The 57671-nt window shown below is 35.3% G+C and carries 54 protein-coding genes (1 of these 54 running past the window's edge); 17 read left to right on the forward strand and 37 right to left on the reverse strand.

Going from position 1 to position 57671, the window contains the following annotated elements; translation table 11 throughout:
* Positions 1 to 26: 26 nt before the first annotated feature.
* The 3 genes from ABS911_RS03345 to ABS911_RS03355 form a co-directional block, all read right to left on the reverse strand.
* A complete protein-coding gene (locus ABS911_RS03345; protein ID WP_350466299.1) occupies positions 27 to 476 on the reverse strand; it encodes a chemotaxis protein CheW in 450 nt (149 codons plus the stop codon).
* A gap of 91 nt (positions 477 to 567) precedes the next feature.
* A complete protein-coding gene (locus ABS911_RS03350; RefSeq protein ID WP_350466300.1) occupies positions 568 to 2640 on the reverse strand; it encodes a methyl-accepting chemotaxis protein in 2073 nt (690 codons plus the stop codon).
* A gap of 267 nt (positions 2641 to 2907) precedes the next feature.
* Entirely contained in the window at positions 2908 to 3819 is a 912-nt protein-coding gene (locus tag ABS911_RS03355) for an aldo/keto reductase (protein ID WP_350466301.1), read from the reverse strand.
* A gap of 409 nt (positions 3820 to 4228) precedes the next feature.
* On the opposite strand from ABS911_RS03355, the gene ABS911_RS03360 reads away from it, so the two are divergent.
* Positions 4229 to 5140 carry a nuclease-related domain-containing protein gene (locus ABS911_RS03360; protein WP_350466302.1) on the forward strand — a complete coding sequence of 304 codons (912 nt, stop codon included), beginning with the start codon at positions 4229 to 4231 and terminating at the stop codon, positions 5138 to 5140.
* Between the two features lie 90 nt (positions 5141 to 5230).
* Here ABS911_RS03360 and ABS911_RS03365 read toward each other — a convergent pair whose 3' ends face one another.
* The 3 genes from ABS911_RS03365 to ABS911_RS03375 form a co-directional block, all read right to left on the reverse strand.
* Positions 5231 to 6637, reverse strand: a complete 1407-nt coding sequence (locus tag ABS911_RS03365; RefSeq protein ID WP_350466303.1) for a uracil-xanthine permease family protein — start codon at positions 6635 to 6637, stop codon at positions 5231 to 5233.
* 211 nt (positions 6638 to 6848) lie between these two features.
* On the reverse strand, positions 6849 to 7970 hold the full coding sequence (locus ABS911_RS03370; protein WP_350466304.1) for an NADH-dependent flavin oxidoreductase: 1122 nt from the start codon (positions 7968 to 7970) through the stop codon (positions 6849 to 6851).
* Between the two features lie 185 nt (positions 7971 to 8155).
* On the reverse strand, positions 8156 to 8575 hold the full coding sequence (locus tag ABS911_RS03375; RefSeq protein ID WP_350466305.1) for an Hsp20/alpha crystallin family protein: 420 nt from the start codon (positions 8573 to 8575) through the stop codon (positions 8156 to 8158).
* A gap of 221 nt (positions 8576 to 8796) precedes the next feature.
* On the opposite strand from ABS911_RS03375, the gene ABS911_RS03380 reads away from it, so the two are divergent.
* The 5 genes from ABS911_RS03380 (at position 8797) to ABS911_RS03400 (ending at position 11581) form a co-directional block, all read left to right on the forward strand.
* Entirely contained in the window at positions 8797 to 8973 is a 177-nt protein-coding gene (locus ABS911_RS03380) for a hypothetical protein (protein WP_350466306.1), read from the forward strand.
* 446 nt (positions 8974 to 9419) lie between these two features.
* Positions 9420 to 9668, forward strand: coding sequence for a hypothetical protein (locus ABS911_RS03385; protein WP_350466307.1), 249 nt, complete (start codon positions 9420 to 9422; stop codon positions 9666 to 9668).
* A gap of 136 nt (positions 9669 to 9804) precedes the next feature.
* Positions 9805 to 10134 carry a PadR family transcriptional regulator gene (locus ABS911_RS03390; protein ID WP_350466308.1) on the forward strand — a complete coding sequence of 110 codons (330 nt, stop codon included), beginning with the start codon at positions 9805 to 9807 and terminating at the stop codon, positions 10132 to 10134.
* A gap of 2 nt (positions 10135 to 10136) precedes the next feature.
* Positions 10137 to 11120 (forward strand): permease prefix domain 1-containing protein, encoded by a 984-nt coding sequence (locus ABS911_RS03395; protein ID WP_350466309.1) that lies wholly within the window; start codon positions 10137 to 10139, stop codon positions 11118 to 11120.
* A 182-nt stretch (positions 11121 to 11302) separates the two neighbouring features.
* Entirely contained in the window at positions 11303 to 11581 is a 279-nt protein-coding gene (locus ABS911_RS03400) for a hypothetical protein (RefSeq protein ID WP_350466310.1), read from the forward strand.
* A 507-nt stretch (positions 11582 to 12088) separates the two neighbouring features.
* Here ABS911_RS03400 and pepF read toward each other — a convergent pair.
* The 4 genes from pepF to ABS911_RS03420 all read right to left on the reverse strand — a co-directional run bounded on the left by pepF (position 12089) and on the right by ABS911_RS03420 (position 18184).
* Positions 12089 to 13900, reverse strand: coding sequence for an oligoendopeptidase F (gene pepF, locus ABS911_RS03405; RefSeq protein ID WP_350466311.1), 1812 nt, complete (start codon positions 13898 to 13900; stop codon positions 12089 to 12091).
* 148 nt (positions 13901 to 14048) lie between these two features.
* Positions 14049 to 15278: a peptidase T gene (pepT, locus tag ABS911_RS03410; protein ID WP_350466312.1), complete on the reverse strand. Its 1230-nt coding sequence runs from the start codon at positions 15276 to 15278 to the stop codon at positions 14049 to 14051.
* Between the two features lie 11 nt (positions 15279 to 15289).
* A complete protein-coding gene (locus ABS911_RS03415; RefSeq protein ID WP_350466313.1) occupies positions 15290 to 16960 on the reverse strand; it encodes a peptide ABC transporter substrate-binding protein in 1671 nt (556 codons plus the stop codon).
* A gap of 354 nt (positions 16961 to 17314) precedes the next feature.
* Positions 17315 to 18184 (reverse strand): manganese catalase, encoded by an 870-nt coding sequence (locus tag ABS911_RS03420; RefSeq protein ID WP_350466314.1) that lies wholly within the window; start codon positions 18182 to 18184, stop codon positions 17315 to 17317.
* Positions 18185 to 18779: 595 nt separating this feature from the next.
* Here ABS911_RS03420 and helD point away from each other — a divergent pair.
* Complete coding sequence (helD, locus tag ABS911_RS03425; RefSeq protein ID WP_350466315.1) at positions 18780 to 21026, forward strand: RNA polymerase recycling motor HelD; 2247 nt, start codon at positions 18780 to 18782, stop codon at positions 21024 to 21026.
* Between the two features lie 55 nt (positions 21027 to 21081).
* Here helD and ABS911_RS03430 read toward each other — a convergent pair whose 3' ends face one another.
* The gene (locus tag ABS911_RS03430) at positions 21082 to 21501 is read right to left on the reverse strand and encodes a pyridoxamine 5'-phosphate oxidase family protein (protein WP_350466316.1); all 420 of its coding nucleotides are present in this window, start codon (positions 21499 to 21501) and stop codon (positions 21082 to 21084) included.
* Between the two features lie 172 nt (positions 21502 to 21673).
* On the opposite strand from ABS911_RS03430, the gene ABS911_RS03435 reads away from it, so the two are divergent.
* Positions 21674 to 22537: a PPK2 family polyphosphate kinase gene (locus tag ABS911_RS03435; protein WP_350466317.1), complete on the forward strand. Its 864-nt coding sequence runs from the start codon at positions 21674 to 21676 to the stop codon at positions 22535 to 22537.
* A gap of 64 nt (positions 22538 to 22601) precedes the next feature.
* Here the strand turns inward: ABS911_RS03435 and ABS911_RS03440 are convergent, their stop codons facing one another.
* On the reverse strand, positions 22602 to 23249 hold the full coding sequence (locus ABS911_RS03440) for an NAD(P)-dependent oxidoreductase (protein ID WP_350466318.1): 648 nt from the start codon (positions 23247 to 23249) through the stop codon (positions 22602 to 22604).
* A 270-nt stretch (positions 23250 to 23519) separates the two neighbouring features.
* Here ABS911_RS03440 and spxA point away from each other — a divergent pair, with 270 nt between their 5' ends.
* Positions 23520 to 23924, forward strand: a complete 405-nt coding sequence (spxA, locus tag ABS911_RS03445; protein ID WP_013711643.1) for a transcriptional regulator SpxA — start codon at positions 23520 to 23522, stop codon at positions 23922 to 23924.
* A 214-nt stretch (positions 23925 to 24138) separates the two neighbouring features.
* On the opposite strand, the gene ABS911_RS03450 is transcribed toward spxA, so the two are convergent.
* The 12 genes from ABS911_RS03450 to ABS911_RS03505 form a co-directional block, all read right to left on the reverse strand.
* Complete coding sequence (locus ABS911_RS03450; RefSeq protein ID WP_350466319.1) at positions 24139 to 24804, reverse strand: DUF6320 domain-containing protein; 666 nt, start codon at positions 24802 to 24804, stop codon at positions 24139 to 24141.
* A gap of 5 nt (positions 24805 to 24809) precedes the next feature.
* The gene (locus tag ABS911_RS03455) at positions 24810 to 26219 is read right to left on the reverse strand and encodes an alcohol acetyltransferase (RefSeq protein ID WP_350466320.1); all 1410 of its coding nucleotides are present in this window, start codon (positions 26217 to 26219) and stop codon (positions 24810 to 24812) included.
* Between the two features lie 38 nt (positions 26220 to 26257).
* A complete protein-coding gene (locus ABS911_RS03460) occupies positions 26258 to 27175 on the reverse strand; it encodes an alpha/beta hydrolase (protein WP_350466321.1) in 918 nt (305 codons plus the stop codon).
* A 238-nt stretch (positions 27176 to 27413) separates the two neighbouring features.
* Positions 27414 to 27779, reverse strand: coding sequence for a DUF2512 family protein (locus ABS911_RS03465; protein ID WP_350466322.1), 366 nt, complete (start codon positions 27777 to 27779; stop codon positions 27414 to 27416).
* 176 nt (positions 27780 to 27955) lie between these two features.
* Positions 27956 to 28624, reverse strand: a complete 669-nt coding sequence (locus ABS911_RS03470) for a DUF421 domain-containing protein (protein ID WP_350466350.1) — start codon at positions 28622 to 28624, stop codon at positions 27956 to 27958.
* A 48-nt stretch (positions 28625 to 28672) separates the two neighbouring features.
* Complete coding sequence (locus ABS911_RS03475; RefSeq protein WP_350466323.1) at positions 28673 to 29488, reverse strand: hypothetical protein; 816 nt, start codon at positions 29486 to 29488, stop codon at positions 28673 to 28675.
* 11 nt (positions 29489 to 29499) lie between these two features.
* Positions 29500 to 30147 (reverse strand): YesL family protein, encoded by a 648-nt coding sequence (locus tag ABS911_RS03480; RefSeq protein WP_350466324.1) that lies wholly within the window; start codon positions 30145 to 30147, stop codon positions 29500 to 29502.
* A 55-nt stretch (positions 30148 to 30202) separates the two neighbouring features.
* The gene (locus ABS911_RS03485) at positions 30203 to 30949 is read right to left on the reverse strand and encodes a carbohydrate ABC transporter permease (protein ID WP_425304617.1); all 747 of its coding nucleotides are present in this window, start codon (positions 30947 to 30949) and stop codon (positions 30203 to 30205) included.
* Positions 30950 to 31095: 146 nt separating this feature from the next.
* A complete protein-coding gene (locus tag ABS911_RS03490; RefSeq protein WP_350466325.1) occupies positions 31096 to 32028 on the reverse strand; it encodes a carbohydrate ABC transporter permease in 933 nt (310 codons plus the stop codon).
* A gap of 89 nt (positions 32029 to 32117) precedes the next feature.
* On the reverse strand, positions 32118 to 33446 hold the full coding sequence (locus ABS911_RS03495; protein WP_350466326.1) for an ABC transporter substrate-binding protein: 1329 nt from the start codon (positions 33444 to 33446) through the stop codon (positions 32118 to 32120).
* A gap of 202 nt (positions 33447 to 33648) precedes the next feature.
* Entirely contained in the window at positions 33649 to 34155 is a 507-nt protein-coding gene (locus ABS911_RS03500; protein ID WP_350466327.1) for a cysteine hydrolase family protein, read from the reverse strand.
* Positions 34156 to 34240: 85 nt separating this feature from the next.
* The gene (locus ABS911_RS03505; protein ID WP_350466328.1) at positions 34241 to 34753 is read right to left on the reverse strand and encodes a general stress protein; all 513 of its coding nucleotides are present in this window, start codon (positions 34751 to 34753) and stop codon (positions 34241 to 34243) included.
* Positions 34754 to 34997: 244 nt separating this feature from the next.
* Between ABS911_RS03505 and ABS911_RS03510 the strand changes: the two genes are divergently transcribed.
* Positions 34998 to 36641, forward strand: a complete 1644-nt coding sequence (locus ABS911_RS03510) for a peptide ABC transporter substrate-binding protein (RefSeq protein WP_350466329.1) — start codon at positions 34998 to 35000, stop codon at positions 36639 to 36641.
* Positions 36642 to 36785: 144 nt separating this feature from the next.
* Positions 36786 to 37631: a DegV family protein gene (locus ABS911_RS03515; protein WP_350466330.1), complete on the forward strand. Its 846-nt coding sequence runs from the start codon at positions 36786 to 36788 to the stop codon at positions 37629 to 37631.
* A 349-nt stretch (positions 37632 to 37980) separates the two neighbouring features.
* Here ABS911_RS03515 and ABS911_RS03520 read toward each other — a convergent pair whose 3' ends face one another.
* From ABS911_RS03520 to ABS911_RS03575, 12 genes are all read right to left on the reverse strand, one after another.
* A complete protein-coding gene (locus ABS911_RS03520; RefSeq protein WP_350466331.1) occupies positions 37981 to 38739 on the reverse strand; it encodes an ABC transporter permease in 759 nt (252 codons plus the stop codon).
* Positions 38736 to 39389, reverse strand: a complete 654-nt coding sequence (locus tag ABS911_RS03525) for an ABC transporter ATP-binding protein (RefSeq protein ID WP_350466332.1) — start codon at positions 39387 to 39389, stop codon at positions 38736 to 38738. Before ABS911_RS03525 ends, ABS911_RS03520 begins: the two co-directional genes overlap by 4 nt.
* A gap of 118 nt (positions 39390 to 39507) precedes the next feature.
* Positions 39508 to 40134 (reverse strand): PepSY domain-containing protein, encoded by a 627-nt coding sequence (locus ABS911_RS03530; RefSeq protein WP_350466333.1) that lies wholly within the window; start codon positions 40132 to 40134, stop codon positions 39508 to 39510.
* Between the two features lie 138 nt (positions 40135 to 40272).
* Positions 40273 to 41193, reverse strand: coding sequence for an ATP-grasp domain-containing protein (locus ABS911_RS03535; RefSeq protein ID WP_350466351.1), 921 nt, complete (start codon positions 41191 to 41193; stop codon positions 40273 to 40275).
* Positions 41194 to 41223: 30 nt separating this feature from the next.
* Positions 41224 to 42486, reverse strand: a complete 1263-nt coding sequence (locus ABS911_RS03540; protein ID WP_350466334.1) for a dicarboxylate/amino acid:cation symporter — start codon at positions 42484 to 42486, stop codon at positions 41224 to 41226.
* Between the two features lie 416 nt (positions 42487 to 42902).
* Complete coding sequence (locus tag ABS911_RS03545; protein ID WP_350466335.1) at positions 42903 to 43826, reverse strand: 1-phosphofructokinase family hexose kinase; 924 nt, start codon at positions 43824 to 43826, stop codon at positions 42903 to 42905.
* 113 nt (positions 43827 to 43939) lie between these two features.
* Positions 43940 to 44407, reverse strand: coding sequence for a hypothetical protein (locus ABS911_RS03550; RefSeq protein WP_350466336.1), 468 nt, complete (start codon positions 44405 to 44407; stop codon positions 43940 to 43942).
* The gene (locus ABS911_RS03555) at positions 44408 to 45187 is read right to left on the reverse strand and encodes a MurR/RpiR family transcriptional regulator (protein WP_350466337.1); all 780 of its coding nucleotides are present in this window, start codon (positions 45185 to 45187) and stop codon (positions 44408 to 44410) included.
* A gap of 89 nt (positions 45188 to 45276) precedes the next feature.
* Entirely contained in the window at positions 45277 to 46620 is a 1344-nt protein-coding gene (locus ABS911_RS03560; RefSeq protein WP_350466338.1) for a 6-phospho-alpha-glucosidase, read from the reverse strand.
* A 28-nt stretch (positions 46621 to 46648) separates the two neighbouring features.
* Positions 46649 to 48274, reverse strand: a complete 1626-nt coding sequence (locus ABS911_RS03565; RefSeq protein WP_350466339.1) for an alpha-glucoside-specific PTS transporter subunit IIBC — start codon at positions 48272 to 48274, stop codon at positions 46649 to 46651.
* Between the two features lie 276 nt (positions 48275 to 48550).
* Complete coding sequence (locus tag ABS911_RS03570; RefSeq protein ID WP_350466340.1) at positions 48551 to 49168, reverse strand: YdhK family protein; 618 nt, start codon at positions 49166 to 49168, stop codon at positions 48551 to 48553.
* A 158-nt stretch (positions 49169 to 49326) separates the two neighbouring features.
* Complete coding sequence (locus ABS911_RS03575; RefSeq protein WP_350466341.1) at positions 49327 to 51396, reverse strand: copper-translocating P-type ATPase; 2070 nt, start codon at positions 51394 to 51396, stop codon at positions 49327 to 49329.
* A 359-nt stretch (positions 51397 to 51755) separates the two neighbouring features.
* Here ABS911_RS03575 and ABS911_RS03580 point away from each other — a divergent pair, with 359 nt between their 5' ends.
* The 6 genes from ABS911_RS03580 (at position 51756) to ABS911_RS03605 (ending at position 57443) form a co-directional block, all read left to right on the forward strand.
* On the forward strand, positions 51756 to 52814 hold the full coding sequence (locus tag ABS911_RS03580) for a phosphate/phosphite/phosphonate ABC transporter substrate-binding protein (protein WP_350466342.1): 1059 nt from the start codon (positions 51756 to 51758) through the stop codon (positions 52812 to 52814).
* Positions 52815 to 52918: 104 nt separating this feature from the next.
* Entirely contained in the window at positions 52919 to 53704 is a 786-nt protein-coding gene (phnC, locus tag ABS911_RS03585) for a phosphonate ABC transporter ATP-binding protein (protein WP_350466343.1), read from the forward strand.
* Between the two features lie 12 nt (positions 53705 to 53716).
* On the forward strand, positions 53717 to 54538 hold the full coding sequence (phnE, locus tag ABS911_RS03590; RefSeq protein ID WP_350466344.1) for a phosphonate ABC transporter, permease protein PhnE: 822 nt from the start codon (positions 53717 to 53719) through the stop codon (positions 54536 to 54538).
* A 12-nt stretch (positions 54539 to 54550) separates the two neighbouring features.
* Complete coding sequence (gene phnE / locus ABS911_RS03595) at positions 54551 to 55360, forward strand: phosphonate ABC transporter, permease protein PhnE (RefSeq protein ID WP_350466345.1); 810 nt, start codon at positions 54551 to 54553, stop codon at positions 55358 to 55360.
* A 26-nt stretch (positions 55361 to 55386) separates the two neighbouring features.
* A complete protein-coding gene (locus ABS911_RS03600) occupies positions 55387 to 56964 on the forward strand; it encodes a bifunctional metallophosphatase/5'-nucleotidase (protein ID WP_350466346.1) in 1578 nt (525 codons plus the stop codon).
* Positions 56965 to 56999: 35 nt separating this feature from the next.
* Positions 57000 to 57443 (forward strand): hypothetical protein, encoded by a 444-nt coding sequence (locus tag ABS911_RS03605; RefSeq protein WP_350466347.1) that lies wholly within the window; start codon positions 57000 to 57002, stop codon positions 57441 to 57443.
* A 14-nt stretch (positions 57444 to 57457) separates the two neighbouring features.
* On the opposite strand, the gene ABS911_RS03610 is transcribed toward ABS911_RS03605, so the two are convergent.
* On the reverse strand, positions 57458 to 57671 hold the end of the coding sequence (locus ABS911_RS03610; protein WP_350466348.1) for a Dps family protein. Its footprint extends 332 nt past the window's final position; 214 of the gene's 546 nt are visible here — the last part of the coding sequence; the start codon falls outside the window, past its right edge; it ends in the stop codon at positions 57458 to 57460.

The following is a 57671-nucleotide window of genomic DNA, read 5'->3' on the forward strand; positions in this document are numbered from 1 at the left end:
CACCATTCCTCTAATTCTAACCATTTTTATCTATTCATTAAGGATACCAGTTCTTTTTCCCCTTGTTCATTAAAAATACTGTCCACGTCTAGCTGTAAGATAATGCCATCATCTGTTCGAATAAAAGCCATGACATAACTTGCAGCTTCTTGAGCTGCATTTTCTGAAATTTCACGATCTGCACTTTCAAAAGAACGAATAGTGGTTACTTTATCTACCACCAATCCAATTTTTTTCTCTTGCCAATTCACAACAATCACTTTAGTATCAGCTGTTAATTCTGTTTTATTTTGAAAGAAACGTTCTCTTAAATCAATGATTGGCAAAACAGTTTCATCATAATCTATTGCACCTAACACATACTTAGATGTATCTGGAATTCTAATTAATCCTTCAACATGTATGATTTTTTCGGTTACTTCAATTGGAATGGCAAAGCTTTGACCACCACTACTAAAAATAACAAACTTTTCCATTATTCTCTACTCCTCTAGATTTCCTCTTAATTGGTTGACGCACACTCTTCACAAGAATGCACGCCACCTAAACTATTTGTTACGTCCTGCTTTATTGTAATTTAAATTGATTCGTTTCTTCTTTTAGTTCATTTGCAATTGTTTCTAACTTAGCGATACTTGATGAGAATTCTTCCATCGTTGCTAAAATTTCTTCTGCATTTGCGGATACTTCTTGCGTCCCCGCAGAATTCTCTTCAGCTGATGCCGCAATATTTTCAATTGCCACCAATGTTTCATCTTTTTTAGCTGAAATAACGAAACCTAAATTGGCAACATTTAAAATACTTTCAACCAACTTATCCATTTGATCGGTTACTTTATTTGATGAGTCAATAGCTTCATCGATTGTTTTTGTTTGTACTTCACTTTCTGCATGTGATTGTTCGACTTTATTAACCATTTCATTTGATTTTTCTTGAATGTCTTTGATAATAGTTGCGATATTTTTTGTCGATGCATCACTTTTTTCAGCAAGCTTTCTGATTTCATTGGCAACTACCGCAAATCCTCTACCGCTTTCACCGGCACGAGCGGCTTCAATTGAAGCATTTAACGCCAATAAGTTGGTTTGCTCTGCTATTCCATCAATAACTTTAACGATTTTTTCAATGTTTTGAATATCTTCGTTTACTGCATGAATGCTCTTGCCTAACTTAGCCATAGTATCGATCGTTGTTTCCCAATTATCATGAACTTCAGACATCATTTGATTGTTTTTTCCATTGGCAATCGTTGTATCATCTGTATGTTGACCCATTTTTTGAATATTTTGATCAATTTCACCCACAGTTTTGGATAATTCTTCCATTTTCCCTACTGTATCTTCCGTGTCTTTAGTTTGGATGCTTGTAGCTTGAGCAATTCCCGTGATGGTTTCGGACACTTCTTCTGTTGCTGAAGTCGTTTGTTTAGAAATATCATTCAGTGTTTGGGTCATATCCATCAAATGATTGCTCTTTTGTTGGATGCCTCCAACCATTTGTCTAAACTGAACCATCATTTCATTGAATGCAAATGCAATTCGTCCAATTTCATCGCTCGTTTCATTTATCTCTTTCGTTTTTCTAAATGCTTTAAAGTATTTTTTATCTGGTAACATGTGTAAATCATTTCCAGTAATTTCAGTAGTTAAATCACCGGCTTCTACTCTGCTGAAGGCTTTAGTTAACGTTGCTGCAATCGTCATAACGTATCTAGATGCAAGTAAGGCACTTAAAATTGCGATAATGATTCCGATCACTAAACCAATAAGAGCGGCTCTATTTGTAGCAGCTACTTCATTAGCCATCTCATCTTCACCAACCACTCCATAAACAGTCATTCCCAGACGACTGACTTTAGCGTAATAACTTCCAATCTCTTGATTGTTGCTATCAGCATATACGTAACCGGTTTGTTCAGTTGCTTCTTTAAACAACTCACTGTCACCAATATTTGTCCCAATCTTCTTTGGATCATTAGACATCAAATAATCCCCTGTTTCAGAAAGCACAAAAAAGTGTCCGGTATTTCCATTTTTTACTGATGTTAAATAAGTATTCATTCGTGTCAAATCTAAGTCAATAGCCAAAACACCATAAAAAACTTCATCTACTATGATAGCTCTAGAAATCGTCATTGCCATACTTCCTGTAACTGCATCCCGGTAAGGTTCACTCCAAATCAGAGCTCCATTACGTTCAACCGCTCTTTGGTACCAAGTTGTTGCGCTAGCATCAAAGTCTGAAGCTAAATTTTCAACTGTTCCAAGTACTCCTTGATTTTCAGGAGCATAATAAGCATTTCCTATGTACATACTGTTATTTAAAACAAATTGTAATTCTTCTTGAACAAAAGCTTGAGCTTCTTCATCCTCAGCAACCTCTTGAAATTCGGGTTTCTCTGCTAAAGAATTAATGGTATTTTCTAATTCTTGACCAATCCAATCTAATTGTGTGGTAAATTGCGTTGATAGATTTTTTTCACTTTGCTCAACACGTTGAGATAATAAATTTTGCGTGCTGTAATAATTGATTACTAATAAAATGATAATGGGTATCGTGATCATAGCGATCAATGTAGGGATAATCATTACTCTTATACTTTTTTTCCTTGGACTCTTCTTTTTGCGCAAATTCTTCACCAATTGCTCCTCCTTATGTAAAACTTCCTTAGAACACTTTTTCCATTTTACGCGTGTTTTATATGAAGTTCTCAACACTACTTTTATTTAAACGTTTACTAAATAGCATATCGGTATTTTTTCTTCTTTCTTAAGCATTTAAATTTCTTTTTTTATTTATTCTCACGATTGTCACATCTTATTCAATTAATAAAAAAAGAACCTCTTTTGATCTTTGATCAAAAGAGGTTCTTTACGATTCAATTTGTAAAAAATCACGTTATCTTTTTAAGGCATTTCGTTTCCAGCTACTCGATAGATCTCATACCATTCATCATGAGTCATTCGCACTTCGGAAGCTTTGCTGTAGTCCGTTAATCTATCCGGAGTCATAGTCCCTACAACGGCCTGCATGTTAGCTGGGTGACGCAAGATCCAAGCAATAGCTGTAGCTGAATTAGATAAACCGTACCGTTCTCCGATTTCTTTCAACTTAGCATTTACTTCCGGATAATTCTTGTTGTCCACAAAAATATCACCACCACTTTTAATCGGTGACCAAGCTTGTATAGTCATAGCTTCCAAACGACTATAATCCAACACTCCGCCATCTCGATTGATGCCACTATCAAATTTCGTATTTACATTTATTCCAGCGTCTATCATTCCGGTGTGCATCACACTAAATTGCAATTGATTTGCAACAAGAGGTTGCTGAACATAATTTTTTAATAATTCAATTTGATAAGGATTATGGTTACTGACTCCAAAGTTACGGACTTTACCGCTTTTTTCTAATTCATCAAAAACTTCAGCGACGATTTCAGGTTCTACTAGTGCATCTGGACGGTGCAACAGCAATACATCTAAGTAATCCGTTTGCAAACGTTTAAGGATACCATCAACACTTGTGATTAAATGCTCTTTCGAAAAATCATAACTGCCTTTTCGAATCCCTACTTTAGATTGAATCAGCATTTTTTCTCGTATAGTGGAATCCATTTCGATTACTTTTCCAAATATTTCCTCAGCTTTTCCTCCACCATAGATATCCGCTAAATCAAAAAAATCAATTTCCAAATCTAACGCATTATTAATGACTTTACTAGCTTCGTCAGGTGATAGTTTACCCATCGACATGCATCCTAAGGCAATATTCGGTACCATTAACTCACTTTTCCCTAAAAACATTCTTTTCATATTCATCAACCCTCTTTCTTCTCTATAAGAAATCGTTTTCAGTATACCACTTCTACACGTTTTTTACTAAAATAAAAACGTTCAGCATTCAGATTATAATGCTGGTTTCAGAATACTCTTTTCTCTCACTAAATATCATTTAATGGCTAAGTGAAGTTATTTTTTTTGTTCACTCTTCCATGAAAAGGTTGCTAATGGATAAGTGGAGTCATTTTTTTTGCTTCAGTTGTCCATTAAATGGAGTTTCATGGATAAGTGAAGCTTCTTTTCCTCGTCATTCTTCCATGAGTACTCACTTTACAAGAAAGAAGCATTATAATGAACAAAATATCTTACAAAAAAAGCGATTTTCGCCATTTTTTTCTTATATTAAGAAAGAACTATCAAATTTAAGGAGCGTACGAAAATAATGATACTAAAAGAACGAACAAAGTCGATTACTCATCGTGTATTGGAATCTTTAAATTTTCGTATGGACTTACCAGTTGAAGAAAAGCTAAAGTATGAGAATCAAGTGAAAGGTTGGGACGGCGAAAAAAAATTCGATTTCTATATGAATCAATTTCACCAATCAGGGCTTGCACTAAATGATCTCGTTCTAAATTATAGAGACACCGTTTTTCAAATTGATTCCCTCTATATTACAAATGATTCTATTTATTTATATGAAGTAAAAAATTATGCTGGTTCCTACTTTTATAAGGAAGATTCTTTTTTCACAGAATCAGGCTATCAAATTCTTAATCCATTAAGGCAAATTGACAGAAGTGTGACCTATTTACAAAATGTGCTGCTTCGTCTAGGATATCGATTGCCCATACACCCAATTATTGTCTTTATTAATCCGGAATTCACTCTCTACTCTCTCCAGCCTAATAAACATTTTTTATTTTCTTATCAACTGCCTAAACATCTTAGTGCTCTATCCAATCAAAACTTCTCGATAAAACAGGAACATTCGAATCTAGCGAATAAACTTAAAAAGTTACATAATGAAGATTATCGTCCCGATAATCTACCTACCTATCAATTAGGGCAACTGAAGAAAGGTATTTTGTGCTCTATTTGCTTTTCGCTTAGTCATACAGATACTAGACAAAATTACCTTTGTACTGCATGCGGACACAAAGAAACCATTACAACCGCAATTGAGCGAAGTATAAAAGAATATAAACTGCTCTTTCCTGATAATTTAATGACAACAAGTCAGATTTACGAATGGTGTGGAAAAAACTATTCCAGAAAACGAATTCGAATGGTTTTAAAATTAAATTATCAGAGTCATTTATCTCGTAAAATGACTTATTATAGTGATAACTAACTTTCATTCCAGTAAAGAGTGGCATCCCCCTACAACAAAAAAAACGTTCATCACCTATAACCTAGAGTGATGAACGTTTTGCTTTTTCTATTAAGCTTCTTGCGGTTCCATTGCTGGAGTTTCTTTTAAAATAATATTTAATACTAACGTGACAATTGTTCCAGCTGAGATACCTGATGAAAACAATCCGCCAAGAATTCCAGGCAATCCAGCCACCACTTCAGGACGAAAAGCTACACCAAGTCCAACTCCTAAACCTGCAGCGACAATAATCAAATTGCGGTTGTCAAAATTCACACGTGACAACGACTTAACACCAGATGCTGCTACATTTCCGAACATTAAGACTCCTGCTCCACCTAATACAGCCATTGGCATAATAGAAACCAATGTTGCAAATTTTGGCAGGAAACTCATTGCCATTAAGAGAACACCAGCAGTAATCGCAACAGAACGAGAAGCATTACGGGTCAAGGGAATCAATCCAGCATTTTGACTAAAAGTAGCTACTGGGCCAGATCCCATCGCAGGTCCAATAAATGAACCGACACCATCAGCACGGACACCATTTGCAATATCATCATCAGTTAATTTCGTTTCTGTTACTTCTCCAATTGTTTGCATCACACCCACTGTTTCGATAACCGTTACTAAGTAACCAGAAATAAATGGAATCGCAAATTTTAAATCAAAATTAACACCATATTTAAATAATTGTGGCATAGCGAACCAATTGGCTTGAGCTACTTGGTTAAAGTCTACCATTCCAAGCGGGATACACATGATATAGCCAGCTACAATACCAATCAGTACAGCAGCAGGTCCAATTTTGACGCTGCCATAGTGATTCAATACAACGATCAATAAAAATACAATCGTAGCAATTGCTAAATTAAGGGGCGATCCGTAATTGGCTGCACCAACTCCACCAGCCACCCAGTCGAATGCTACAGGCATCAACGTTAATCCCATCAGTGAAATAACGGTACCTGTAACAACAGGAGGGAAAAATTTCATTAGCGGTTTAATAAAATAACTCAAGATAATTTCTAAAACGGCGCCCATCATAGTTCCACCGAAATAACCGGCAATGCCTCCGCCCATTGTGTTGATGACCGCATTTGCAGGACCAACAAATCCAAAATCGGTTCCCATAATCGTTGGAAGACCGGCTCCTACACGAAACCATTTTGGTCCAAATCCTTTAGATTGAATGATTGAAACAACACCAGAACCCAATAAAGCTGCACTGATCATATAAGAAGTATCGGCAATTCCAAATCCTGCCATACCGGAAATAACCAAAGGAACAGCAACAATTCCACCAAAAGCAGTTAGTATATTTTGAAAACCTAAAAGTGTCATCAAGAGGAATCCTGGTTTATCGTCTACTTGATAAATCAGATTTGATTCGAGTTTTGGTGTGACCTTTGCCTTCTTCCCTTCTCTTTTCGGTAATACAATTGTTCCTGCTGGTTGTTTCATTCTTTCTTCCAAAATAACCCTCCTATTAAATACGAACATTTATTTTTTAAATTTAATTATACTTCGTTTATTGATGATTCATTTGTAGTATAACCTCAAATTAATATGATGTAAAGACTTAAAAGCGAATTATTTCATATTTATCTAATTACTAATGTTCGTGTTTTAATAAAAAAGACCTTTCACTTAAGTGAAAAGTCTTTTTGGTGATTTATTGAAATTATTAATCCACGATTGGGAACCAACCAGGTCTGCTTTCGATATACTCCCACATGGCATCTGGCAGAGTGAGATCTTCACGGTATTCAGGTTTGATTTTTTTACGGATAGCAGTTTCATTTCCTAACTTCACTTTTTGAATCCAATCCGGTTCAACAACTAACTCTCGGCCAATCGCCACAAGTGGTACACCTAATGCCATTGTTTCCACAGCATCATCTGGCGTTATAATTGAGCCGACTCCAATAATAGGAAAATCACTACCTACATGTTCTTGGATACGTTGGACTACGGGTGTCGTTTCATACAGATCACGAACCGAACCTTGCGTCCATTTGTTTGTCGATACATGAATGTAATCCAATCCTTGTCCTTTTAACTTAGCTACTAACTGCAAAGTATCTTCTATCGTGATTCCAGGTTCTTTTATTTCTTCAGGAGAAATACGATAGCCAAAAATAAAGGGCTTCTTAGCATAGGTTTGAATCGCTTCTTTTGCCGCTTGGACAACAGCTAAAGGGAAGTTCATTCGTTTTTCAAGCGATCCACCCCAGTGATCTTCTCTTTGATTAGAATGTGGAGAGAAAAATTGTTGAATCAAATAATTATTTGCTCCATGCAATTCGATTCCATCAAACCCAGCTTGAATGGCTCTTCTAGTCGCTTGTCCAAAAGCATCGACTAATTCGCGTACTTCTTTATCTGTTAATGCTCTAGGAACTTCGGCTCCTTCAACATCAAGTGGGATAGCACTTGCACTGACCGGCTGCTCACCTCTTAACGTTCGTTTTGATCCAAGTCTTCCTACATGAAAAATTTGTAAGATAGCTTTGGGACCTTCATCTTGAATCGTTTTCGCTAATCCCGCAAGACTGTCGATCCGGTTATCAGATGCTGCACTTAATGACCCAGCAAAGCGTCCGTTTTCCATGACTTGAGCACACGAAGTCACAACAGCGCCAAGGCCAGCTACACGTCTTTTATAATAATCTTTTTCATCAGTCGTGACCATGCCATTCTCAAATGAAGAATTCGTCGTCATTGGTGCCATAAAAAGGCGGTTGTCAACTTTAACTCCTGATGCAAATGTAAAAGGTTCAAACAGTGGATCGTATTTTGGTTTCATAAACTTTCTCCTACTTCTTCATTAAATTATTTTTAAGCAACTAACATCATTCTTCTAATGGTAAAAGAACAGCCATCTTTTTTCAATTATTTTTACTTACAATTTGTAAAAAAGTCCACATGTATATGTAAAAAAGAGTAACCGAGAAACCTCCTCTCAACTACTCTTAATATTTTAGTACTTATTTATTGAATTTCAATTTGTTTAGGAGTTGTTTCGTCTGAATTTTTTTTAGGTAAAGTAACCGTTAAAACTCCATTTTCAAACGATGCAGCAATATCTTCTTCTTTGACGTTTTTTAAAAGAAATTGACGGCTGAAGGATTTAGTTGAACGCTCTCTGCGAATGTAATTGCCTTTATCATCTTTTTCATCTTTGCTTTCTTCTTGAGTTGCGCCAATGGACAATACATTGTCTTCATACTTTAATTGAATAGAATCTTTAGACATACCTGGTAACTCAGCCTCTACAATATAAGCCTGTTCTTCCTCACGAATGTCTACATTAAAGTTCGATGTACTTTCTAACAAGTGATCAAAAGAGTCTTCGAAAAAGTTTCTGCCAAAATTCATGAAATCACGTCCTACTGGAAATAAATTACTCACAAATCTCTCCTTCTTTCTTTTTTTAGACTTTTGAACAAGTTCTAACCTTGCTCACGTTTAGTATAGTCAAATCCACTACCATCGTCAAAGAAGTACCATTATTTTGGTCTTTTTTATTTTCCTTAACTCATTTTTTTATTGCCATCGCATTCGTATTATTATTTCCCCTCACCTTTTTTTGTTATACTAATTAGACAAATACGGTAATGGAGGTATGCGCTATGTTTAATCTTTTAGGAAAAATTTTATTAATTGTTGGTATCATTATCATCATTTTTGGTTATTTTGGACCTGTTAAGTCTGGCGACCCAATTATTGGAACACTATTTATTGTAGTTGGCATAGTCGTTGCAGCTTTAGCTTTTGTCTTTGGCCGAAACTTACCACCTAGAGTTTAGTCGATCTAACCAACAAAAGAATGGCGCCAAAATTAATGTTTCTATTATATTTGAACAAGCAAGATGGATTAATCTATTAAAGATTGATCTATCTTTTTTCGTGCAGTCAATTACATATGTATACTTTATTAATCGGCTCAGCTTAAAAAAATTAAGGGTCTTCTTACATTTATTCTCTATATCCTAAATAAATGAATTGTTTAGCATTAGTTGTGTATAAATTTAATCTTATATTTTAAACTTTCATTAATTTGTCAACTTCTATCTAGGCATAACAAAGGTTATGGTGTACGCTTACATCATGTTAGAGAATACAAATAAAAATTTTAGCGGAAGAAAGGATTTTGACAATGCATCCTATTTATAATTTATATTGGTCCTCATTTCAAAATATTTTTATATTTTTAAGCATTACCTTAACATTGTTATTGGTGACCTCCTTCTTGATGAATAAAGGAAAGGAAACTTCAATAAAAAATTTACTGTTGTTATGGATTTCTTCATTGACCACCTTTATAACCGTTATTTTCGCTTCTTTTTTCTCTGGTATTTTGTATGATGAGTTAAATATTCCCACAGATAACTTAATCCTTTTTTTAATGGGGTATTCGACAATCATCTTTTTCTTTCATACAGGAACCGTTATCTTAAACATCTTTCGTTCTAAAAAAACAGTAAACATATCTAGCAATTAATTTTTAAAGAGATTGGCTTTCTATCAGCCATCTCTTTTTTTATTTGCCCATTCCGATCAAATTACTTTACCTGTCGTAGTAAAAAAGGTATACTTTAATTACTGCGATAGATGAAGTAAAAAAACGGGGTGATGATGTGATATCAAGTGATGTCATGCGAGGATTTAATAGTTTAATTCTATTGTCTATTTTGATGAAAGAAGACTCTTATGGCTATCAAATTTCAAATACAATCAAAGAAATAACAGCTGGAAAATACATTATGAAAGAAACCACTCTTTATTCTGCATTTAACCGGTTAGAAAAAAGTGCTCTTATTCAATCTTATTCTAGTACCGAAACTAATGGAAAACCGCGAACCTACTACCGAATTACAGAATTAGGTAAGAAAACGTATAGCGATAAAGTAAGCGAATGGCTGGATACAAAAAATGTGATGGATAGATTTATTGAGGAGGAATCGTAAAAATGGATACAATTAAAAGTTATGTCGAATCAGTTTTTGTTCAATTGCCACGCACTCCCGAAATGCAGCAACTTAAAGAAGATATGCTTACCAATATGGAAGATAAATACCTTCAGTTAAAATCAGAAGGTAACAGTGAAAACGAAGCGATTGGAACAGTTCTCGCTGAATTTGGCAATATCGATGAAATCATCGAAGAGTACAACTTAGAGAATGAATCGGAAGAAATTGACAAGGACTCTGTCTATTTATCAGAGGCAGAAGTTGAGGACTTTATGCAGCATCGAACAAAATTTGGAATGGGAATTGCGACAGGAGTTGCTCTTTGTATTCTCGCTCCAGCTGTGATGCTCTTATTCAATGAACTAGCAAACTTCTTTTCCTTTAGTTCTCCCGCAAATATGGAAGGCATAGACCTCTTATCGATTATTCCACTTTTTATTTTCATCGCTATTGCTGTTGGAATTTTTATTATCTTCGGTTTAAAAGAAGAACAATATAATCTTGATAAAATGGTAGTTATTCTTGATCCATCTACACGTATCCACTTAGATCGAGAAATGCAGGAGTTCAAACCTAGTTTTGCAAAAGCAATTGCAGCAGGAGTTATCTTATGTATCTTAGCCCCTATCTCTTTATTGCTCGCAATTGTTCTTCTGGGAGATGATAACGCATGGTCAGTTATCTTTCTTCTAGGTTTTGTATCCGTTGGTGTTTTCTTGTTTGTCTTCTATGGTGTTTTGTACTCCACCTATGAAAAACTTCTTTCGCTAGGAGACTATAGACCTGAAAAAGTTATTGCAAGTAAATTGACGGATACCATTGCAGGTGTCGTATTTCCAATAGCCACAGCCGTTTATCTACTTTTAGGTTTTATCTACGATGCTTGGGGAACAGCTTGGATCATTTTTCCAATAACCGGTATTCTATTTGCCGCATTTTCTTCCTTATACCAAGGTCTCATTAAGACAAAACGAAAAAAATAATGTTCTAAGACCTCTACTCTAATCCGAGTGGAGGTCTTTTTTTCTATCTATAATGATTCCAACTACTTCATGACTATTCTTACAAAAATAAGTCTTCTTCTAAGAAACTATTGTGAAGCGGATTCTCAAATTGTATACTTAAGTTTATCGATAGTTCATAAAAAAGACTGGAGTTCAAACTTATGTATAACACTAAAAAAAACACCACCAAATGGCCAACGTTTTTAATTTTGATTTCTTTCATCTTAACGATCGTCTCTATTTTTATTCAAAATCAATTTTCATTATTTAGCTTCCCAATTTTTCTTGGCGTGCTGATTGTCGCAGTTTTATTAAACACGCTATCATTAGTATTGGCATCAAAATCTAGAAGCCAAGCTTATACAATTCTTTTATTTATCCTTAATGTGCTGATCATTGCTTTTATAGCTTTTACAATCTATACACTTTTAATTGCTTAGATCAATTGAAGCAATATTCCTAAAATCTTCACATTTTCTTTCATTCGTCATCATAAAATAAGACAAAAAGAGCATTATTTTTTCACATCCAATAGTTATACTATAGACATACCAAACCTTTAAACCTTTTCTTTTCTCTTCTATTTATTTACCCCCATAAATAAATAGGTATACCCCCTTTTCAAGCCTTTGCGTTAATAGCAAAGGCTTTTTTTATTTAGTTTATCTTTTCATGGACAAGTACACTCTTTTTCTAGCTTCACTCTTTCATGAAACCTCCTTTGATGGATCAGTGACGATCTTTTTTTGTGTCACTCCTCCATGAAGAGCAGTTTCATGGACAAGTGACACCTTTTTTCTACTCCACTCTTCCGTTAACGGTCATTCCTAGGAAGAGTGGCGCGAAACTACAAGAAAAACAGATAAAAAAACACATTCTAAATCCTGATGAATGAGATCATCAAAATTAAGAATGTGTTTTCTTCTAAACAGTTCCCTTAGCTATCTTTAAATGGTTATCTCTTTACTCAAATTAATAATCGTATCCACGGATTCATCTAAATACTGAATCGTATCTGATAATGGTTTATCAGTAGTGATATCCACACCTGCCATTTTAGCAGCTGGTGCTGGGCGATACTGATCTCCAAGTGCTAAAAACTCCAACCATTCGTTTACTGCTGGTTGTCCTTCTTCTTTAATTCGTAAGAAGGCTTGAGTTGCAATCGTTAGCCCTGCAGAATACGTGTAAGAATATAATCCCATGTAGTAATGACTTTGGCGCATCCAGGTTAATTCTGCCCCAGGATTGATTTCAACAGCATCTCCCCAGAATCGGTTCAAGACAGAACGTTTGATTTCACTTAATTTAGCAGCATCAAAACTTTTGCCTTCATCAATCAATTGGTAAACTTCACGTTGATAAGCTGCTTCCAATAAATGAGTGATAAAGTTATGGAAGTAAGTATTTGAGATCATATTTGATAATGCATAACGTTTTTCACGCGGGTCTTCGCTTTTGCGTTGTAACGATTCAGTCAACAATAATTCATTAAATGTCGATGGTGCTTCTATCAAATAAAGAGACGGTTCTGACCCCAAAATGCTGTTGTTTTCAGCAGAAAGGATTCCTTGTCCAGCATGTCCTATTTCATGGATGAATGTGTAAACATCTGATAGTTGATTGTTCCATGACATTAAGATATACGGATGCTTACCATATGGAGAAGTACAGAATCCACCGGTTGATTTCCCTTTATTTTGAACAAAGTCTACCCAACGTTCTGGATAAGCTTTCATAACAAGGTCAACATAATCTTGTCCTAAAACACTCAAGGCATCTGCCACAACTTCTTTTGACTGTTCTACTGTGATCGTTGACGAATAATCAGCATCTAAATCAATTTTCAAGTCGGCGTAAGTCATCTTATCCAACCCATTAATTTCTTTAACGTGGGTAATGTATTTTTGCATAACTGGAGCTAAGTCATTCATAATGCGATCGATTTGACGATTGTATAATTCACGGTCGACTTCTTGATCGTACAAAAGATAGTCAATAACAGAATCGAAACCACGCATCGTAGCAAGTGTTTTTTCTTTTTGCACTTGCGTGTAATAAGCAGCTGCCACAACATTTTGATAATCACTCAGGACTGCTGAAAATTGGTCAAATGCAGCACGTCGTATAGCTGTATCCGCATGGTACATATAGTGATCTTCGTACAAAACAAAACTAAGTGGGTATTCTTTTCCTGCTACACTAAACGTCCCAAAATCCATGTCTGCCAAACGAGCTTGTTCATAAATGGCTTCAGGCGCTCCAATAACAGGCGAAAGTTGTGCTAGTGCTTTTTCGACTTTAGGGTCCAACTGAATCGACTTATCTTCTTTAATGTGACGGATAAAAGAAGCAAATTGTGGCTCTTCTGTTTCGACTTGGTCTAAGACAGCTGTATCTACTGCTTTTAATTCTGAATCAAAAAAAGATAACTGTGCGCCTACTTCTGCTAACACATTGTCCATTGAACGAGACAATTCAGTATTTGCAGGATTTGTTAAATCAGTCGTGGCTGGTAAAAAGGCATAATGATTCGTCCAGTCAGCGATTTGCATAATAGCCTCATATTCTTTTAAAGCCGCACGAATGTTTTGGGCATTCGTTAATTTGCCTTCATAAGTTGTGCTGAACTGTGCAACAGTCGTTTTTAACTCTGCTACTGCTGTTTCGAATGCTTCTTTCGTTGGGTATAAACCTGTAAGATCCCAGGTCAATGCTTCAGAGACTTCTGCTCTATTTTTCAATTCTTCTTGTGCCATTTTATCGCGCTCCTTCATCCACTACTTTATTTACTTCGTTTAATAGAATTACCCATCTAGTATAACACTACTAATTTATCGGTTGCCAAATTTATTTATCCTAGACAAAAAAAGACCCAGTAACGCTGAGTCTGATTTTGTGTAACCTTTACTTTTCTGTATTCATCCGAGCGATCTCAATGACAACTTGAGCAGCTTGCTCCATACCTTCTAACGAAACAAACTCATACTTACCGTGTAAATTTTCAGCTCCGGTAAAGATATTTGGAGTGGGCAGTCCTTTGTAAGTAATGATACTGCCATCTGTCCCGCCTCTAAAAGCTTTCACATCGGGTTCAATGCCCAACGATTTATAGGCATTTAACGCTAACTCTACTATAGATAAATCATTTTCAATGATGTCACGCATATTGTAATATTGATCGTACAACTTCAATTCAATACGTGGTTGATCAAAGCCTTCATTAAATTGATCAACCAATGCTTTGAAGTGCTGTTTCCGATTTTCAAAAGTTTCCTTATCATGATCCCGAATAATGTAAGTTGCTTTGACTTCATCAATCGTTCCCACTTGACTCGAAAGCATGTAGAACCCTTGGTAGCCTTCTGTTTTTTCAGGAACTTCTTCTTGCGGCAATGCTGTGGTAAATTGAGCAGCAACTAATAACGCATTGACCATACTATCTTTAGCTGTTCCAGGATGCACACTTGTTCCTTTAATTGTCAGTTCTGCTTGAGCTGCATTAAACGTTTCGTATTCGAATTTACCAACTACTCCGCTATCTAATGTGTAAGCAAAATCCGCTTGAAAATGGTCGACATCAAATAGCAATGCACCTCGGCCAATCTCTTCATCTGGTCCAAAAGCAACTCGTATTTTTCCATGCGGAAGTTCTGGATGCTGGATAAATTCTTCCATCGCCGTAACGATAGAGGCCATTCCCGCTTTATCATCTGCTCCCAATAAAGTTGTTCCATCTGTTGTGATTACTGTTTTCCCCACATAATTCGCTAGTTGAGGGAATTCAGTTGTTGACATGACAATACCTAATTTTTCATTAAGTAAAATATCTTTGCCATCATAATTCGTGTGGACTTGTGGTTGAATATTTTCTGCATTAAAATCAGCTGTATCGATATGAGCAATAAATCCAATAGTCGGAACTTCATGCGTTAGATTGCTCGGCAATGTGGCCGTTACAAATCCATTTTTGTCATTGAATTCTACTTCTTCCAACCCTATTTCTTTTAATTCTTCAGCTAATTTTAAAGCAAATTCAACTTGTGAATAAGTGGTTGGAACGGTCTGACTATTCATATCAGACCGTGTATTAACTTTAGCGTATTTGACGAATCGTTCGAGTAAGCGTTCATTCATATTTTATTCTCCTATTCTTCAACATAAGCATTGCGGTAATCATAACGAGAACTTACGGAATGAACTTCAACGCCCTTTAATTTTGGATTGCGCAAATGCACTTCTGCTGTATGGTACAAAGGAATGAACCCTTTTTCATCTAACATAATACCTTGAGCATCCAGCATATTTTGCCAACGGGTTTCTGGATCATTCGCATTCACCGTTTCTGCGTCATTTAACAATTGATCAACTTCTTCATTTTTATATGGCCCATTGTTGAATGTCGTTTCGCTGTTCATGATATCCAACAAGTTGATAGCATCTGGCAAAATGGCACCCCAACCGCCTAAAATCATATCAAAATCACCAGATTGACCTTTTTCAATTCGGTTATTCTTCGGTACATTTGTCAAATTAATGGTTAACCCATCAAAGTTATTTTGTAATTCTCCTTGAACGTATTGTCCTACAAGCTTGCTTGTTTCATCATCATCTGCAACCAACGCTATTTCAATCGTATCTGTTCCTAACTCTTCTTTTGCTTCTCCATAAAGTTGTATGGCTTTTTCTTTATCATAGGTCAAAAAATCTCCTGCATCATCTGCAAAGTCATTTCCAGTATCAAGGTTTGTGACAAAATCATGTGGAACAAGTGCCTTTGCTGGCAGCGAACCGTTTCCTAAGATTGTATTCGCTAATTCTTCACGGTTTAGTACCAAAGAGAAAGCTTCTCTCAATTTTGCATTAGAAAGCATTGGTACATCAGTGTAATTAAATTGCAAAAAATTTGTACGAGCTTCTGGTTCAACTACATAAGCTTCATGATCTACGTATTGTTTGGCAATTTCACCTGAAAGAATGGCGTCATCTATCCCACCAGACTCAAATAGATTAAGCGCTGTTGAAACCTCTTTGATCACTTGAACATTGATGCTCTCTAAAGTGACTTTTTCTGCATCCCAATAGTCTTCATTTTTTTCATAACTCCAGGATTGGTTTGTTCCATCCCAGCCAGTTAAAATAAACGGGCCATTTGAAAGTGTTGTATCGCTGCTTGTCCCATAATCTGAACCCATTTCTTCTACAAATGTTTGATTTTGAGGGAAGAAGGGCATAAAAGCCATTTCACCTAAGAAATAAGAGACGGGTACATTTAATTGAACCTTAAATTCATAGTCTCCGACCGCTTCTACGCCTAGTTCATCAGGTGTCATTTCGCCATTAATGATTTCTTCGGCATTTACCACAGAAGTAAACATATAAGAATATGGAGCAGCCTTTTCAGGATTGACAGCTTGTCTCCAAGCGTACACAAAGTCATGAGCCGTAACAGGATCTCCATTTGACCACGTGGCATCTTCTTTAAGCTTAAAGGTATAGGTCAACCCATCCTCCGATACCGTCGTTTCTTCAGCAAGAGCTGGAATTGGTTGATTATTTTCATCCAATCGATAGAGACCTTCTAAGTATTGATTCATTGCCGTATTCGTTCCAATATCCGATACTAGCAAGGTATCCCCTGTAGATAATTCATTTAATACTCCAACAGAGATACTTTGATCTGCTGCAAGATTTTCCCCATTGTTTGATTCGCCTGAACTCGCTGACTTTGTATCGCCATTAGCTCCTCCACACGCTGCAGTTAGTGCAGCAGTTAGTGTAAGTGCTACAGACAACACACCTATTTTGTTTCTTCTCATAAATATACCCCCAAAAATTTAAAGTATGCTTATCTTAACACATTACACATTAGTTTTTAACCTTTTTATCATTTTTTATTCATAATTAATTATAAAAGATAGATAGAGGAGCTTAAAAAAATATCCAAAAAAGTATAAAATTCATGAGCTATATAACAAAATGGTATAAAAAAAGAATTCTACGGCTTTTAAGCGATAGAATCCTTTTGCTTGGAAAATTATTTAGTTGTATAATTCTGATCAATTGTAATTAATGTAAATGAATAATATAAAAAATGCCCCAAAAAAATTTAGATTTTACTCTAACTTTTGGGGCAACATCTTTTTCCTAATCTCTTGAAAAATTCTATTTAATTATTTTAACTCAGGATCATTTTCGATAATTTTTCTTCCATCTGCGATTATTTGGTCAACATCCGTATTTCTCAATTCTTCAGGTCTTGGGTTACTAACAGGTTTTTCAGACATGGCTTTTCCTTCTTCATACTTGAATGGTTGCCCATCTCTAGCTGTTTTCCCTTCAACAATTTCTCTAGATTCGTCACCTTCAGAGAAATTGTAAAGTGTATGACTGAATTCCGAATGTTGTAAATCAGCTGTACCATGAGGAACTACTACACCATATTTTTCTTCCAATTCTTTCGCTGCTTGCATAAATTGCAGTTGGTGTTGAGTCTCACGTGCCATTAAGAAGCTCAACATATCGCGAACTCCTTTATCCTCTGTCGAATGGTATTGTCGAGTAACTTGAAGTCGTCCCATAGATTCACGAGTAATATTGTAACGCATGTCAGCCAGCAAGTTTCCGCTTGACTCCATATATGCAGCTGTCCAAGGATTACCATTGGCATCTTGAAGACTTGCACCTAAACCATTTACAATAGCATGTTGTGGATTCATACCTCCCATTACTGCAGCAATTGCAGGATCTCCACTTTTGTAAACGCTCTCTTGGATATTTAAAGGGGCATCGTCCAAAAGATGAGCAATCATTGTTGCGAGCATTTCAATGTGTCCAATCTCCTCTGTTCCCGTATCTAATAATAAGTCTTTATACTTTTCGTTTCCAGGAGTACTAGTATTCCAGCCTTGGAATAAATATGCAGCCATTCCGGTCATTTCACCCCAGTGCCCACCAAGATTTTCTTGCAACCGACGTGCCATTAAAGCATCTGGTTTATCAGGTAGAGCATTATACTGTAAAATTTTCGTGTGCTTAAACATAAATTTCCCTCTTTCTGAATTTTTTTAGTAATGAACTTTTAAGCTCATAGTTAATGTAACACATTTGTATAGCGCTTTACAAAAATCCAGCTCAAGTCTTACTTTCTTTTATAAATAGTTGATAGTCCTATCTTAATGTTGGTTGAAGGCGTTAAAAATTATCTAGAGACACAACTGTTCATGCGTAAAATGTTTTGTGAAATATTCGGGTGGTAAGGATAACTATTAAGTAAAAAATGACAATTTTTCATGAAAAATAGCAAATTTCTCGTCTTTGCTAAATTCAATGCTTTTAACTGCGGTCTTTTACAAGACCACGATGGTGATTTAATCCCATACAGCCATACCTAATTCTGATATTACTAATTCATTTTCCATAATAACCTCTCTTTCAAACATTTCTGAATAAAAATTATTTTTACGCTCCCATAAATGAATGTCTCCATTAAATAGTGTATAGTCTTTTGTATGCTTTAGAATAGAATCAAAACCGCTTATAGCAATCAAGCTTATTGGGTGGTATACTGCTAGTTGCGTTAAAAATGAGTTGAATAAATTTTTCTTTATTTTTTAGTTTTTGAAAGGAGTTTTTTCATTGAAAGATAGCCAATCTATGGAACAGCAACGTGTCCATACCGTTGTTGAAAAGATTCAACTTGAATTGGATCAATTAAAAAAAACAGTTGAACAGGATAGTGCTGAACAAAAAAGACGTTTAAAAGAATCCGGTGAAATTAAGATCAATCAAGGTTCAAGCGAAAGCATGTGGGAGTCAGCCGGAGAGTTACGGGCAGTTGAACAAGATTTAATGATCCGTAGTAAAACATTATTAAAAAACCAAAATCGAGTTGTAGCTTTAGAAAAAATGGTAGAGGATCCTTACTTTGGTCGAATTGATTATGAAGATGAATTTGGACAAGAAACTATCTATATCGGTATCAGTTCTGTCTTTGATGAATACGACCATTTAGTTGTCGATTGGCGTTCACCTATTGCTTCGCTATACTATGAAGGCAATGTTGGTGACACGATTCCTTTAAAAATTGGAGAACAAAAATTAGCGCTTTTGATTGAGTTAAAACGTCAATTCTTAATTCGTAAGGCTAAAATCATTCAAATGTTGGATACAGATAATGTGATGGGTGATCCATACTTACTTGAAGCCCTAGAAGATAAATCTGCTTATCAAATGGGCGCCGTTATTTCGACACTTCAAAAAGAACAAAATCAAATCGTTCGAGATATTTCTGCTAAAATCACTTTAATCGAAGGTGTCGCTGGATCTGGAAAGACCGTTGTGTTGATGCAAAAAATCGCTTATCTACTTTATACTTTTAGGGATCAATTAAGAGCATCTGAAATCATTTTGTTCTCACCCAATAAAATTTTTCAAACGTATATTTCACAAGTATTACCTGAATTGGGTGAAATGAACGTTACTAGTCATACTTTCCCTGAATTCATGAATCAAAGAGTTCCCAAATTCACACTTATTTCTAATCAAGATGAAGAATTATCTAAAGTAACTTTACTAAAAGGAAGTCTTCAGTTTTCAGACGCTTTAAAACACTATACAAATCAATTGAAGATGAACTACATGCGCTTTGCTTCTCTATCTTTTCAAGGTGAGATCCTTATTTCAAAAGAGGAAATCAAAGAGCTTTTTTATCGCATTGAAAGCAAAGGTACTTTAGCCAGCAAGTTAGGACTTCTTCAAACACAATTACTGCAAAAAATAGAACAACTCAAAAGAACCCAACGAACCGCTAAATGGGTCGAAGATGCGATGCTTTCTATGTCTGACAGTGAGTTGCGCCAACACGAAAGTGAATCAAAAAATGAACAAAAAGCTGAAGAAACATTGATCGATTCAATTATAGACGTAGCTTACTCACCAGTAATCAAAAGAATTAAAAAATTAACTTTTATTCGTTACCAACATCAATACATTCATTTCTTAAAAGCAGTACCTAAATTGCTTTCTCTAAAAGAATTTTCAATTGATGAAGAGATGTGGTCAGAACACATCCAACAAGTTGTAACGAACATGGCTCATAAAAAAATGGTATTAGAAGATATGGATGCTTTTTATAGCTTATACCAATTGATGCACGGTCCCATCAGTACCACCAAATTTAAATACATTTGCCTCGATGAAGTACAAGACTTCTCTCCTTTCCAATTGCAAATGCTGAAAGATTTTTATCCAACAGCTAATTTTGTTATGAGTGGTGACTTAAATCAAAATATTTTGATGAAGAGAATCTCTTTTAACGATTTAGATACCATATTCACTGGAAACTCTTTTCAACGCTATCAGTTGTTAACGAGTTACCGTTCTACAAATGAGATCACTCAATTTGCAAATCGCTTTTTAGAAGAAAAAGCTACTGCTGAGTCGCCTTTTCGTGAAGGTAAAAAACCAGAATTAATTTTAACAGTTAACAATGAGCATTATTGGGATTATATAAAAGAAAAAGTTTCTAATAGCCAAATAAATGGCTTGCGTACAGCTTTTATCAGCAAAAATTACGCTGAAGCTGAACGTTTCCATGAAGAGTTAACAATTGCTGGAATTGACAGTAGTTTAGTACTAAAAGATACAGATAGTACTCATCATTCAGTTATTGTTATCCCTGTACAATTAGCTAAAGGGCTAGAATTTGATGTTGCTTTTGCACTTTTCCAATACTCGGATCATTCTTCCACTACTAATTTATCTACTGCTTACACTATTTGCAGTCGTGCTATGCATGAGTTGTATGTTATGGCTCCTGATCTTCAAGATCCATTAGTCAATCGACTTGAATCAGCTGATTATCACTTAGCAGAATTGAACTAACTAAAAAAATGAGACCACAAAGCATTGTGCTTAGCGGTCTCATTTTTTTTAATTTTTAGTTTAAATCAATTGAAATAACTTCATTATCTTTTGTTCCTCTTAGAGTAACTGTATCAGGTTGAATTTTTAAGATTACAATATTTGGATCATCTTTCCCATCAAAAATAAGATTCATATAAGGACTCCAAAGGTGTTCAATTAAGGATTGCTCTTCAGTAATTGTAGCCTGACCTGCTATTTCAACATAGTTTTTATTTAATAACCCTGTATCATACCCCAATAAAATAAATACATGAGGATTTGTTTCTAAATCTTCTACTTTGTGTGTTCGCTTATCCGTTATTGTGTAAAGAATGAATCCTTCATTAAAAAAAGTCATGTAACGAGATACTGGTTTATCATCTGAGACAGTAGACATTGTTCCAATGTTATTTTTTTCAATAATTTTTAAAGCTTTATCACGCTCATCAGCCATAATTGCATCCCTCCATTTTAAATTATTATGTCATATCTTATATCCTTATTCAAAGAATACGATTACATTTACACATGATCCTATTCTTTTACTCTCTTTACTAGATATGACATACTTGAATCAGAAAGACAGTAACTTAGTAAAGCACTTACTACAATAGGAGGAATCTAGGATGGATATTTCAAAATACCGCATCACACCAGAACAAACACCTATCAAATTAGCAAACTATCCCACAACTGACAATACTCTCTTCAGTGATGAAGAATTACAAAACAAGCGAATTCCTGAAAGCATAAAAAAACTACAAGACCTTCATTTAAAACTTCATGCAGAAGAAGAAAAAGGCATTATGGTCGTTCTGCAAGCAATTGATGCTGGCGGTAAAGACGAAGCAATCAGTTTTATTTTTTCTAATTTAACTGCTCAAGGATTGAAAACTACTTCAGTAAAGAAACCATCTGAAACTGAAGTCAAGCATGATTACCTGTGGAGAATTCATGAAGGAAAACCTGCAAGGGGAGAAATCAGTATTTTAAATCGTTCCTATTACGAAGAAGTTATTGCACCTCGGATTCACGATGTATTGGATAAGGATCCTCTTCCCGATCACTTAATCGATGAAGACATATGGAAAGTTCGCTTCCGTCAATTAAACGACTTTGAACGATACATGACAGAAAATGGGTTTTCAGTCATTAAATTTTTCTTTAATGTTTCAAAAGATGTGCAAAAGAATCGCCTACTAGAAAGAATGAAAGATCCTAAAAAGAACTGGGAATTTTCATTTAGTGACATCGAAGAAAGAAAACATTGGGATACCTATCAAGAAGTATTCGAAGATATGTTGAACAATACTTCCACAGATTATGCGCCATGGTATATCTTACCAGCTGATGACGATTGGTACGCACGCTACATCATTAGCGAAGTAATGATAAATGTACTCGAAAATCTTGACCCACAATTTCCAGAAATTTCTGGAGAAGACCGTCAAAAACTTGATGAAAATATTGAATTACTTGAAAATGACTAACAACGTTAACAATAAAAAGAACCCAATAAGCATTCAGCCTTATTAGGTTCCTTTTATTTGTCTATTATTCAGATTCGGATACGACTGTAAATCGTTCGTTAATGTGTGCTGCTTGTTCGATTTCATCTACGATAGCGATAGCAAAATCCGCATAACTAATATAACTTTGATTTTTTGAATTAACGATCACTTGATCTCTACCAGTTTGATAAGTACCCGTTCGTTTTCCTGTAGCATCAAAATCCAGTGCTGGACTGACGAAAGTCCATTTTATACCAGCAGCTTGTTCTAGATCCTCCAAATTTTTAGCTTGATTGATTGCTGTAGGTTGAAAAAAAGTCGGTAAATCTGGCGTATCCATTACTCGTAGTGTTTTATCTTCATTTAGATACAAACTGCCTGCTCCACCTACAACAATCAGCCTTGTATCAGGTGCTTCTTTTAAAGCTTCAATTAAAATTTTACCAAATTGTACATGTTTGACAGCTTCTTCTTGTTCCATCCCTGTACCAAAAGCATTTACAACTACATCATATTTTTTTATATCTTCTGAGGTTAGTGTAAAAAAGGCTTTTTCTACTACCCTTATATCTTTATCGGCCATTTTTTCCGCATTTCTTACAATGGCCGTTACTTTATGGCCTCTATCTTTTGCTTCTTTAGCAATTAAGCTGCCAGCTCTTCCTGTTGCTCCAATAACGGCGACTTTCATGTCAATGACCTCCTAAGTTTTGTTGCGCTCTTTTTATTAGATTAACACATAGCGCTTTTTAATCAAAATTTCTCGCCTTAGACTCTTTCTTTACAATTTCATTACAGCACTTCACAAAAATTACGTCTATTTGTCACAAATTTGTGAACTCTATGTGACAAATAGACGTTGCATTTCGTACACATTCATAGTAAGATACTACTTGTAAACGAATTCCAGTTTCGTTGAGCATTTATAAATTAGTTTAATTCTAAACAGGAGAGTGAAAAAATGATTACGTTATATACAACACCTAGCTCAGCTTCATGTCGTAAAGCAAAATCATGGTTAGAAGAAAATAACCTACCTTTTATTGAAAAAAATATTTTCAACGAAAGTTTGACTATTTCAGAACTGAAAGCAATTCTACGTCTGACAGAAAATGGAACAGAAGATATTATCTCATACCGTTCACAAGCCTTTCAAAATTTAAATGTGCCGATAGATGAATTTTCATTATCTGAAGTATTGGAATTGATTCAAGAAGAGCCAAGTCTGATTCGCCGACCTATTTTGATCGACGAAAAAAGATTGCAAATTGGTTTCAACGATGACGATATCCGTCGTTTTTTACCAAGAGAAGTGCGTCGCATCGATTTATTAGAAATGCAAAAACAACTTTCTCATATATCTTAAAATAAATTTATACTTAGCAAGAAAAGAATTTATACTTATTCTTGTACACGATTATTTTAAACTTATACAAACAAAACTAGATCATTGACGTTAGTTACAAGACGTCAATGATCTAGTTTTGTTATTACTTTTATTTATCTAACTCAATAGTATTGTGTAAGCTAGGTGGAGCTGGTTTAAGAACAGGTTTTTTTCTACTCTCAAAATCTAATTTCTAAATCATCATTCTTTTTTCCAATTCTTTTAAAACCTCTACTCGATAAAAAATAATCGTTATGACTAGCATAACTGTGCTAAAACCAATAGACAGCCATGAAGGTAATGGAGTGGTTACCCAATTAAAGAAAAGAAATACGGCTGGTATAAAACCTATTAAGGCAGCACATAGCAGATATAAAATATAATCTCCAACTTCTATTTTCACTAATCGGACTGCAATATACATAGCAACGAGCGCAAATATACAAATCATAGGCACCGCATGAGTCGTTGACCAAGCTGACCAACCGCCTACATAATCCCAATAAATACTTAGTAAGGATAAAGAAACAATCAAATAAACAATGCTTTTAGCAATATTTCGCCGCTTCCGAATAATGATCAATAGAACTAACCACATGCTCACAATACCAAATGAAATGATATTCAGACCTTTGGCTGAATGCAGCCAAAACAATTCAATAATCAAAGATATACTGATAGTCGCAAGAGAAATAATCATCAATATCCGGATAACTTGTTCCTTGTTAAAACGTAACGGGATATCTGGATAAGGATTCGGTATCGGTGTGTCAGAACCTTTTTCTAACGATTGATGACAAAGTGGACAAGTTAACCAATCGCCGTTAACGGTTACCTGACAGTGTTGGCAATAACTCATATTTTTCACTCCTCACTAGTAATCTCGCTTATCTTGTTGGCTGATATGGTCACTGGTATCCCTAGAGCCGTTAGATCTCTAACAAATTGTTTAGAAATGGTGGTTTCAACAAATGGCGAATTTAAGCAGATCGATAAATGATCGTGGTGACTAATGACACAGAACTGTGGTCTGACAGCAGATGTTTGAAAATAAAATTGATGCACTTTTTCATCAATTCCTTGAGGCAAATGTACCTTACCTAAGTTAGACATGGCAAATGTCAACCCTCGATTGTTAAAATAATTGATTACTTTTAAAACAACATCCTTGATTGGACGGATGATGACTCTCGTAAAGGGGTTGAATTCATAGGCTATCAAGTTGTTCAATCGTTTTTCTAAACTTTCTGGACTAAGCTGTTGTTGAAGTTGTTCTTTAAGTGTCTCACAAATGATGGCTAACGTTGTTTCTTCTGATGGATCATATGTGTATTCCAACCGTGTGGTACTGAAAAAGTTTCGTGCTGAATTGGAATAATAAAATTGTCTTAGATTAACTGGAACTGATACAGCTATGGTCATTCCATTTTGTACAGCTGGATCTGTTTTTCGAATGGCTTCCATAAATAATGCCGTTAAATAAATCGTAAGAGAAGCCTCTTGTTCATGCGCTAATGCCAAAACGGGGTGAACTGGCATATCTAACTCGATAACATGCGTTCGGTTATCAATAGTTCGCTTGCCTTTCACTTGATAAACTTTCTTTTTCTTCACGTTTTTCTGTTCAGGTGCTGTTTCATATTGAATAGCTTTTTTTCCATAACGCAATGCAAATTTCCCAACCGTCTTGCTGGCTCCTGTTAATTTTCGGATAGCAGATTGAGTCGCTTCGATATAGCTGCGTTGACCTTTATGGCGAAAATAATGAATAAAACTATCTGTATCCATCTGTTCGATAGGATGCATTGAACGAGAATTTTCCTCATTTAGTTCAGTAGACGGATGAGCATACCGAAGGAGAACATATTCACTCAGTAAATCTTCAAAAAACCACAATGCTCCTGTTCCATCTGATAAAGCATGAAAAACTTCCAAATGAATTCGATTTTGATAATAGATCACTCGAAATAACAATTCTTTGCGATCATAGTGATACAATTGAGAACAGGGTGGTTGTTCGTCTAACATCACTTGTGGCTTAAGATCGCTTTCTTCTAAGTAATACCAAAATACTCCTCTACGCAGTACACTATGATACAGTAGATAAGACTCAAATGTTTTATCCAGAGCCTGTTGCAAAAGTTCTGGATCTATTGAATCTTCCATGGCTGCACTTAAACGAAAAACTTTTGTATCAAAGCCAGTCATTGCTGCAAGAAAAATATTGGATGCATTATCTAAGCGCACCCATGTTTTTCTTTTGGTTCTTTTCATTATTCTCCTCCTTTCACTTGGGTAAAAATTCCTTTGAATCAGTTTAAAAATTCATTTATGGCTTGATAAGTCGCTGTCACCGGAGCTGCAATTTTAGGATAAGTTATAAATCCATGCACAGCCCCTCCAATACGTTGAATGACTACCTCATTTCCAGCTTCCTTTAAAGCTATACCAAACATCTCTCCCTCATCCCGTAACGGATCAAATTCAGCCGTTATAATCAATGTTTTAGGTTGATGAGTTAAATCTTTTGCCATCAAAGGCGCAATATAAGGATTCTTACGGTTAGCTTTATTAGGTTCATACATCTCCATGTATTCTTGAATTTTTTTTGCGGTTAACCCATATTCGTATCCGTTCGTACGAATCGATTTAAACGGTGAACTTTTGGTATGGTTCCAATAAGTTACGGGATACAGTAATATTTGTTTAGTCGGAATTTGTTTTTCTCTATCTCTCAATAATAAAGAAACAGCTGCAACTAAATTTCCGCCGGCCGAATCTCCAATCAACGTAATTTGTGAGGCATCCAATAAACCACTCAGTTCCAGTTGAGCCATCAAGGTTTCTGCAACTTGGTAACAATCTTCCAAACCTGAGGGGTAAGGAAATTCTGGTGCTAATCGATAATCAACGGAATATACGACTCTTCCCGTTAAATCAGCCATATTGATACAAGCACTCGTGTAGGTATCAATGTCGCCTATTACCCAACCACCTCCATGAAAAAAAACTAAGACATCTTCATTTAATGGTTCCTTTGGGTAAAATATGCGGACTGGAATATCATGTGATTGATCCTCTGAATAAATTTTCTTATCCAATATTCGATAGCCTTTTTTAGGCTTCTTTGAAAACAGTTGTTGTGCTTTCCTTACCCAGATATAGTCTTCTTGCATATTGATTTTTGGTGAAGATACTATCTTTAGTATCAATCGAACGAATAGATTCATTGTTTTCCCTTTCACACTGCACATTCTTTTTATTTAGCATGAGTTATTCGATTAGGATTGTCAAGTCAAACTATCCTTTACATTATTTCTAACTTACTTTAAAAATTTTATTAAATGTAGTTGAACTAATTACTATTTAATGAAGATACTTTTTAGTCTTTTGCTAACACTTATTTGACTGTACAAAAAAAGGTTTAGGATATCTTTCATCCTAAACCTTTCAGTAAAATCGTTAAATTTATTTCATTTTTCTTTCATCTGGTACAATATTTTGTTTTAATAACCATTTATGGAAGAACCATTCTCCTCCGCCAATTAAAATAGCAGGGATCAGTACTTTCATCCATAAGTCTGTTGTGTAGTCCATAGAAGTAAGATAGATCCATAAGATAATAGCTGCTGCCCCTGAATCAGCGATTGTAGCTGCAACATTTCCGATTTTTCTCAAAATAACCAAGTCACCTAAAATATAAATCAAGACTACAATGATAACCCCGACAATCGTAGAGTCCATAAAACTTACATCATATATCCCTGTCAATACTATCCATAAAATAGCCCAAATCATAATAGCTTTTATTACTAAAGCTTTTACATGTTCCATTTCCCTCACTCCTTCTTTTTTATTTTTATTGCTAAAGATAAATGGTAAATAAAATACCATTTGTATTGCTTTGATTAATTAAGTCTACATTATTCTATTTTTTAAATCAAAAATAGCAGCTTACATTTTCGCTATTTATTAATAAATATATTGAATAAAAGAACTCTATCAATTAATCAATTTTCTAGTTTGATTTGTTTGTTTTCTGATTGTTGATAAGTCTTTACATATAAACCTTGTTTAGGAGACCATTCAGCATAAACAATCTCTTCAAGGTTTTGATATCCTTCTTCTTTTAAATTTTCAATCAACCACTTTTTGTCTTTCCCAATAGACTGTAATGTTTTTATTTCTATGACACTTTCATCAACTAATAAATAAGAAAATTCTTCGTCTTCTTCTGACTTATTCATTACGCTGATAGAGCCGCCTATTTCTAAAACAGCATATTTAACGGTTCTCAAAGAAAAACAGTTTTGACTTCTCAACATAGATCTTAATTGTTCCATTTCAATATGATTATTCTTGATTTCTAATAAATTTAGTTCTCCCTCATAGATCAAAACAGAAGGGGTGCCTTTTATGAATGTATTTAATTTATCCTTTTTTTGTACAACCGATTCCAAGAAATAAATCATTATTCCCCATAACGCAACTGCGAATAAAAAATGCAAAGCATTCACTTTATCATCATATATTGATTCTTCTAAAATCCCGCCCAGAACGAGCGTATAGATCAAATCAAACGGAGTAATTTCTGACAACGTTTTTTTTCCTAAAAGTCGTGCAACTAATAGTAACCCTATCAAACCAACAATCAGCTTCGAAGCTATTTGTAAAAACATCATCCTTTAACCCTCCTCAACTTATTTTCCCGTTACTATCAGTATTTTTCATTTACGGTGTGTCTCTCTATTTAATAATATAAAACCAACTAAATAGACTACAACAACAATCACCTGTGTCACTATAAATATCGCTATCGGATTAGAATTGGTCTCCGTAATCGAAGTACCCGTTTCTATTCCAATAAACAACATTCTTACAATTGACAGTCCATAAAAAAGAGCTAAAGCAAGAAATAAATATTTCCAAGGAGAATAACGGTTTTCCCATATTTTAACCAATGCATAGAAAGACATTATCATTACAATTAATGGTACAAGAATGAACTGCACTAACAGCATCGATTGATGCATTAAATTCGAATTGATTAAAAACAATGAATTTACTAGACCAACTCCATCATATAGGGTAATCATAAGCAATAAGAAAAATCCTATTTTTTCTAAATTCGATTTGGGTGTTTCCTCTGTTTCACTATGTTCTCTTAGTTTAGTAGGTTCACTTTTAGCTTGAATATCTTTGGTCGAAAAAAATAGCAGTACAATTGAAATAAAATAAAGAACTCCTAAAATAAATGCCGGCACTTGTTTTAATCCCGCCGTCGCTAGAAAAATGCTTAGCAAAAGATAAGGAATTAGATAGAAAGACTTATTTTTATAAATAATTTGATAAAAACTAAACCATTTTACCAATTCGAACAATAAAATCAATAATATGATTTGTATAGCGCCTGCATAGGAAGGAGGTGCTCCTTCAATTTCTATAGCACTGAGCCTGATAAGTCCATAAGAAATAACGATTAGAGTTCCTGTCGATAAGATATTGCTGATCACTAATAAGATCGTTCCAGTTGTTTTTTTCATTTGGCACCGCCTTATGTTAGATCACTATTATTCGCTTGTTCTTTAAGTATATTCTTACTATTCTTTTTATAGGCTTTATCCATGGCTAACGTTGCGAGCCAAGCTAGTACGCTGACTGAAAAAAAGAAAGCTAGTGCTGGCCATTTCAATAAGACTATTGCCATAACAATTATACTGATCAGCAATAATAAGCTGATCAGTGGTTGACTGACCATTAGTACCATACCTGTTAAAAAAAGGCGAGATACAGATACATTCACTTTTTTTGATAATGGACAGCTGTATAAAGAAGTTAATCCAAATAGTATGCCAAAAGTATAAAGAGCGTATTTATAGATTTGTATGCCTGCTGTAGCGGTCATCTGGGTATTTAAAAACCAACTATCTAAAAATAAAATAAACATAATGATGCAAACTGGCAATCCAATCTTAAAACTACTCCAAAAGTTTTGTTTAAAATAATGCATAAAAGTACGGAAAATAGGTTTAGCCGTTTCTCCATTAGACCAGTCGCTCATTAATTGAAACAACGCACCAGTTGCTGGAATGAGTGTAATGAGAGGCAGGGAAAATAACAGCCATACTAGATTAGCAATGGCTAAACGCGAGATCCATTCTGTTCCTTCAACCACACTATTTGTTAAATCAAGTTTTTTCATTTTCAACTACCTCCCTTCTAACACAATCTTTCATAAATTAAAAACTTTTTTAAAGCTAACCTTTTGTTCCACCAGTTAGATCCATTCCTTGAATAAAGTATTTTTGAGCAAAGAAGAATAACAGTACCGTTGGAATCATAACCAGAGTTGCTCCCGCCATTAAATAGTTCCACTGAGTAGAAGATTGACTTTGGAACGATTGCAAACCGATTTGTAGCGTATACATATCTTCATCATGAATATAAAGCAATGGCCCAAGAAAATCATTCCATGCTCCATTAAAAGAAGTAATCCCGATCGTAATTAAGGCAGGCTTAGTTAAAGGGACCATCAAACGGCTCCAAATAAATAAGTGGTTGGCTCCATCTATTTGAGCTGCTTCAATTAATTCGTCATTAATGGAAAGATAAAATTGACGCATCAAAAAGATATTAAATGCACTTCCAAAAAATGAGGGCACAATCAGCGGTAAATAAGTTCCTACCCATCCGATTTTGGTGAATAAAATGTATTGTGGGATCATAGTAACAAATCCAGGTATCATCATAGTTGCTAAAACTAAAGAAAATAAGAACTTTTTGCCTGGAAAAGAAATTTTAGCAAAACCATATGCAATAAATGAATTAGATACCACATTTCCAAGAACCACAAAAAAAGTGATATACAATGTGTTTTTCATGTATTGGAAAAACGGAAAAGCTTGAATGGTTTCAGTATAATTCGACCATTGAAATGTCTCAGGGAAGAAAGTCGGTGGAAACTGAACAACTTCTTCCATTGGTTTCAAAGAAGTAAAAACCATCCAAAAGAGCGGAGCTAAGAGAACAATACTGATACCGATTAAAAGAATGTATGTGACAATTTGTCCAATTTTTTTTTGTCTTTTCCTGCTCTTAAAATGCTTCTGTTTAGGTACATCTGTAGCTTCTTTTAAAGATGTTGATTCAATCATTCACTTCGCCCTCCTCCATAGTGTACCCAACGAGGGGCTAATTTCATATTGATAAACGTTAAACTTAATACAATGACAAAAAGAATCATCGACATAGCCATAGCATATCCCATATCAAAAGCTACAAAGGCTTTGTTCCACATATGTAAATTGTAGAACAATAAGGAATTTGCTGGACCATTTGTTCCACTTTCTGACATGACATATGCTTCTTGAAAAATTTGAAAAGCGCCAATTGTCGAAGTAACCACATCATAAAAAATAATTGGTGTGATCATTGGCAAAGTAATATGGCGAAAGCGTGCAAATGCGCTAGCTCCATCTATTTCTGCTGATTCATATAATTGGTTTGGAACGTTTTGCAGTGTTGCCAAGTAAAGCAGCATAGCTCCCCCAACACTCCACAATTTCATTAAGATCAATGCAGGTTTTGTCCAATTAGGATCAAACAGCCATGCTGGTCCATCAATGCTAAACCAAGATAAAACAACATTGACCAAGCCCGATGATGGTGAAAGCATCTGCATCCATAACACATAAACAGCTACTCCTGAGAGAATAGCAGGCAAGTAAAAAATTGTCCTAAAAATAGAAATACCACGCACTCGTTGATTTAATAATACAGCTAACAAAACACTTCCCACAGCTGTAAGAGGCACATTAAATAAAACATAATAAGCTGTATTGTAAAGAGATTTCCAAAAAAGTTCATCTAGCGTAAACATCCGTTTAAAATTATCTAGTCCTATATAATCCATTCTGGATGTTAAGTTGTAATTTGTAAAACTTCCAATGAAAGAAAACAACATGGGTCCAAGCATAAAAATAGCAAAACCAATAATGAATGGTGAAACAAAAAGGAGACCCCACAGTGCTTCTTTTTTCTGCCTCTTTGTTCTTTTCTTTTTTTGTTTTTTTACGGCTTCCATTGTGTCACCTCTCTTATAAAAATAAATAAAGGCGACAAAGATAAATTACTTTGTCGCCATACTACTTTGTAATACTATCTTCTTATATATTATTTGTTTTGTTCAACAAGACTTTCGACAGAAGACTGAGCATCATCTAAAGCTTCTTTAGCCGTTTTGTTTCCAAGTAAGGCCTCATCAATTTGCTCATTTACTAATGCAGAAAAATCTGGAGCTGTTAATGGTACCGGTGTAATAACAGTTTCTTCAAGATTCTTATCTGCCAATTCATAAATCATTTGCCCTTCTTCATCTAAGTCTGGATGTTTCGTCAGATTTTCATTTGCTTCTTTATTCGCCATGATATCAAAGCTATTCAACCCAAATTCCTCTTGTACTTCAGTTGAAGTCAAGTATTTCATAAATTCATATGAAGCTTCAGGATTCTCTGCCCCATCTGGAATTTCTAATACAAATCCTCCACCCCACGACCAATTGCCAGAGCCTTCTTCATGTTCAGGCAAAGCCACTACACCAAAATTAAAATCATCCGGTGCATTTTCAAGTAATTCTGTATAATAATTGATATTTTGAGCACGAATTCCTACTAGTCCAGAAACAAATGGATCTGATACACCAGATCCGAATTCTGCTTCATAGGTATTAATGGTATCTTCACCATAGTAATCCTGCCATTCCAAAATCCATTCAAGAGCTTCAACTTTTTTAGGTGTATTGATTGTTACATTTCCCTCTTCATCAAACCAACTGGTACCATTGTCAGCATTTAATGCCCAAACGTCTGTACCAAGGTTCCATAAAGGATAAAAACCGATTCGTTCCCATGAATCACCATTTTTCTTATCTAAAGCTCGTGCATATTCTTCTAATTCTTCCCAAGTCTTAGGCGGATTCTCTGGGTCTAGACCAACTTCTTCAAATAAATCTTTATTGTAAAAAAGAACTTGTGTATCTGTATTGAATGGCAGTGCATAAGCTTCATCTTCATAAAGGACAGTATCCCACAATTGAGGGTAAAAACGTGATTGGATATCTTCATCTTCTTCGTCTAGATAACTTTGAATACTCATTGCTTGTTGTGCATCTGCTCGTTGTTCAACTGAATTAATATCTTGAACAATAATATCAGGTGGATCTCCAGCTGCAATCGAAGCTAATGATTTTGTCCATATATCCCCCCAAGGTTGGTAAACATGTTCTACTTCTATTTCGTCTTGTGAAGCATTAAAATCTTCAATAAGGGCTTCAATCTTTTCACGACGAGGACCTGATCCCCAAAATGACCAAAATTCTAACGTTTTTTTACCATCTTCTCCTGTATTGTTAGCTTCCTCATTTCCATTTCCACATGCAGCCAACAAAAGAACTGTTCCTGCTAGTAGGCTCAAAGATAACCAAGACCTTTTTCTTTTCTTCATCCTCAACCAACCTTCCTTTTACAATAGTTAAAATTTTTCGTATACTAACCCCATAGTAGTAAACGCTATCATTTAATTTATAACATACCTCTTACCAAGATAATATACTATAGTTTCGGAGTATTCAACTGATACACCTTTCTTAAACGGTGTATCAGTTTGATTAAAATAACCCGTTTTTTTAACACAATTATCAACTCAATTAATGGATTTCTATTTTCAAACTTTCCATCACATCTAAAGCTTCGTTATGCAATTTTTCAGTAGAGCCTGCACATATATCTTTAAGCACTGCTATAGTCGCAAGCGGGAAAGAATTATGCAACATAACAGCATTAGATAAGACACACACATTCGTTTCTACACCAATAAACTCAATCACTCTATCCGGATCATCTTCATATTGGCTTCTTAATTCTGCAGCATCCTCAGGAGAAATAGAATGGAATTTTTTCTTAATCGCTTTATGTTTTTTCAAGGCTTCTTTTAACGGGCCAAATAACTCCAATCCCCATTGCTTTTCTTCATCTAATCGATCATCATCCTCTAAATCATGTTGATTTAACGTATAATAAACAGGTTCTCCTTTTTTTTCTTGTTCTTGTATTTCTTTAATTATTTTTGGCACTAATTTTTCAGCATTTGTAACTGAAAGCATTCCTTTTCCTTCATCTACAAAATCATTTTGCATATCAATGACAAAAAGCATTTGATTTCCTCCCTTTTATAAAACACCAAAAGAGTCACACAACTGTGTAACTCCATTAGTTATTTAATTAAACCTTGCATGATGACTATTGAGTATCTTTTGGTGGCAATGTTGAATCAGCAAGACTATCCTCATCCGTATCTTCTTTTGCTGCTCCGGGGTTCACCCCAGCACTTGGGATGATAGGAATTGATCCAAATCCTGACGCTGTATTATTCCCAGTTGGTGCAATAGGGATGACATGGGCTTTTCTAGCATCATCCACATGCTCTGTATCATCATCAATAATCACTACATATTCCCCATTTTTAATGGCTTTTGTATATTCTTCTGTTTGTTTTTTACTAAAGTGATATTTTTCAAGTGGACTATCCTCTTCATTTGAAAAAACCTGTTTTACTTTTTCCCATACAGAGTTTGATTCCTCTACAGTAGTAACTGCTTCAACCTCTGCTATAGTTTGGTTTTTAATCGCTTCGATCTTTTCTTTTTTTGCGACTACGGTAATATTATCCGATCTGTAGCCTTCTTGTAACAATTGCTCAACTTTTGCAGTTGTTTCTTCAATTGTAGGATATGCTGCTTGAATTTTTTTCATCTACTTCCACACCTTTCATTTCTATTTTGTATTTCTTACATCATATCAAATAAAAGAAACGCTTCCAACGATAACGCTTTTTAATTTCTTTCAGCCTCTTTTTTTAATCAAGGCTAACGAATGATTAGTTAGCTAGTTGCATTCGTTACTCAAAAAAAGACTTTACATGATACAATAAAAGAAACAAAAATTAAATTGGTATAGAAATATTCTTCTATACTTTTTAAGGAAAAGAGTGTGACATATGAAAAGAACGGTTAAACAACTTAGTTTTTTAACTCTTGCTTCCGTTGCAGTGTTAAGCGCATGTGGAAATACAGGACAAGAAAATACAGAGAATAATGGTGAAGAACAACAAATCTTAAATTTAGCTGCTGATTCAGAAATGGATACGATGGATACCACGATATCTACTACCAATTTCACACCTATGAACAATGTCTTCGAAGGCTTGATCACCTATGATTTAGACGGAAATTTAGTACCTGGAAATGCAGCAACTATGCCTGAAGTAACTGAAGACGGGTTAACTTATACATTCACTCTTCGTGAGGATGCTAATTGGTCAAATGGAACACCTGTTACAGCTGATGATTTTGTTTTTGCATGGAAAAGAATGGTAAATCCTGAAAACGGTTCTGGATATGCTTACTTATTTTCTGGAATCATCAATAATGCTGAAGCAATTTTAAACGGTGAAACACCTGTCGATGAACTAGGAGTAGAAGCCGTTGATGATAAGACATTAAAAGTAACTTTAGAAAAACCTGTTCCCTATTTCCTTGATGTTTTGACCATTCCCTCTTATTTTCCACAAAATAAAGCCTTTGTAATGGAACAAGGTGAAAACTATGGTCTGAATGCAGATAATGTTATTTATAACGGTCCTTTTACTCTAGCTGATTGGGATGCTGCTTCAGGAGATTCTTGGAAATATCTAAAAAACGATGAGTATTGGGACAAAGATACTGTTATATTAGATGAAATCAATACTCAAGTTGTTAAAGAAGTTGGTACAGGGCTTAATTTATTTGAATCTGGCGAGTTAGACTCGATCAATTTATCTGGCGATTTCGTTGCCCAGTATACAGAAAATCCTGATTTTAAAACGAATGGCAAAGCATGGATCAACTATATTGAAGTGAATCATGCAGTTCCAGAATTAGCGAATGAAAATATCCGTAAGGCGTTAACTTACGCTATCAATCGTCAAGGTTTTACAGATAATGTTCTTTTAAATGGATCTCAACCCATTTTTGGCCATGTTCCAAATGGTTTAGCAAAAAATCCTGAAACAAGCGTTGATTTTCGTGAAGACGCTGGAGATGTTGTGGAATACAATGTAGAAACAGCTCAAGAAGCATGGCAAACTGGTTTAGACGAATTGGGAACGGAGAGTATTTCATTGGAATTAACGACTTCTGATTCTGAAGACAGTAAAAAATTAGCCGAATTTCTTCAAAGCGAGTTACAAAACAATTTACCTGGTTTAACGATTGATATTCGTCAAATGCCAGATAACTCTAGATTAGACAATATTAAATCTGGCAACTACGAAATAGCAACCTCTTATTGGTTAGCTGATTTTGCAGATCCTATTAATTTCATTGAACGTTTTGATACAGATATCAATCGCGGAAATTATTCATTTGAGGACATTGATGCGCTCATCGATCAAAGCAATCAACAATATGATGATGCCACAGAAAGATGGAATACTTTGATTGAAATTGAAAAAGTTGCTTTAGGCGAACATTATGTCCATGTTCCAGTTTACCAAACAGCTGAAGCTTATCTTGAGAAGCCTTATGTAAAAGATATTTATCGTCCAGTATTTGGTAGTCGAAGTTTTAAATATGCATCTATTGATTCTGCAGAAAAAAATTAAATTTAAGTAAAGCCCTTATTCATAAAGACGAGGGCTTTACTTTTTTACTTATATTTGCATAAAATCACTGTATAACGAGAATTTATACTTTTCTTAAGTATTTTCCTTTATACTAAAGCAAGAACTTATTTAAGGAGCTTATTAATGAAATTAAAAATTGTAACCGATTCAACCGTTGAATTAACCGACGAAGAAACAGCTCGTTACGGCATTACAGTCGTACCTTTATCTTCTACAATTGATGAAATAGTTTATCATGACGATATCGAAATAACAAACGAAGAATTTTTACAAAAAATGCAACAATCGCCTACATTGCCAAAATCTTCTCAGCCACCTGTTGGGAAATTTTTAGAGACCTACAATACATTAACAGCTGACGGAAGTGAAGTTTTATCTATTCATGTAACTGAAACCTTAAGTGGAACAGTTCAATCAGCGCATCAAGCCGCAAAGTTAGCTGATGGAAATGTAACCGTTATTGATTCTAAATTTTGTGCGCGCGGAATGGCTTTTCAAGTCCTAGCTGCAGCTGAATTTGCAGAAAATGCTTCGTCAATAGAGGAAGTGCTTGATCATTTAGAAGATATAAAATCTAGAACCATCCTTTATATCAGCATTGCAAACCTTGAGAACATGATAAAAGGCGGCCGAATTGGTAAAACTATGGGCAAATTTACTTCTTTAATGAATATCAAAGCTACTTTAGAAATGACTGATGGAAAACTGCATTCAGATTCTAAAGGACGTGGAACGAAGTCAATTGTGAAGCGTTATAAGGAAATCTGCCACACCCTTCATGATGCACCTAAAAAAGTTATTGCTATCGGTTTTACTCATGTTGGTATGAGCGAATACTCAACGACTATTTTAAACATGCTGAAAACGACTTTTCCTCATGTTGAACCAATGGTTTCTTACGCTAGTCCAAGCGTGATGACACACGCTGGTCCAGAAGCTATTTCCGTCCAATTTTTATTAGAAAAATAAGTATTGAACGGTAAACTACATTTTAAAAGCCACTTCATCTAAAAAGATTAGATGAAGTGGCTTTTTGCTGTTCTTTTTAGAGGTACTACGTTTACCAATAGACGCCGCTCTTTCATGAAATGCCACTTAACGGAAGAGTGACGTTGAAAAAGTGCCTCACTTATCCATGAAACAGCCTTTAATGGATAAGTGACACCAAAAATGATTTTCACTTTTCCATTAAAGTTATTTTCATGGCGAAGTGAATCTAAAATCCAACCTCACTCTTCCATGAAAAGATGAGTTAGATTTAAAAACCATCTGTTATTATTCATTTATTAGATAAAACTTTTGATTCAGACAGTTCACATTATATTTTCAATTGTTTTCGTTCGTTATAAAATTCCTTATACGCCATATAACTTGCACTAACGGATGCGATACTTGTAGTAGATAATAGCATGAAAGTCACCATAATTTGATATTTGATCGCGTGTGTTGGATCAACTCCAGCAAACATCAAGCCTGACATCATTCCGGGCAAACTGACAATTCCAATCGTTTTTGCTGAATCAATTGTTGGTGACATACCTGCACGAATACTGTCACGCACAATTGAACGAGATGCTTGTTTTAAATCTGCTCCTAAAGCTAATTTTTCTAAAACTTGTTGTCGTTGATCAGTAAATTTCGCATTCAAATTCCGGTAACAGATACCAATAGCAATCATAGAATTACTGGCGATCATTCCTGAGATTGGAATCACTTGTGAAGGAATAAATAACACCGAACCTGACATGACTAAAACAAGTAACGTTAAACTCGTTGCAGTAAAAATAGCGATAAACGAAATTTTAAATGCATGTGATAAGCCTTTACTTCTCTTTCCTGCATTAAAAGAAGCATTAAAAATGATGACTAAAACGAGTGCTAATGTGACTACAATATTGTTTAACTTGAAAACGTAGCCTAATAAATAACCAACTGCAAATAATTGGATGACTGCTCGAAAAACACTAAAGAGTATATCTTTCCCCAATCCTAGTTTTTCTTTATAAACAATCATGAGCGCTATTCCAACTAACGCTGTCGCAAATAATAATGACGTATTATTAATAGCTAGATTCATTTAGATTCCCCCATTTCGCCATTAACAAGTTGAATAATGCGACTGGATAATTGAATTTCCACTGGATTATGTGTCACCCATAATACGGTCACCCCTTGATCTTGGTTGAGTGTATGAATCAACTTGCGTACAATTTCTTGGTTTTCTGAATCCAAGGCGCTTGTTACTTCATCTAATAAAATTACTTTAGGTAAAAATAACAGATTGCGGATCAATGCTACTCTCTGTTTTTCTCCACCTGACAAGTTATTCACTGATTTAGCTAAATATTCTTCTCCCAAACCGACTTCGTTTAAAGCGGATAACGCTTTTTGCTTATCAAAGGTTTGGTTTCTAATTTCATAGGGAAAGGCTAAATTATCTTCTACTGTTTTGTCAAACAGTGTGGCTGTTTGAAAACAATAAGACACTTCCTTTCGATAACTAGTCGGCTCATATTCCTCAACTCGTTTATTTTGATAAAGGATTTCCCCGGAAGTTTGAGATAACATAGAAGCAATAATCTTTAATAGTGTGCTTTTCCCACTTCCAGACGGACCAGTGATCGTCACAAATTCTCCTTTTTCAACAGAAAAATCAATATTTTTTAAAATAACTTTCCCTTCTGCTTCATAGCCTAATTGATTAATAGTCAAAAGCGGTGCATTCATTTATCTTCCTCCTGAGTAACGTTTATGTATGAACAGTTTATTAAAGAATATGTCCATTAAATCTAGGATAACAAAAAAACTGCCTAACCCAAAAGAAAAGGTTGGCAGTTTATCTAGTTTAGTCGTTATCTATAGATAAGAATTCACCAGTTTCAGCATTTAAAAGTACGTCTACTTCGTTGTTTCCTTCTTCAAACTCTCCTGTAAAGACAGGTGTTTTTGTATCATCATCAACTTCTAGGTTCCAAGAAACCATAGTAGCATTAGGGGCTTCTTCTTCAGAACTAGCAATCAATTCATCTATAGGCATTACATCATCTGTCATCAATTCTTGATCGTCAAAGTCTGAGTCTTTCTTTTCTGTATTGTTTTTTGTTTCTTCGCCAGTTTCAGCATTAACTTCCCATTCAATTTCTTGAGTGTCATCAAAACCATTGATTTCAAAAGTATACTCGCCAAAATCTTTATCGAAATCTACTGAAGAAATAGCTGCATCAGGGTAAGCTTCTTGGAAATCAGCAACTGCTTGTTCATAGGTTACTGAAAAATTCTTCCCTTCAAAGTTTGTTGATGACATAGAACTAGAATCTGCTGAATTTGACGTAGCAGAACTTTCCATCGAACTAGATGCTTCTGACTCTGGTGTCGAAGTAGGTGTTTCTTCATTAGGCGTTTCCGTTCCACAAGCTGCTAATAATACAAGAGCACTTCCACTAATCAAACCTAATTTTACTTTAGCTAACATATAATCATCTCCTTACTGATATAATAACAATTTAATCAAAAAATTCCTATCAATCTGCCTCTTTGGAACTGAAAATAAGGCCATAGTTGTAGCCTTAAGTAAGCCTTAAGTCGTTAGTTAATACTAAGTTATAGGTTACTATTCTACTTTTTCCAATTCTGATTTCAAGAAGTTTGCTAATGCTAACATAGCGTATTTCTCTGCTACTTTTTCAGCGTCAGCATTGTAATTGGTGTTTGTATTTACATCGTATGCATAAGCTACTCCATCAGCGTCAAAAATAAATTCAATAGCTGCTACATCAATCTTTTGTTCTTTAAGAAAGTGTTCATATTGTTTAATTTGTTCACTTGGTAATGAATCAATAATTGTAAATTTATTAACTACTGGCACATCTCCAATTTGGCAGCTGTCTGCTGGGCATAATTCAAAGCCATTGCTTGAATCAACTTTTACAGCATAAAAGAATTTTCCACCAATAAACTCGGAACGGACGATCGTTCCATCGGCTGGCTTGATGTATTCTTGAATTAAGCTGATACCATCAATTGAATCTTCAAATTCTGAACCAGACACGTAAGCTTTTAGCTCTTCAATCGATTGTAGTAAACGAACGCCCAAACCTTTTCCTGCACGATTGTGTTTGATGATGAATGGAAATTTATTCAATTTTTCCGCTGCTTTAAGGATATGTTCTTTTCCAACTGCCCCGTATGTCTCAGGTGTTTGAATCCCATATTTTTGCAAAGCTAAATGTTGTTTTAATTTACTGACTTCTAATTCAATAGCTTTTGTTCCATTAAATACAACTGCATTACGGCTTTCCAACCAAGTCAACAAATTGTCTGTTAATTCTGGCGCGTATCGGTGACCACGCGTATGAGAAGAAGCACTCATTCGATTATAGAAAATCCCATTAGGTGATTCTTCTTGGATATCAATCAATCCATCAGATAAATCCCAGAGTTCATAAGGGGCCTTGATTTCATTTAAGCGCGCGGTCAAATGTCTTGTCCAATCGTTATTTTCATGGATAATATATATTTTTTTCACTTTAATCTCTCCTCATTCATTTTTATGTCTTCCTTGTTAGTTCTTAGCTTCAAAGGTTTCTTTAGTGAAACCTCCGTTTTTCTCATACTCAAATGCAGTTTCTGATTGAGCAATTAGGACTGGGGCTAATGCATTACCAACAACGTTAACCGCTGACCGGCCCATATTGATAAAGAAATCTACTGAAACCATTAGTGCAACTCCTTCAGCAGGTAAGCCAAGTTGTGTTGCTGCTGCTAAAAGTACCACTACTGCTCCCGAAGGAACGGCTGCAATGCCTTTAGTAATAACGGTTAAAAATAAAACAAGTGCGACAATTTCACCAAATCCTAGTGTTACATCATACATGTTAACAATAAACATTGTTGCTAAGCTAATATAAACGCATGCTCCATCTAAATTAAATGAATAACCAAGTGGTGTTACAAAAGAAGAAACTGCCGGCGATACGCCAAATTTCTTTAATCGATCAATCAGAGATGGCAAAACAACGCTTGAACTGCCTGTCGTGAAAACAAGAAAGATCAGATCGCTAATTTCTTTAAGCAATGCAAAATAAGGTACATGAAAAAACCAAGCAATCAGTGGAAAAATAATCAAGACTACGACCATGAACGCAACATACGTAAACAAGACGAATTGCCCTAAAGAAAGTAAGTTTCCGATACCGTAAGCCGCTATATCATATGCCAGAAATCCAAATACACCAATTGGAGCAAAAGAAATTGCATAATCTACCATTTTAAACATCGCCTGTGACCACGATTCAAAAAACACAATCACGGGTCTGCCTTTTTCGCCTATAGATACTAAAGACAGCCCTAGAAAAATACCGAAAAAGATAATCGGCAATAGATTGCCATCTGCGAAAGCTTGAAATAAATTACTTGGTACGATGCTTAGAAAAAAGCTTTGAAAATCAATCCCACTCGCTATCCCATCAAGTGATTCAGTTGAAATGCTTCCTGTTTGGAAGTTACTGCCAATTCCAGTCCATTTCCCAGCTAAAACGCTCAGAATAATCAGCCCAGTTGTTACAGAAAAGAAATAGACAAAAGACTTACCTGCCACTTTTCCAAAACTTTTAGAATCACTAATATTAACGATAGCCAAAATGATGACTGGAAAAATAAGTGGCACTATAATCATTTGAATCAAGTTCATAAATATCGTCCCGAGTACTTCTAACTGAAGCCCGGCGTTTTTACTGAAGTACCCTACAATTATACCTGCCACAGCCCCAATAATAACTTGCAGCATTAAACTTGGCTTTTTCATTGTTCTACTGTTTCTTGACATGATCTATTTCCCTCCAATCAGTTAATAAAGAGTACAAAAAAAGTGCATGAGCGATATACACTCATGCACAGTTGGATCACCTTAACAATTAGCGAAAAAACGCCCTAAGTATGCCAAAAATAGCCTTAGTTGTGTCTTGTCCTTATTGATAGAGCTAACCCTAGTTATTAGTTAAATAGGAAAGAAGCTCTAGTAAAAGATGATTGCTGATAACATGAGTGGTTCATACAACATGGACAACACAACACGTTTAGACAGATCATCTTTTTCATATTCGCTTCCTCCTTCTTAGTTTATTATTTTAGTTTTCTTTAATGGTGAGCGCTCACCTACTTAAAGTAAACTCATTGTAACAATCTCCAATTTTATTGTCAACTGTTCATTCTAGTTGAGTAAAATTAAGATTACGCTATGGATTAGTCTATTTTTTCTACGACTACTTTTTTTTGTAAGTTCTCAGCATCCTTCACACTAAAGGATGAACTATCATTATATTGCACTTTACTGGCTGAACAAGCTGTAGCAAACGTTAAAGCATCAACAAAAGACTTTTGTTGCGTTAGAGAAGCTAAAAATGAACCGACAAAACAATCACCAGCACCTGTATCATTTTTAACGACTACAGTAGGAGGTTTGATTTGATAAAACTCATTTGCGTGCCCACATAAACTACCTGCTCCGCCCTGAGACACGATGACGTAATCAATTGTTTTTGTTAGTTCTTTTACCGTTTCTACCAGCGTCTGACCTTGTTTGGATAATTCTTGTATTTCAAATCGGTTTGGCTTAACAAAATTCACACCAGATTTCACAGCTGTTTTTAAAGCTTCACCTGAAAGATCACAAGCAATAAAACAGCCTATTTTGTTTAATAGCATCATTAATTTTTCTAAATCTTTAATTTCAAAACCTGGAGGCATAGAACCCGCTATTAAAACTGTGTCTTCTACTTCCACCTTTTCTTCAATTTTATCAAATAATAAAGATTTAGCGTAACTAGAAACGTCGTATCCTTTTTCAGTAATCAGAATACTGCCGCTGATTCCTTTTTCTAAGATCACGTAACTTTCTCTTGTTGGTTTGCCATAGATTTCTACAAAGTCGTGGTTGATATTTTTTTGTTCCAGTATTTTATCTAATTGTCCTTTATTGGTCGTGCCACAAAAACCTAATGCTTGATTTTCCACACCCAATTTACTCATAGCAAAAGAACCATGATGCCCTTTGCCTCCTATGTCATATGCAATACTCTCCAGGCGATTGTTCTTTTCTTTGGTCAGCTCTCCATCAAGGTGCAACAAACGGTCAATAGTCGGGTTTAAAGTGATTGTATAAATCATTGGATATCCTCCTCTTTTTGAAGCAGATAGGGTCATTTATGACTTATTATACCATTTAACTAAAATGATCCATAAAAAAACCACTATTTAAAGTGGTTTTAATCAACTATTTTTCAGGCTAGGGTAATTCGGATAAACGCAAAACACACGAATAGCGATATCACCGCTAAAACACCAATAATTACTGTTAATAATAACGGCAAATTTGGTACTGCAACTTCTTTATTTTCCTTTAAAACTATCCCTTGCTTTATAGACATATAGCCAAGAATAATAGCTACTACATTTCCAGTCAATAAATTACTTGCCATAAAAGCAATCATCGTCCGCTTCCAAATTTTTTTACTTGGCTGATTTTGTGCCGTAGACAATACCGCAAACCAGAAGAATGAAAGCAAAGCAATCAATAACATAACTGGATTGATTGGCTGACTTGTTAAATAAACAGCAAAGCTTTCACCTCTTAACCCAGCGTTTACAGCAAAATAAATAAAGAACAGGATTGGAGCTAAAATTAAGTACACTCGTAAAAAGAGCGCTGGCTGAACTTTATTTTGTAATAGAGATAACTGAAGTTTCATTTACTCAGCCTGCCTTTCTGATTCATTATTTTGATAAAAATCAAGATAAGCTCTGAACAAAGAGTCCGTAACTTGAAAAAGTGGTAAGAAAGAAAAAATATCTTCGCCATTTAAAACAATTGGTGTAGCTTGGAAATAGAGATTGTGTGTTGCCATAGAAGCCAAATTATTATTTCTTAGGCTAGTAATAGACAAAATAGGAATTTCTTTTAGTTTAAGCATGGTCATTTCATCTTTCACTTCTTGAATATCTCCGCTTAAAGATAAGACAATCAACAAATCATCTTCTGTGATAGTCGATGCTGCAGCCATCTGTAGCTCTCTTTGAGCTGATAAAAGAATTAAAAACTTTTCTAATGGTACCATGTTTCGTCTAAAATCGGATAGAACATCTCTTTGTCCCCAACCTGTGCCATAACAAAAAATACGTTTGGCAGAATAAATTTCTTTTAAAATAGGAACTACGTCTGTTTGGTTAAACAACTTTGCGGTTGCCTTACTGTCTTCACTTTGCAGCGAACTAAAATTCACTTGAGCCACATTCCTTTGTGTGTGGTCGGAATCCTTCTTTAAACTGTATTTAAATTCACTAAATCCTGAGAATCCTAATTTCTTTGCCAACCTTACAATGGATGATTTTGAAGTAAGCGTTTTTTGTGCCAATTCAACAATCGGCATCGTTTGGCATTTATTTTTATGTTTCATAACGTATGATATGATTTGTAAGTCATTTTCATTTAGTTCATGGAAATGCTGGTTAACGAGTACTTCTAAATCCAAGTGAATCTCTCCCTGCTATTAGCAATGTATAAAAACATGAAGAATACAGTCTCTCCATGTTTTTATATACACTATTATAGCATAGCTGATTAACTTAATTCAGGCCAAAACCCTTTATTAGCTACTATCAAATCATCTAATATTTCTCGTGCTACACGAGCATTAGGTACAATTTTAGATACTGTCAGTGCTTGCCATAATTTTTGGTAAGAACCTTCTTCCCAAGCTTCAACGACTAATTTTTCAACAGCTACTTGTTGTTCCATCAATCCTTTTTGGAAACGTGGAATTTCTCCCTGATTGATTGTTTCTGGACCATTTGAACCTACTATACATGGGATTTCTACCATAGCTGTCGGATCAAAGTTAGAGATGGCGCCATCATTTGGTACGATCAATAACATTCTTTCACGCGTGTTATAAGCAATCGCTCTTGCTAAATCGACAATATATGAAGCATGATCATCTGTTACTAATTTTGCATCTTCAGCTGTCTTAATGTTTGAAATACGGTTACATTCAGAAAAGACTTGTTTTTCACGGTTATCCATTACTTCATTCGCACGCGTGTAATTAGGATTTGATTTTTCAGCTTCATCTTGCGGGAATAAGTAGTACTTCAAATACGTATTTGGTAACGTATTGGGATCCAAAGCAAAAGTTTCTTTTGCTTTGCCATATGTGTGCATCCAACTTGGTTCGATATCTTCACCTGGAATACCTTCTAATTCACCTGGAGTAACGTATCCATGTTCTGCAACGTGCTTTTTGATAGCTGGCATTAAATCATTGCCGTCTTTATCGCGAATATCTGTCCACCAGCCAAAATGGTTTAGTCCATAATAACGAACAGTCATTTCTTTACGGCTCTTCAATCCTAAAATTTCAGCCATACGATGTTCGATCCCAACCGGCATATCACAAATATTGATGATTTTGCTGTTTGGTCTTAATTTGCGTGTAGCTTCCGCAACGATTGCTGCTGGATTTGAATAATTCAACATCCACGCATTTGGTGAGTATTGTTCCATATAGTCAATCAATTCTAATACTCCTCCGATTGAACGCATCCCATAAGAAATTCCGCCTGGTCCACATGTTTCTTGACCAATAACACCATATTTCAAAGGAATTTTTTCATCTTGCTCACGCATCGCGTATTTCCCTACACGAATATGAGCCATTACAAAGTCGATATCAGTAAAAGCTGTTTCTGGATCAGTAGTAGCTAAAAATTCAATTTCTGGAGCACGTTCTTTCAAAACAATTTCTACAGCATCTGCAATTTGTTTTTGTCTTTCCTCATCATTATCGTAAAACTTGATTTGGCGAATCGGAAATATTTCTAAGTTTTCTAATAACATCATAATGATCCCCGGTGTAAATGTGCTTCCGCCACCTGCTACTAAAATTGATTGTTTTTTTAAAGTCATATTTATCTTCTCCTTAAGTTCATTTTATTTAAATTGTTGGTTCTGTTTGGCTCTGAGCATCTACTAAAGTTCCAGTACTTTTCATTTCGTCTTCAAATGCATCTCTTACTTGAGGCACATCCAATCCAACGATAATTTGGAAGGCTTTTCCTTTACGAACGACTCCATGAGCACCTGCTGCTTTAAAGAAACTGTCTTCTTTGACCAGGTTTTCCTCTTTAACAGACACTCTTAATCTTGTGGCACAATTATTTACATCCACAATATTGGCTGTGCCGCCAAGTCCTTCTAAATAATGAGCTGCACTACTTGCATAGGCTCCACCATTTGCTGGAGCTGTTTTACCGTTTGCTTGTCTTTCACGATAATCTTTTTTAGAGTACATCTTAACTTCATCTTCTAATTCTCTACCTGGCGTTTTGATATCAAATTTTAAAATAGCAAAACGGAATACAAAGAAGTAAATGACACTAAATGCTAACCCAGTTCCAACCAAAGTTAAAACCGTTCCGAGATGATTGATCGACATGGGTATAATAAATTGTGTCAGCATCGTAATCAATCCACTACCTACATCACCTACAACACCAAATGCATAAACAGTTGCTCCTAAAGTAGCCGCTAAAGCAGCATGTATTAAAAACAATTGTGGTGCAATAAATAAGAACGTAAATTCAAACGGCTCTGTAATACCAGCAAGAACTGCTGTTAAAGCTGTCGGAATCAATAAAGCCAATGTTTTTTTCTTTTTAGCTGGATCTGCTGTTGCGTAAAATGCTGCTGCTATACCAAGAGGAGCAAAAATTTTCGAAACATTATGCAATCCAAACCCACCAGCTGGGAATAATTCTTTAAGTGGAACCGTTGATGAAGCAAATTCACTTAAGTTATTCAACCAATATGCCGTGATTCCACCTTCTACAACTGCTGGACCATAAATGAATGGTTGATAAATGAAATGATGCATTCCAGTTGGTATCAAAAGTCTTTCCAAGAATACGTATAGCCATACACCTAAAGTCCCTGATGAAGCTAAGAAACCTTGCATTGAACTAATCAAACCTTGAATGATCGGCCAGCCCCAAGCTGTTAAAAAGGCTAAAGGAAGCATTAGGAAAAACCCTATCATAACAACTAATGAAGATCCTTGGAAAATACCTAAGAAATCAGGTAATTTAGTTTCAAAGAAACGATTATGCAACCAAACAACAATTGCAGCAACTAAAATAGCACCGATTAAGTTGGTATCCAATGTTTTGATTCCAGCAATCATTTTTATCCCGCTGTCTCCACCAGCTTCTTGTGCAAAATCTACACCAAAAGTTGGACCCATCAGTTCAAGAATTTTTCCAACAAAGTTGTTAAATGTCATATAAACAACGACTGATTCTAAAGCTGCTCTTCCATTAGCTTTTTTAGCTAATCCAAGAGGTAGACCAATAACAAATAGCAATTCCATCTGATTGAATACAGTCCAACCACCTGATTCAACAATTGACCAAAAGTTCGCCCACATTGTACCCGCAGTTGCGATATCTCCAACAATTAATGTGTTTTGAAGCATAATTGCAATGGCTAATATAATACCTGAGAAAGCAAATAATAAAACTGGAGTAAACATCGCACCGCCAAACCGCTGTAGTTTTTGCATCATTTTCTTTTCATCTCCTTATTCTTTTTATGAAATCGCTTCCATATACAGACTATACCATCCTCTTTTTTTCAGTTCAATATTCAACCCTTCAAAAAAATCAGCGTTCCTTAATAGGTATTTTTTCCATTTCTCGGGAAATTTCCCACCTAATTTTATAAGGTGGCAGTCTCTTATTTCAATAATATAACTCAAAAAAAGAGCTTTAAATCAAAGATGATTCATCTCGATTTAAAGCTCTTTTTCTAATTTTAGTTGGAAAATCAACTTTTCAACTGTTTAGTCTTCAGAAAGTTCTTTTTCTGTTACCCATTTGTGATTTTTAACTGTATCGCCACCTGTTGTAGGTTCGTAATCAATCATATAAATGGTTGTTGTCTCTGAAGCTTCAATCGTTGCTGGCGCATCGTCCATTCCTTCCATATGATCCGCTTTTAATGTTACTTCAGTACCATTTGCAATAACTTCATTTTGTGCTTCTTCAATTTCTTCTTGTGTGACCCATTTATGATTTTCAACTCTCTCTCCACCAGTCGTTGGTTGATAGGAAACTTCATAAACAGTTGTGTCAAAAGCTCCTACTATCGTCGCTTCAGCACCTTTCATTCCTTCCATATGATCGGCTTGAATAATAGCTGTACTGCCGACTTCGAATTTTGGTTCTTCAGCTTTTTTAAGGCCATCTGGTATCTCACCAGAATCGTCATGCATCATACCCTCCATGTCCATGCCAGATTCGGAACTCATCATCATACTTGAGTCATCCATGTTCATGCTTGTTGAACTGCTTGATTCTGAAGAAGCTGTATCAGTTTCTTCATTTCCTGTCCCGCATGCTGCTAAGGTTAAAGCTGTAGCTAAAGTTGCAACCGTTAAATAAATTTTTCTGTTCTTCATTCATTTCCCATCCTTTCAAGTTTTAAACTATCTTGCTTGTTGTTACTATGATTCCTTAATCGAAAATCGCTTTCTATTAATTAAGTTTAAGGCGAATAGGAGTTGAAAACAATTATTTCATCTTTTCCTAGACTAATGAGGTTTAACTGCATCTTTTCTTAATCAACTTTCAGCATTTGAGCATTGATCGCCACAATAATTGTACTTAAAGACATCACAACTGCTCCAATTGCCGGTGTAATTAAAATGCCTTGATTGATCAAAACACCTGCAGCTAGCGGAATAGCAATGACATTGTATCCGGCTGCCCATATAAAGTTTTCAATCGTTTTTTTGTAACTAGCTTTAGATAGTTTAATGATAGCCAATACATCTGCTGGATCACTGTTCACTAAAACAATATCGGCTGTTTCAAGAGCAACATCTGTACCTGCTCCAATCGCAATTCCAACATCAGATTCTGCTAACGCTGGAGCATCATTGATTCCGTCTCCAATCATGGCAACTCTTTTACCATTTTTTTTCAATTCTGACACATACTTAGACTTCTCATGAGGAAGAACTTCAGCAATTACTTGTGAGAGTCCTAATTTTTCGCCTACGTAATTAGCTACTCGTTTGTTGTCTCCGGTCATCATAATTGTTTCAACACCTAAATCGTTCAATTCTTTGATCACTTTATAAGAGGATTCTCTAATGATATCGGCTAATGCGATTATCCCTTGTAATTCGTGATTTTTCAAAATAAATACTACTGTTTTTCCTTGTTGAGCCAATGTTTCATATTCTTTTTCATCAAAAGAGAATTGATTATTCTTCATCTCTCCCGGGCTGATAATTGAAATTTCGGCACCATTGATAGTAGCTATCAACCCTTTACCTGCTAGGTTACGGTAATTTTTCACATCATCGATTTCTAATCTCTGTTCTTTTCCTTCTTTAACAATGCCTTTAGCAATAGGATGATCCGATTGTGTTTCAACAGAATAAGCCAAGGCTAGTAACTCTAATTTGCTTATACCATTAGCAGGTTGAATATCGGTTACACCAAAATTGCCTTCTGTTAAGGTACCCGTTTTATCAAAAACGATTTTATCTATTTTATGTGCTCCTTCAAAAGCAATACGATTGCGGATCAACAACCCTTTACTAGCTGCAATTGAAGTGGATCTTGAAGTAACTAAAGGACCTGCTAATCCTAATGCATGTGGACAAGCAATAATCAATACGGTTACCATCCTTTCTAAAGCAAAATCAAAATTGCCTGTGACGGACCAATAAACAATCGTCAGTAGTCCTACAATAACGGCTACATAAAAGAGCCATTTTGCCGCAATATCAGCAAATCCTTGAGCTTTAGATTTTGTTGTTTCAGCATCTCGAACCAACTGAATAACTTGAGCAAGATAGGTGTCGTTCCCAACTTTATTGACCTTGATTTTTAATACCCCTTCTCCATTCACTGATGCACCGATTGCATCCATTCCAGGATTTTTTTCTATTGGTACAGATTCTCCAGTCAACATAGATTCATCAACAGTCGATGTACCTTCGTAAATGGTGCCATCTAAAGGAATTTTTTCACCCGACTTAACAAGAATCCTATCACCAGGTTTTAAATCTTCTATTGTAACTTCCATAATATTCCCAGATTCATCAATTTTATGTGCTTCTTTTGGCATTAATTTTATTAACGCTTCTAAAGCTTTTGAAGCTCCCATAACAGATCTCATTTCGATCCAATGGCCTAGAAGCATAATGACAATTAAAGTAGCAAGTTCAAAGAAAAAATCACTACCAGAGATAAAAAAAGTGGTCAACGTACTATAGACGTAGGCTGTAATAATGGCTAACGATATGAGCATCATCATTGCTGGTGTGCGTGATTTCAGTTCACCCCATGCCCCAGTCAAGAAAGGTTTCCCTCCGTAGAAAAAAAGAACTGTTGAAAGAATAAACAAAAGGAGGTCAACTCCTAAAAAATTAATCTCATATCCAAAAAGCATTTGCACCATTGGAGATAATAGGGAAATAGGAATTGCTAAAATCAATGAAACCCAAAATCTTTTTTTAAAATCTTTTATCATCATTGCGTGATGTCCTGCATGTCCACCAGCAGGATTCATAATGCTATGATCCATTTTGCTGTGATTTTTGTTATTGTGATCCATCATGCTGTGTTCCTTACCATTGCGGTCCTTCTTATTATGATCTTGATGCTTATCCATGTTATCCTCTCCTTTTCATTTTTCGTTTACATTTGTAATCGTTTTGTTTCTTAACTATATACTCTTGCTACAAAGTTGTCAAGAATATCACTCGCATACTAAGATCACTCCACAATCGTTTACATAAACAATACAAAAAATCCATTTTAAATTAACGTTCGTATTTTATACTGACTTTAACGTTAAATCATTATTTGAAATTCATTTTACTTGATATCTTCTCACAAAATAATTTAATAACCGAACGATTTTATTTTATATATTTTATAAAAAGGATATCTTTTAAATAATACGAATGATATAATACTAAACGTGTTAAACGTTTGTAAAAATACAAAATTACAGGAGGATTTAATTACATGCATAAGAAATTCGGTAAGTACATAGGGGCAGCATTATTAGCGGGGCTATTAGTCGGATGTGGCAACGAAGCTGCCAATAGCGAATCTGCAAACACAAATACTGATGGAGCAATCGAGCTTGATACACTATCAATCGGGTTTGTCCCTTCACGAGATCCCGAAGAAATCGTTACAGCAACAGAGCCATTAAAGGATTTACTAATTGATGAAATGTCAACTTTAGGTTACGACATTGATGAGGTTGATATCACAGTTGGAACTAACTATGAAGCTGTAGGGGAATCTCTTTCAGCGGGTACATTAGATGTTGGTTTTATACCTGGTGGGACTTATGTATTATACGATGACGGTGCTGAAGTAATTTTAACTTCTACAAGAGCCGGATTAAGTAATGATTCGGATGATCCAGCTGACTGGAATAAAAATACACCTACTGAAGCAACCGATGAACAAGTGACTTCTTACCGTTCATTGATCATTGCAGGTCCTTCTGAAAAAGGGCAAGAATTAGCTGCTAAAATCAATAGTGGTGAAGAATTAACATTTGAAGATATGAATAGTGCTTCATGGAGCGTAATGTCTTCATCTTCTTCTGCAGGCTACATTTACCCAACGTTATGGCTAGATGAAAATTTTGGAAAATCTATTACAGACTTAGAAAAAGTGGTTCAAGCTGATTCATATGGAAGTTCATTTGCTCGTCTTGCTTCTGAACAAGTTGACCTCTTGGTTACATTTGCTGATGGCAGAAGAGATTACGAAGATACTTGGACTTCAGAATACGGTAGAACGGAAAATATCTGGGATGAAACTGCTGTTGTTGGGGTTACTCCAGGAATTTATAATGACACCATCAGCGTCAGCAAAAACTCTGACAAAATGGATGACGAATTAAAATCAGCTTTACAAGAAGCATTTATTAACATTGCTGAAACAGATGAAGGAAAAGAAGTTATTTCTGTCTATAGTCACGAAGGGTACAAAGTAACGGAAGATGCAGAATACGATGATGAAAGAGCTGCTCAAAAAATCGTTCAAGATTTAGGAATCCAATAATCTCTATTGACTTTACTAATTTAAAATAAACCAAATGAAACTGTGAAAAAAGTAAGTTAAGCTACTTTTTCATAGTTTTATTTTTGGAAAGGACTAATGATTACGTGATAGAATTTATTGATGTAAACAAAACATATCCAAATGGTGTAACTGCACTAAGCAATATAAATTTAAAAATTGAACAAGGAGAATTTGTAGCGATTATCGGCTTATCTGGTGCCGGAAAGTCTACGCTTATTCGTTGTGTCAATCGCATGCACGATATTAACAGTGGAAAATTAATCGTTAATGGTATTGATGTTAGTGCCTTAAAAGGAAAAGAGATTCGACAATACCGCAGAAGAGTGGGCATGATTTTCCAATCCTTTAATTTAGTGACACGAACAACAGTTTTAAATAACGTCTTAATGTCTTCTGTTCCTGAACTGCCTTTTTGGAGAAAAGTATTGGGTATTTTTCCTAAAGAAACTAAACTTACTGCTTTAACTGCTTTAGATAAAGTTGGGATTTTGGATAAAGCTTTCATGCGTGTCGATCAACTTTCTGGCGGACAACAACAGCGCGTTGCTTTAGCGCGAACACTTGCTCAATCACCAGAAATCATTTTAGCAGATGAACCTGTTGCTTCATTAGACCCCGTGACTGCTAAACAAGTTATGGATGATTTCAAAAAAATCAATAAAGATACCCACATGTCGATCCTTTTAAATATTCACCATGTAGAGTTGGCTTTAGATTACGCTGATCGTGTAATCGGCATTCGAAAAGGACAAGTTGTCTACGACGGCAAAGCAAGCGACGTTACTCAGCCTATTTTAGATCTTATTTACGGACATGCTCAAGTTCAAGACGAACTAAGCGTAAACCCAACCTTACAACCACAATCTTAGGAGTGCATGAAAATGATGATTTATGACAAGTTATTTCCACCAAAAAAAATTATGTTGGCCAATAATAAAATAGTTGAAGAAAAAAGAACCAAAACACCTTTTATTCTGGTTTTAATTGCAATTGGTTTTGTCATTTCGGTAAATGTAACAGGGTTCAGCTTCGCTACCCTTCTAAATCGTTGGCAAGAATTTTTCATCATTCTAAATGATATGATTCCACCAAATATCGATTACTTGCCGAACATTTGGAAACCTTTGTTAGACACTATTAAAATGTCGTTAGTCGGTTCTTTACTTGGTTCACTAGTAGCCATTATTTTTGCCATATTGGCTTCTTCAAATATCATCAAAAGTAAGATCACAGCTGGTCTTTTCAAATTTATTCTCAGCGTTCTAAGAACTTTGCCTACTTTAGTTACCGCGTTGATTGCTACTTTTGTTTTTGGGTTAGGTACGATGGCTGGAACGATTGCGATTTTTTTGTTCACCTTGTCCTATATCGGAAAACTTCTATACGAACAAATCGAAAATATCGATATGGGCTCATTTGAAGCATTAGAGTCTATGGGGTTAACCAAGCTACAATCTTTTCGATACGCGATCATTCCAGAGATTTTGCCGACTTACCTATCTACGTCTTTATTTTGTTTTGAAGGAAACGTCCGCTACGCTTCTATATTAGGGTATGTCGGTGCCGGAGGTCTTGGACTGCTTTTAAATGAAAGACTAGGTTGGCGTGATTATTCAAGTGTTGGCATGATTTTAGTTGTTTTGGCTGTAACGGTCTTTATTATTGAACGAATCAGTGAACATTTTAGAAAAAAATTACAATAAGGAGTGTAACCCATGTCGGAAATGATTGAAACTCAATTTGAACAAGAACCCAAGAAAGGCTTATACTTAATGAGTATAGTCACCATTTTGTTAATTGCTTTCATTTGGTCTGTTTCTTCTATTGAAGTACAAAGCCTGAACGATAGTGGATTAACAATTGCATCAAATATTTTCAAAGGTCTTTTAAATCCGGATTTAAACTTATTATTCGGATTGACCACTAGTGGTGTACTTTATCTTTTATTTGAAACCATCTGTATCGCCTTTTTAGGAACCATTTTTGGGGCCATTTTAGCCATACCGATTGCCTTCTTAATGGCTCCTAGCGTCGTACCTGCTCCATTAGCTTACTTGGTTCGCTTAGTCGTTATTGCCATTCGAACTGTTCCAGCTTTGGTATATGGCTTGATGTTTATCCGCGTTACTGGTCCTGGTCCATTTGCCGGAGTATTGACAATGTCTATTACTTCGATTGGAATGGTTTCAAAACTGTATGTAGATATTATTGAAGATTTAGATACTAGTATTTTAGAATCGTTAACTTCAATGGGGTGTACAACTTTTGAAAAAATTCGTTTTGGAATTATTCCCCAGCTCTTTTCAAATTTTTTATCGGTAACGATCTACCGCTTCGATATGAACTTACGAGACGCTACAATACTAGGGCTCGTTGGTGCTGGTGGAGTGGGTGCTCCGTTGATATTCGCAATGAATTCCTACCGTTGGAATGAAGTAGGATCTATACTGATTGGATTAATCGTCTTGATTTTGCTAGTGGAGTTCTTTTCCAACAAAATGAGAGCAAGCCTCATTAAAGGTTGACCAATGAATTTTAAAGGAGTTTTTTTATGAAATTAACTATTCTATCCACAAGTGATATCCATGGATATATTTACCCCACCGATTACAAACAAAGAAATCAAGATTTGCCATTCGGATTATTGAAAATTAATTCCATTATCAATGAAATAAAAGCCAACGAAACTGATCCTGTATTGGTGATTGATAATGGGGATTTCTTACAAGGTTCCCCATTAACTTACTACACAGCCAAACAAACGAAACAGCCTGCACTTTATACATCTATTCTTAATGATATCGGATTTGATGCAGGTGTATTAGGAAATCATGAGTTCAATTACGGAAAAGAGTACTTGACTGAAGCTCTAAAGACACTTGATCACCCTATTTTATGTGCCAACATTTTAAACGACCAAGGTCAGGCGGCGTTTGGTAAACCTTATGAATTATTCACGTTTGACAACTTAACTGTAGCTGTACTTGGACTGACAACTCAATACATTCCAAATTGGGAACAACCTGCGTCTATTGCTGGATTATCATTTCAGTCAGCTGTTACATGTGCCCAAGAATACGTTCCAAAATTACAAGAATTGGCAGATGTCATCATTGTCAGTTATCATGGTGGTTTTGAAAAAGACTTAATCACCGATGACCCTACAGAAGCTCTAACGGGTGAAAACGAAGGGTACGAACTTTTAAAAAGAATTCCAGGTATCGATGTCTTGCTAACCGGACATCAACACCGAGAAATCGCTGCTGTGAACTCTTCTGTTGCCATCGTGCAACCTGGAGACAAAGGACACAACCTTGGAAAAGTTTCTTTAACAATAGAAAAAAAGGATGGAAAAGCCACTATTCTTTCTAAGACAGCTGAGCTTATCTCAGCTAAAAATACTAAGATTGATTCTCAAATGGCAGAAAAATACAGTGGTTTTCAAGATGAGATCGAAGCTTGGCTAGATCAAAAAATCGGAGAAATAGAGGGTACTATGTGGATCAAGGATCCTTTTCAAGTTCGCTTAACCGGTCATCCTTATATTGATTTTATTCATAAAGTTCAAATGAAGGCAACTGGAACAACCATTTCTGGTACAGCTCTTTTCACAAATGATAGCAAAGGTTTTGGTCCAACTGTAACAATGCGTGATATCGTCACTAACTACATTTATCCTAATACTCTAGCAGTTGTAGAAGTAACCGGAAACGACTTAAAACAAGCTTTAGAAAAATCAGCCAGCTACTTTAGTCCATCAGCAAATGGACAGATTGAAATCAGTCTTGCTTTTCTCTACCCTAAAGCTCAGCAGTACAATTACGATATGTACGCTGGAATCGATTATACTATTGACGTTTCGCTTCCAATTGGCAGTCGTATTTGCCAGCTCCGTCACAATGGTGCCCTTATTCAAAAAGATGATCGATTAGAAATTGTCATCAATCAATATCGAGCAGTAGGTGGTGGAAATTATGATATGTTTAGCGCTGATAAAATTATTAGAGAAGTCACGATTGATATGACCGAACTAATTGCAGATTACTTTAAAAAACACGATAGAATCAAACCAGATACATTTCATAATTTCCAAGTCATACAATCAAAAACAGAACTGCAAGTTTATTAACACAAAAGGAATGGGATAATTATCTCATTCCTTTTGTGTTAATAAACTTAGATTACTATTCTGAGTTGATCGAATTAAGGCTCATTACGTCAACTCAAACAGAAAACGGCTCTGAGTTAATCGAATTAAAGCTCATTACGTCAACTCAAATAAAAAATGGCTTTGAGTTGATCGAATTAAGGCTTGTTACGTCAACTCAAATAGAAAACAGTTTTGAGTTGATCGAATTAAAGCTCATTACGTCAACTCAAATAAAAAATGGCTTTGAGTTAATCGAATTAAGGCTCGTTACATCAACTCAAATAGAAAATGTCTCTGAGTTGGTCGAATTAAGGCTCATTATGTCAACTCAAATAAAATTCTACGTTGAACCTTTCAGTAAGTTCCCTTCTCACTATCAAATAAGCAATGGCGAGGCCTATTGCTTATTTGATTTGGTCTTTGTCTATTTAACAACTATTTTCCTCTTGACGAATTAGTTTTAAAACACGCTCTAATCATCCTCTTCCCCTTCAAGAGCATTTTTCCCAAGGAATGATTGCAGCATCCAAATTGTTTTATCTAAATAGCTTTTGTAGTCAATTAATAGATCTTCCAATACAGTATCATTTTCATTTTGCGCCAACATGATGGCACGTCCGGCGACATCATGGGTTGTACGATAGTCATCAACTAAGTTTTCCACCATCTCTTCTGCGGACAAGTAT

It is taken from the genome of Carnobacterium sp., assembly GCF_040274425.1.

Coding starts and splice junctions, on each gene's coding strand:
- ABS911_RS03345 (WP_350466299.1), bottom strand. CDS start 476: ATGGAAAAGTTTGTTATTTTTAGTAGTGGTGGTCAAAGCTTTGCCATT.
- ABS911_RS03355 (WP_350466301.1), bottom strand. CDS start 3,819: ATGAAAAGAATGTTTTTAGGGAAAAGTGAGTTAATGGTACCGAATATT.
- ABS911_RS03360 (WP_350466302.1), top strand. CDS start 4,229: ATGATACTAAAAGAACGAACAAAGTCGATTACTCATCGTGTATTGGAA.
- ABS911_RS03370 (WP_350466304.1), bottom strand. CDS start 7,970: ATGAAACCAAAATACGATCCACTGTTTGAACCTTTTACATTTGCATCA.
- ABS911_RS03380 (WP_350466306.1), top strand. CDS start 8,797: ATGTTTAATCTTTTAGGAAAAATTTTATTAATTGTTGGTATCATTATC.
- ABS911_RS03385 (WP_350466307.1), top strand. CDS start 9,420: ATGAATAAAGGAAAGGAAACTTCAATAAAAAATTTACTGTTGTTATGG.
- ABS911_RS03395 (WP_350466309.1), top strand. CDS start 10,137: ATGGATACAATTAAAAGTTATGTCGAATCAGTTTTTGTTCAATTGCCA.
- ABS911_RS03400 (WP_350466310.1), top strand. CDS start 11,303: ATGTATAACACTAAAAAAAACACCACCAAATGGCCAACGTTTTTAATT.
- pepF (WP_350466311.1), bottom strand. CDS start 13,900: ATGGCACAAGAAGAATTGAAAAATAGAGCAGAAGTCTCTGAAGCATTG.
- pepT (WP_350466312.1), bottom strand. CDS start 15,278: ATGAATGAACGCTTACTCGAACGATTCGTCAAATACGCTAAAGTTAAT.
- ABS911_RS03415 (WP_350466313.1), bottom strand. CDS start 16,960: ATGAGAAGAAACAAAATAGGTGTGTTGTCTGTAGCACTTACACTAACT.
- ABS911_RS03420 (WP_350466314.1), bottom strand. CDS start 18,184: ATGTTTAAGCACACGAAAATTTTACAGTATAATGCTCTACCTGATAAA.
- ABS911_RS03430 (WP_350466316.1), bottom strand. CDS start 21,501: ATGGCTGATGAGCGTGATAAAGCTTTAAAAATTATTGAAAAAAATAAC.
- ABS911_RS03435 (WP_350466317.1), top strand. CDS start 21,674: ATGGATATTTCAAAATACCGCATCACACCAGAACAAACACCTATCAAA.
- ABS911_RS03440 (WP_350466318.1), bottom strand. CDS start 23,249: ATGAAAGTCGCCGTTATTGGAGCAACAGGAAGAGCTGGCAGCTTAATT.
- spxA (WP_013711643.1), top strand. CDS start 23,520: ATGATTACGTTATATACAACACCTAGCTCAGCTTCATGTCGTAAAGCA.
- ABS911_RS03450 (WP_350466319.1), bottom strand. CDS start 24,804: ATGAGTTATTGCCAACACTGTCAGGTAACCGTTAACGGCGATTGGTTA.
- ABS911_RS03455 (WP_350466320.1), bottom strand. CDS start 26,219: ATGAAAAGAACCAAAAGAAAAACATGGGTGCGCTTAGATAATGCATCC.
- ABS911_RS03460 (WP_350466321.1), bottom strand. CDS start 27,175: ATGAATCTATTCGTTCGATTGATACTAAAGATAGTATCTTCACCAAAA.
- ABS911_RS03465 (WP_350466322.1), bottom strand. CDS start 27,779: ATGGAACATGTAAAAGCTTTAGTAATAAAAGCTATTATGATTTGGGCT.
- ABS911_RS03470 (WP_350466350.1), bottom strand. CDS start 28,624: ATGTTTTTACAAATAGCTTCGAAGCTGATTGTTGGTTTGATAGGGTTA.
- ABS911_RS03475 (WP_350466323.1), bottom strand. CDS start 29,488: ATGAAAAAAACAACTGGAACGATCTTATTAGTGATCAGCAATATCTTA.
- ABS911_RS03480 (WP_350466324.1), bottom strand. CDS start 30,147: ATGAAAAAACTTGATTTAACAAATAGTGTGGTTGAAGGAACAGAATGG.
- ABS911_RS03485 (WP_425304617.1), bottom strand. CDS start 30,949: ATGGTTTTTACTTCTTTGAAACCAATGGAAGAAGTTGTTCAGTTTCCA.
- ABS911_RS03490 (WP_350466325.1), bottom strand. CDS start 32,028: ATGGAAGCCGTAAAAAAACAAAAAAAGAAAAGAACAAAGAGGCAGAAA.
- ABS911_RS03495 (WP_350466326.1), bottom strand. CDS start 33,446: ATGAAGAAAAGAAAAAGGTCTTGGTTATCTTTGAGCCTACTAGCAGGA.
- ABS911_RS03500 (WP_350466327.1), bottom strand. CDS start 34,155: ATGCTTTTTGTCATTGATATGCAAAATGATTTTGTAGATGAAGGAAAA.
- ABS911_RS03505 (WP_350466328.1), bottom strand. CDS start 34,753: ATGAAAAAAATTCAAGCAGCATATCCTACAATTGAAGAAACAACTGCA.
- ABS911_RS03510 (WP_350466329.1), top strand. CDS start 34,998: ATGAAAAGAACGGTTAAACAACTTAGTTTTTTAACTCTTGCTTCCGTT.
- ABS911_RS03515 (WP_350466330.1), top strand. CDS start 36,786: ATGAAATTAAAAATTGTAACCGATTCAACCGTTGAATTAACCGACGAA.
- ABS911_RS03520 (WP_350466331.1), bottom strand. CDS start 38,739: ATGAATCTAGCTATTAATAATACGTCATTATTATTTGCGACAGCGTTA.
- ABS911_RS03525 (WP_350466332.1), bottom strand. CDS start 39,389: ATGAATGCACCGCTTTTGACTATTAATCAATTAGGCTATGAAGCAGAA.
- ABS911_RS03530 (WP_350466333.1), bottom strand. CDS start 40,134: ATGTTAGCTAAAGTAAAATTAGGTTTGATTAGTGGAAGTGCTCTTGTA.
- ABS911_RS03540 (WP_350466334.1), bottom strand. CDS start 42,486: ATGTCAAGAAACAGTAGAACAATGAAAAAGCCAAGTTTAATGCTGCAA.
- ABS911_RS03545 (WP_350466335.1), bottom strand. CDS start 43,826: ATGATTTATACAATCACTTTAAACCCGACTATTGACCGTTTGTTGCAC.
- ABS911_RS03550 (WP_350466336.1), bottom strand. CDS start 44,407: ATGAAACTTCAGTTATCTCTATTACAAAATAAAGTTCAGCCAGCGCTC.
- ABS911_RS03560 (WP_350466338.1), bottom strand. CDS start 46,620: ATGACTTTAAAAAAACAATCAATTTTAGTAGCAGGTGGCGGAAGCACA.
- ABS911_RS03565 (WP_350466339.1), bottom strand. CDS start 48,274: ATGATGCAAAAACTACAGCGGTTTGGCGGTGCGATGTTTACTCCAGTT.
- ABS911_RS03570 (WP_350466340.1), bottom strand. CDS start 49,168: ATGAAGAACAGAAAAATTTATTTAACGGTTGCAACTTTAGCTACAGCT.
- ABS911_RS03575 (WP_350466341.1), bottom strand. CDS start 51,396: ATGGATAAGCATCAAGATCATAATAAGAAGGACCGCAATGGTAAGGAA.
- ABS911_RS03580 (WP_350466342.1), top strand. CDS start 51,756: ATGCATAAGAAATTCGGTAAGTACATAGGGGCAGCATTATTAGCGGGG.
- phnE (WP_350466344.1), top strand. CDS start 53,717: ATGATGATTTATGACAAGTTATTTCCACCAAAAAAAATTATGTTGGCC.
- phnE (WP_350466345.1), top strand. CDS start 54,551: ATGTCGGAAATGATTGAAACTCAATTTGAACAAGAACCCAAGAAAGGC.
- ABS911_RS03600 (WP_350466346.1), top strand. CDS start 55,387: ATGAAATTAACTATTCTATCCACAAGTGATATCCATGGATATATTTAC.